This window comes from Flavobacterium sp. PL12 (genome assembly GCF_039123485.1).
Taxonomy (GTDB): Bacteria; Bacteroidota; Bacteroidia; order Flavobacteriales; family Flavobacteriaceae; genus Flavobacterium; species Flavobacterium weaverense.
This window is the reverse complement of the sequence record NZ_JBANDI010000027.1, coordinates 1-55,092: the sequence shown is the minus strand read 5'-3', so window position 1 is coordinate 55,092 and position 55,092 is coordinate 1. Positions and strand designations below refer to the sequence as shown.

At 32.6% G+C, this 55,092-nt stretch carries 35 protein-coding genes, 3 tRNA genes and 1 pseudogene; 23 read left to right on the top strand and 16 right to left on the bottom strand.

Annotated elements, in window-relative coordinates; genetic code table 11:
* Nucleotides 1-93 precede the first annotated feature (93 nt).
* Nucleotides 94-531 (top strand): annotated as a pseudogene (locus tag RCH19_RS12505) (GAF domain-containing protein); the annotation flags it as partial.
* 2 nt (nucleotides 532-533) lie between these two features.
* On the opposite strand, the gene RCH19_RS12500 reads toward RCH19_RS12505, so the two are convergent.
* Nucleotides 534-1,700 (bottom strand): Pycsar system effector family protein, encoded by a 1,167-nt coding sequence (locus RCH19_RS12500; protein WP_343023502.1) that lies wholly within the window; start codon nucleotides 1,698-1,700, stop codon nucleotides 534-536.
* 25 nt (nucleotides 1,701-1,725) lie between these two features.
* Between RCH19_RS12500 and RCH19_RS12495 the strand changes: the two genes are divergently transcribed.
* Nucleotides 1,726-5,463 carry a metallophosphoesterase gene (locus RCH19_RS12495; RefSeq protein ID WP_343023501.1) on the top strand — a complete coding sequence of 1,246 codons (3,738 nt, stop codon included), beginning with the start codon at nucleotides 1,726-1,728 and terminating at the stop codon, nucleotides 5,461-5,463.
* Here RCH19_RS12495 and RCH19_RS12490 read toward each other — a convergent pair.
* On the bottom strand, nucleotides 5,446-6,321 hold the full coding sequence (locus RCH19_RS12490) for an SdiA-regulated domain-containing protein (RefSeq protein WP_343023500.1): 876 nt from the start codon (nucleotides 6,319-6,321) through the stop codon (nucleotides 5,446-5,448). The genes RCH19_RS12495 and RCH19_RS12490 overlap by 18 nt on opposite strands.
* An 84-nt stretch (nucleotides 6,322-6,405) precedes the next feature.
* Nucleotides 6,406-7,473 (bottom strand): hypothetical protein, encoded by a 1,068-nt coding sequence (locus RCH19_RS12485; protein WP_121924342.1) that lies wholly within the window; start codon nucleotides 7,471-7,473, stop codon nucleotides 6,406-6,408.
* A gap of 503 nt (nucleotides 7,474-7,976) precedes the next feature.
* Here RCH19_RS12485 and RCH19_RS12480 point away from each other — a divergent pair.
* The 8 genes from RCH19_RS12480 to RCH19_RS12445 all read left to right on the top strand — a co-directional run bounded on the left by RCH19_RS12480 (nucleotide 7,977) and on the right by RCH19_RS12445 (nucleotide 21,288).
* Nucleotides 7,977-9,809 carry a PAS domain S-box protein gene (locus RCH19_RS12480; RefSeq protein ID WP_343023499.1) on the top strand — a complete coding sequence of 611 codons (1,833 nt, stop codon included), beginning with the start codon at nucleotides 7,977-7,979 and terminating at the stop codon, nucleotides 9,807-9,809.
* Nucleotides 9,799-10,197 (top strand): response regulator, encoded by a 399-nt coding sequence (locus RCH19_RS12475; protein ID WP_343023498.1) that lies wholly within the window; start codon nucleotides 9,799-9,801, stop codon nucleotides 10,195-10,197. Before RCH19_RS12480 ends, RCH19_RS12475 begins: the two co-directional genes overlap by 11 nt.
* A gap of 391 nt (nucleotides 10,198-10,588) precedes the next feature.
* Entirely contained in the window at nucleotides 10,589-12,418 is a 1,830-nt protein-coding gene (locus RCH19_RS12470) for a PAS domain S-box protein (protein ID WP_343023497.1), read from the top strand.
* On the top strand, nucleotides 12,408-12,797 hold the full coding sequence (locus tag RCH19_RS12465; RefSeq protein ID WP_121924338.1) for a response regulator: 390 nt from the start codon (nucleotides 12,408-12,410) through the stop codon (nucleotides 12,795-12,797). The genes RCH19_RS12470 and RCH19_RS12465 overlap by 11 nt, the downstream gene beginning before the upstream one ends.
* 73 nt (nucleotides 12,798-12,870) lie before the next feature.
* A complete protein-coding gene (locus RCH19_RS12460) occupies nucleotides 12,871-13,767 on the top strand; it encodes an ATP-binding cassette domain-containing protein (protein WP_343023496.1) in 897 nt (298 codons plus the stop codon).
* A 60-nt stretch (nucleotides 13,768-13,827) separates the two neighbouring features.
* Entirely contained in the window at nucleotides 13,828-14,664 is an 837-nt protein-coding gene (locus tag RCH19_RS12455; protein ID WP_121924336.1) for an ABC transporter permease subunit, read from the top strand.
* A gap of 15 nt (nucleotides 14,665-14,679) precedes the next feature.
* Nucleotides 14,680-16,776: a choice-of-anchor L domain-containing protein gene (locus RCH19_RS12450; protein ID WP_343023495.1), complete on the top strand. Its 2,097-nt coding sequence runs from the start codon at nucleotides 14,680-14,682 to the stop codon at nucleotides 16,774-16,776.
* 24 nt (nucleotides 16,777-16,800) lie between these two features.
* Nucleotides 16,801-21,288, top strand: a complete 4,488-nt coding sequence (locus tag RCH19_RS12445) for a T9SS type B sorting domain-containing protein (RefSeq protein ID WP_343023494.1) — start codon at nucleotides 16,801-16,803, stop codon at nucleotides 21,286-21,288.
* A 228-nt stretch (nucleotides 21,289-21,516) separates the two neighbouring features.
* Here RCH19_RS12445 and typA read toward each other — a convergent pair whose 3' ends face one another.
* A complete protein-coding gene (gene typA / locus RCH19_RS12440; protein ID WP_343023493.1) occupies nucleotides 21,517-23,313 on the bottom strand; it encodes a translational GTPase TypA in 1,797 nt (598 codons plus the stop codon).
* Nucleotides 23,314-23,484: 171 nt separating this feature from the next.
* On the opposite strand from typA, the gene RCH19_RS12435 reads away from it, so the two are divergent.
* Together RCH19_RS12435 and RCH19_RS12430 are read left to right on the top strand one after the other, a co-directional pair.
* Nucleotides 23,485-25,200 (top strand): PAS domain-containing protein, encoded by a 1,716-nt coding sequence (locus tag RCH19_RS12435; protein ID WP_343023492.1) that lies wholly within the window; start codon nucleotides 23,485-23,487, stop codon nucleotides 25,198-25,200.
* A complete protein-coding gene (locus tag RCH19_RS12430) occupies nucleotides 25,200-25,610 on the top strand; it encodes a response regulator (RefSeq protein ID WP_343023491.1) in 411 nt (136 codons plus the stop codon). Before RCH19_RS12435 ends, RCH19_RS12430 begins: the two co-directional genes overlap by 1 nt.
* A gap of 69 nt (nucleotides 25,611-25,679) precedes the next feature.
* On the opposite strand, the gene rpsT is transcribed toward RCH19_RS12430, so the two are convergent.
* From rpsT to proS, 5 genes are all read right to left on the bottom strand, one after another.
* Nucleotides 25,680-25,931, bottom strand: a complete 252-nt coding sequence (rpsT, locus tag RCH19_RS12425) for a 30S ribosomal protein S20 (RefSeq protein WP_121924514.1) — start codon at nucleotides 25,929-25,931, stop codon at nucleotides 25,680-25,682.
* Nucleotides 25,932-25,964: 33 nt separating this feature from the next.
* Nucleotides 25,965-26,036 (bottom strand) — tRNA-Glu (locus tag RCH19_RS12420).
* Nucleotides 26,037-26,075: 39 nt separating this feature from the next.
* Nucleotides 26,076-26,147, bottom strand: a tRNA-Glu gene (locus RCH19_RS12415).
* A gap of 47 nt (nucleotides 26,148-26,194) precedes the next feature.
* A tRNA-Glu gene (locus RCH19_RS12410) sits at nucleotides 26,195-26,266 on the bottom strand.
* 78 nt (nucleotides 26,267-26,344) lie between these two features.
* Entirely contained in the window at nucleotides 26,345-27,823 is a 1,479-nt protein-coding gene (proS, locus tag RCH19_RS12405) for a proline--tRNA ligase (RefSeq protein ID WP_343023490.1), read from the bottom strand.
* 101 nt (nucleotides 27,824-27,924) lie between these two features.
* Between proS and RCH19_RS12400 the strand changes: the two genes are divergently transcribed.
* The 5 genes from RCH19_RS12400 to RCH19_RS12380 all read left to right on the top strand — a co-directional run bounded on the left by RCH19_RS12400 (nucleotide 27,925) and on the right by RCH19_RS12380 (nucleotide 33,708).
* Nucleotides 27,925-29,139 carry a hypothetical protein gene (locus tag RCH19_RS12400; protein ID WP_343023489.1) on the top strand — a complete coding sequence of 405 codons (1,215 nt, stop codon included), beginning with the start codon at nucleotides 27,925-27,927 and terminating at the stop codon, nucleotides 29,137-29,139.
* A gap of 49 nt (nucleotides 29,140-29,188) precedes the next feature.
* Nucleotides 29,189-30,739 carry an outer membrane protein transport protein gene (locus tag RCH19_RS12395; RefSeq protein ID WP_343023488.1) on the top strand — a complete coding sequence of 517 codons (1,551 nt, stop codon included), beginning with the start codon at nucleotides 29,189-29,191 and terminating at the stop codon, nucleotides 30,737-30,739.
* Between the two features lie 217 nt (nucleotides 30,740-30,956).
* Entirely contained in the window at nucleotides 30,957-32,270 is a 1,314-nt protein-coding gene (rimO, locus tag RCH19_RS12390) for a 30S ribosomal protein S12 methylthiotransferase RimO (protein WP_343023487.1), read from the top strand.
* Between the two features lie 31 nt (nucleotides 32,271-32,301).
* Nucleotides 32,302-32,775 (top strand): hypothetical protein, encoded by a 474-nt coding sequence (locus RCH19_RS12385; protein WP_343023486.1) that lies wholly within the window; start codon nucleotides 32,302-32,304, stop codon nucleotides 32,773-32,775.
* Between the two features lie 30 nt (nucleotides 32,776-32,805).
* A complete protein-coding gene (locus RCH19_RS12380; protein WP_343023485.1) occupies nucleotides 32,806-33,708 on the top strand; it encodes an N-acetylmuramoyl-L-alanine amidase in 903 nt (300 codons plus the stop codon).
* A gap of 95 nt (nucleotides 33,709-33,803) precedes the next feature.
* On the opposite strand, the gene RCH19_RS12375 is transcribed toward RCH19_RS12380, so the two are convergent.
* The 7 genes from RCH19_RS12375 to RCH19_RS12345 form a co-directional block, all read right to left on the bottom strand.
* Nucleotides 33,804-35,156, bottom strand: a complete 1,353-nt coding sequence (locus RCH19_RS12375; RefSeq protein WP_343023484.1) for an NAD-dependent succinate-semialdehyde dehydrogenase — start codon at nucleotides 35,154-35,156, stop codon at nucleotides 33,804-33,806.
* A gap of 193 nt (nucleotides 35,157-35,349) precedes the next feature.
* A complete protein-coding gene (locus RCH19_RS12370; protein WP_343023483.1) occupies nucleotides 35,350-37,410 on the bottom strand; it encodes an ATP-binding protein in 2,061 nt (686 codons plus the stop codon).
* A gap of 320 nt (nucleotides 37,411-37,730) precedes the next feature.
* On the bottom strand, nucleotides 37,731-38,687 hold the full coding sequence (locus RCH19_RS12365; protein ID WP_343023482.1) for an aldo/keto reductase: 957 nt from the start codon (nucleotides 38,685-38,687) through the stop codon (nucleotides 37,731-37,733).
* 144 nt (nucleotides 38,688-38,831) lie between these two features.
* Nucleotides 38,832-40,373 (bottom strand): acyl-CoA carboxylase subunit beta, encoded by a 1,542-nt coding sequence (locus RCH19_RS12360; protein WP_343023481.1) that lies wholly within the window; start codon nucleotides 40,371-40,373, stop codon nucleotides 38,832-38,834.
* Between the two features lie 107 nt (nucleotides 40,374-40,480).
* Nucleotides 40,481-41,920, bottom strand: coding sequence for an acetyl-CoA carboxylase biotin carboxylase subunit (accC, locus tag RCH19_RS12355; RefSeq protein ID WP_343023480.1), 1,440 nt, complete (start codon nucleotides 41,918-41,920; stop codon nucleotides 40,481-40,483).
* A gap of 144 nt (nucleotides 41,921-42,064) precedes the next feature.
* Nucleotides 42,065-42,550 carry a biotin/lipoyl-containing protein gene (locus tag RCH19_RS12350; RefSeq protein ID WP_343023479.1) on the bottom strand — a complete coding sequence of 162 codons (486 nt, stop codon included), beginning with the start codon at nucleotides 42,548-42,550 and terminating at the stop codon, nucleotides 42,065-42,067.
* Nucleotides 42,551-42,651: 101 nt separating this feature from the next.
* Nucleotides 42,652-44,844 carry a radical SAM protein gene (locus RCH19_RS12345; protein ID WP_343023478.1) on the bottom strand — a complete coding sequence of 731 codons (2,193 nt, stop codon included), beginning with the start codon at nucleotides 44,842-44,844 and terminating at the stop codon, nucleotides 42,652-42,654.
* Between the two features lie 658 nt (nucleotides 44,845-45,502).
* Here RCH19_RS12345 and RCH19_RS12340 point away from each other — a divergent pair.
* The 6 genes from RCH19_RS12340 (at nucleotide 45,503) to RCH19_RS12315 (ending at nucleotide 54,951) form a co-directional block, all read left to right on the top strand.
* Nucleotides 45,503-46,111 carry a sigma-70 family RNA polymerase sigma factor gene (locus tag RCH19_RS12340; RefSeq protein WP_343023477.1) on the top strand — a complete coding sequence of 203 codons (609 nt, stop codon included), beginning with the start codon at nucleotides 45,503-45,505 and terminating at the stop codon, nucleotides 46,109-46,111.
* Nucleotides 46,112-46,202: 91 nt separating this feature from the next.
* Nucleotides 46,203-47,318, top strand: a complete 1,116-nt coding sequence (locus RCH19_RS12335; RefSeq protein WP_343023476.1) for a FecR family protein — start codon at nucleotides 46,203-46,205, stop codon at nucleotides 47,316-47,318.
* A gap of 148 nt (nucleotides 47,319-47,466) precedes the next feature.
* A complete protein-coding gene (locus RCH19_RS12330) occupies nucleotides 47,467-51,180 on the top strand; it encodes a SusC/RagA family TonB-linked outer membrane protein (protein WP_343023475.1) in 3,714 nt (1,237 codons plus the stop codon).
* Nucleotides 51,181-51,190: 10 nt separating this feature from the next.
* Complete coding sequence (locus RCH19_RS12325; protein ID WP_343023474.1) at nucleotides 51,191-52,672, top strand: RagB/SusD family nutrient uptake outer membrane protein; 1,482 nt, start codon at nucleotides 51,191-51,193, stop codon at nucleotides 52,670-52,672.
* Between the two features lie 12 nt (nucleotides 52,673-52,684).
* Nucleotides 52,685-53,545 carry a substrate import-associated zinc metallohydrolase lipoprotein gene (locus RCH19_RS12320; RefSeq protein ID WP_121924313.1) on the top strand — a complete coding sequence of 287 codons (861 nt, stop codon included), beginning with the start codon at nucleotides 52,685-52,687 and terminating at the stop codon, nucleotides 53,543-53,545.
* A 74-nt stretch (nucleotides 53,546-53,619) separates the two neighbouring features.
* Nucleotides 53,620-54,951, top strand: coding sequence for a DUF4302 domain-containing protein (locus tag RCH19_RS12315; RefSeq protein WP_343023473.1), 1,332 nt, complete (start codon nucleotides 53,620-53,622; stop codon nucleotides 54,949-54,951).
* Nucleotides 54,952-55,092 lie beyond the last annotated feature (141 nt).

Genomic DNA, 55,092 nt, shown 5'->3' with positions numbered 1-55,092 from the left:
TCTTCTTGTTCTTGACATAATTATGCTAATTTAGGGTTTTTAATCCTATCTTAAATCTAAACAAAAAGTTGTACCGTTTTTGGGGAGCAGCATAAACATCACCAATTAAAAAGCAGTTTACCGTATGAGCTTGATGTAACTTCTCTAATTTTAGTTTTTAGCTCTCCTATTTCCATACGATTTAGAATGGATGAAAAACGTTTTGACGTAGATGGAACTTATAATGCACGATACGAAGTTGTTAAAAAACGCATTGATAAAGCAAATATAAAAGGAACTATGGAACGAATCACTGAGGAAGAAAAAATTACAATCGTATATTCTCACAATAGCGAGCGAATTGAATATCTCAACTACATAAAATTTTTACAGTTCAAGAACATATTAGAACCACTCATCGAGGAGTTTGAAGTCGAAGAATTGCAAGGAGTTTCTGGTCTAAAAGCAATACGTGTAAAAGTTCAGAATAACAATTTCGATCAGAATATAAAAAAATACAGTTATGAAGACCTTCTCAAGGAGTTACATTAAACTCAAACCATTCGGAAAGCAATCACAAAGGAAATAACAGATATTATGATTCCGAACATAAAGAAATTATAGGTAATTCTAAGAAGACGATATTTTCTTTCGAGAACTAATCCTAAAAAGTATAAATCTTTAATCATTGAATTATAGAGATAATCTTTGTCCTTCATCATTTCGTTCATTGCCCATTGGTATTCATCAAGCGGCATTTTATAAAAATTACCAAAGAATAATAAATTCACTTTTTTATTTTCAATATCTTGTCTCGTAAAAACGCCTTTAGTAACTTTTGGTCTCGTAGAAAGTATTGCAAATATTATTGTAATAACGCTAGATAGCAACATTATAAAGGTTGGAATCATTAAATGTGCATTGCTGGGACTGTCTAATTTTGGAATTAGTGTAGAAAGTGCGATTGAAATTATAATGGCATTTACGGAAAGTAAAATATTAGCTTTGCTATCCGCAATACCACTTAAAGTCGTGTGATTGTTTAATGTAATTCGGAATAAGGTGTCAACGGCACGATCTGGCTTTTCTTCCTTAGACTTTTTCTTTACTTCTTTTAAGTTGCTTAATTCCATTTTAACTTTATTTTCTTGCAGAATTTGTATCGTTTTCTCTTTTGCGGTTTGCCAGTTTTCTAATGCATACTTAGTATAATATTGATGCCTATTAACTAGGAAATGTATGTTTTCATTATTCCACTCTAAGTCAGAAAAAGTTTTTTGACTCGTGTTTTGAAGCTCCATCCTCAAAGCATTACACGTCACGTCGTATTGAGTGCTGGAAATATGATGTGAATCAGCATCGTTTATTATTTTTTCTAGGAGTGTTTGTGGAATATATCCTAGTGTGGTCGAGCGAATTAAAGTAGCAACGCTTTCAATAGTTTGAGAATCTTGACCTTTATTGATTAAAAAATCAGTCATCATTGCAATACTAGATTCTTCATGTTGATGGCATCCATTAACATAACCAACATCGTGAAACCAAGCTGCAAGAAGTAGAATCTCTTTGTCAACAATATTCAAATCTTCAACCGTGATAATCTCATTTACAGCAGCAACTACATCAGTGGTGTGCTTTAAATTATGGTAGGTATATAAAGTAGAAAGTTTATCTTTGAATAATTTTTCAATGAATGCTTTGGCCGCTTCTATTAGGTTCATGGACTAATTTTTATAGTACTAAATTATGAAATTAATTTCGGATAACTCTTTTATTACTTTTAATAAAAAGATTTTTATAATACTTGTTGGAACATTTATTTTACAATCCTGTGCAACACATCATGCACAATATGGGAAAAATATTCAAAATCCTATAAAAGAGCAAACTGCTGAAACTTCAAAAATTACGCATACTTTTTTTTTAGTTGGTGATGCTGGAAATTTAGAGGAAGCTACAACACAAAAAAATCTTGGTAAGTTAGAAAATCGCTTAAAAAAAGCAGATAAAAACTCTACTCTATTGTTTCTTGGAGATAATATTTATCCTAAAGGTTTGCCCAACAACAAAGATTTAGTAAAGCAAAAAATTGCAGAAAGTAAATTAAATGCGCAACTAAAATTATCAAATGATTTTAAAGGACAAACTATATTTATCCCTGGAAATCACGATTGGTATAGTGGCATCGAAGGATTAGAACGTCAGGCTAAAGCAGTAACGGAATACCTCAACAATAAAAAATCATTTCTTCCTAGAAAAAGTTGTGGAATTGAAGATCTCGAAATTAACAAAAATTTACTTTTAATTACGATTGACAGTCAATGGTATATAGAGGATTGGGACAAGTTTCCCACGATCAATGACGACTGTACAATTAAAACTCGCGAAGATTTCTTCGACGAATTAGAAGATTTATTAGTAAAAAATAAAGACAAAACAGTTCTACTAGCGGTGCATCATCCATTAATGAGCAACGGAACTCATGGTGGACAATTCTCAATGAAAAAGCAACTATTTCCTTTAGAGCAAAAAATTCCGTTACCTGTTTTAGGGTCTGCACTTAATTTTCTTCGCGCAACTTCAGGCATAAGTCCGCAAGACATTCAAAATAAGTACTACACTAAATTTACGCAAAGAGTAAAAACGTTATTACAAAGTAATGATAATGTAATTATAGTTTCTGGTCATGATCATAATCTACAATACATAGAAAATGATGGTATAAAACAAATAATCAGCGGAGCGGGTTCAAAATTTGAAGCTGCAAAATCGGTGTTTGCTAATGATTTCTCTTATGGTAAAAATGGTTATGCTTCTTTAGATTTTCACGAAAATGGAACAGCGCAAGTATCTTTTTATGGACAAGAGGACGGAATTGAAAAATTACTTTTTCAACATAATGTGTTAGAGCAAAAAAATAATTTCGAGACAGCAAACTTTCCAAAATCATTTCCAAAAACGACCACTACAAGTATTTACAGTGATAAACAAACTAAGAAATCTAAATTCTACAAATTCCTTTTTGGAAAGCATCACCGCAAATATTACAATCTACCAATAGAAGCACAAACAGCCACAATTGATACGCTTTTGGGTAGTTTGCTACCAAAACGCGCTGGTGGCGGACATCAATCTAATTCATTGCAACTGATTGATAAAAATAAAAAAGAGTACGTAATGCGTGCACTTAAGAAAAGTACGGGAAGATTTCTTCAATCGGTAGCATTTAAAAATCAATTCATACAAGATGAGTTTAATGGCACCTACGCTGAAAGTTTATTAGCTGATTTTTACACAACAGCTCATCCCTATACTCCATTTGCTGTTGGAAATCTTGCAGAAAAAATTGGAGTATCTCACACGAATCCTAAATTATATTACATTCCAAAACATCATGCCTTAGGCTCTTTTAATGCAGATTTTGGAAACGAACTATATATGGTTGAAGAAAGACCAACTACAAGCCAAATAGCGGTGAAAAGTTTTGGAACACCTTCAGCAATTATAAGTACAGAGGATGTATTAAAAAATCTTTTGAAAGATGAAAAGTATTCAGTAGATGGAAGTGAATATATTCGAGCACGATTATTTGATATTTTAATAGGCGATTGGGATAGACACGATGATCAATGGCGCTGGGGCGAATATAAAGTAGGTGAAAAAATTGTCTACAAGCCAATTCCTCGCGATCGCGATCAAGCTTTTACAAAATATGATGGTACATTACTTTCCCTTTTAATGAAAAGTGTTCCGCTGCGTCACATGCAATCTTTTAGAGATAAAATAAAAAATGTAAAGATTATGAATCGCGAGCCTTATCCTTTAGACCTTGCTGTTTTGAAAATCAATAATGAAGACGAGTGGATCACGCAGGCAAAATACATAGAAGATAAATTATCTGATGCAGCTATAGATGCAGCATTTGAAAATTTACCGAAGGAAGTTCAAGACGGAACAATTGAGGACATTAAAAGAAAATTAAAACTGCGTAAAAAAGACTTACAAAGTGCTGCTTCAAAATATTATGCAGTGTTGCAGCATACTGTTTTGATTGTGGGAACTGATAAAAAAGACAAGTTTGTAATCCATAATACAGATAAAAACAATCTAGAAATCCAAGTTTATCGCGTTAAAAAGGATAAAGAGGAATTACAATACACTAGAAATTTTACTACTGAAAAAACAAAAAAAATATGGATTTATGGATTAGATGACGATGACATTTTTGAAGTAACGGGAATGAAAAACTCAGGAATAAAAATTCGTTTAATAGGTGGTCAAAATAATGATTCTTACACAGTTAAAAACGGAAAAAATATAAAAATTCACGATTTTAAAACAAAAGAAAATACTTTCGATATAGATTCCAAAGCTAAAACTTTATTGTCAGATGATTATGAAGTTAGCTTATACGATTACAAAAAGCCAAAATATAATTTCTTTTCAGTACTGCCTAATATTGGATATAATCCTGATGATGGAGTAAAGCTAGGCCTGATCACTGGTTACAAAGTGAATGATTTCAATCAAAATCCTTACACTCAAAAACACAGCTTAAAAACCAATTACTACTTTGCCACTTCTGGATTTGAACTCGGATACAATGCCTCGTTTCCAAAATTATTTGCAGAATGGGATTTAGATTTTGAAAGTCAATATACAAGTCCAAATTTCACAATCAATTATTTTGGAGATGGAAATGAAACTATTAATGATGATGAAAATCTTGGTAAAGATTACAATCGCGTTCGAATGAAAATGATCAAAGCGTTTCCGTCAATAAAAAAAGTAGGGAAACATGGAAGTACGATTCGGTTCCAAACTAGCTTTGAAAGAATCACTGTTGAGCAAACAAGCAATAGGTTCGTTACTTCTGCGACAAACTTAAATCCAGAAGTATTCGACAGTCAACAGTTTGCTGGTGCGAATGTGAAGTACAGTTTTGAAAATTATGATTTTCCAGCTTTTCCATCAATGGGAATGGGATTTTCGATGACAGCTGGTTGGAAAACAAACTTATCAGATGGTAAAAGAAATTTTCCAATGCTTGAAAGTAAACTAAATTTCAATCATAAAATTGACGCAAATGGAAAAGTAGTTTTCGCCACAATTTTCAAAGCTAAAACTATTTTAAATAATAATTACGAATTTTATCAGGGAGCAAATTTAGGAGGTGATTATAATTTAAGAGGTTTTAGAAATGAACGTTTTTTAGGAAATAAATCTTTTTATCAAAGCACTGACGTTCGTTGGGATTTAGGTAAAATCAAAAGAAATCTTGTTCCCATGTCTTTTGGAATTTTAGGCGGATTTGACTACGGTAGAGTTTGGAAAGACGGTGAAACTTCCGAAAAATGGCATAAGTCCTATGGTGGAGGATTATGGTTAAATGGCCTCAATACTTTGACAGCCCGACTCACTTATTTTAAAAGTATTGGCGATGAAGAAGCTAGGATAGCAGTTGGTTTAGGATTTGGTTTTTAATGCAGTGAGATTAACATCATAGACATTCCCGCCTTCATTTTTAGTTCTTTCATCCGCGATAAATAAAGTAGTATTATCTTTAAAAGTAACGGCTTCTTTTTGAGAAAAATGATTTAATTCTAGTGTTGTTTTTTTACCATTTAGAAAACTATCACTTTTAAAATTTTCGAACATTATTATTTTATCATGCGTTAAAACAACTACTTTTTTGTCGTCTGGACTTATTGCGGCACTAGTAATAGCACAGCTATTATACTTGTTGCAAGTCTTAAACTTACCCATTAAAACAGCTTGGTGAAATCCTGCTTTGTTGGGAATTTTATAAACAAATGAAGTGCCATCAAATCCTTTACTTCGATTTTTTGTAAAGAGATAAAAGTTATTTTTAAATTCAAAAAAACCTTCAACATCATAAAATAGATCTGATTTTTTAGGTGGGAAATCTTTTTGCTCTGGATATACAAAAGAAATCTTATAGGATGGATTTACTCTTTCAGATTGCAAATCTTTTTTGTCAATTTTATAAATGGAAAGATCTTTTCTTCTATTCTCGTTGTTACCAAAGTCACCTATGTAGAAGTTACCTTGTTTGTCTCGAGTAATATCCTCCCAATCAACATTGTCAGTGTTTTCTATTGTAATTGTTTTTTCAATTTTCCCCTTTAAATTTATACCATAAATCGCATTAGCATTGCCGTGGTCTTCCAATGCCCACAATAATTTGCTATTGCTATCATAAGTTAATCCCGAGACTTCTTTTAATTTTTTAGGTAATGAAAAGATTGTATTAAGAGAAGTAAACCCTTGTTGGCAACCCAATAATACAACAACGGACAACAATAGAAATATTTTTTTCATATTTTACTAACTTAATTTTTCATCTGCTACGCTGACTGGAAAGCAGAAATCTAATTTTTTAAAATTTCACAAAATGAATTACAATTATTGCACCTTGTTTTTAAACAAATTTATGTTCTTGTAATTTCTAATGATGAACTCAAATGCTGCAATCATTATATTACCCATTGATTTTGCTTTCTTAAAATTCAAATCATTGGTATAATTATACAGCTCCATTTGTAATTGCTCTAAATGGGAATCTGGTGCAATATTATCTTGTCCCATAATCTTTAGTAACATTTTAATGCGATTCTCTGCAGAAAGAATTCTTTTAGCTAAAACAGATCGCTCTTCATCTTTGTATTGTTCGATCGAACTATTTTGCAATTTGTCTTTTACCAATTTAACCATTGGATAATTCTCCTTAAAAAATTGAGGACGATAGACTTTAAAATTACCTTCATAACATTGTTGGTCAAAATCTATTGCACGAATTCTATAAACTACTTGGTCAAAATCATGAATAGGAATAACAACATAGTTGTAAGCACGCATATCGCCTAATAATCGAATCATACAACGTTCATTGAACTTTACAAATTCTTTTGCAATTTGTGCTTTTTCGGTTTCAGTACATTCAGTAAGTAACGTTTTTATAAAAACATCTCCTGCAATCCCCATAATGTGCTCTTCAACTAGCGTGTCTCCGTACACTAAAAAGTTAATCTTATCCGGTGAAAGAATATGTTCCAACTCTAAACCGTAAACCCGTGAAGCATCAGCTTTTTTAATGTAAAAGTGAGTGTAATTATCATTTAATATATTTCTAACTTTTATTCTAAAAGGTTTAGAGTTTCCAAATGTGCAATAATCAATACAATCGACATTCAAGAATTTAAGAATCCCGAGATTACCATCAGAATGTAAAAGCGAATATATTTTTTTTAAATTTAAGTCAATTTCTTGTCTTTCAAATTCATTGTAATACACTCTGATCCATAATGTATCCTGATCATGTTTATCATAAACAGTTATAGAACCTGAAAAACGCAGTAAATCGTCATAAAAAATAGAAACTTTTGAAATCCTATCAAAACGCTCTAAATACTTTAGAAGAGAATCGTTTATAGGATAGGACGGCTTTTTAAAAAGCATTATTGGCTCACTCATACTAAAATAGGTTTAAAGCAAAATTACGATAAATTAAAATGAAAAGTATTTAAACCTAAACGAAGGAAACGAAGTGATTTAAAAATATGAATTAAAAGAAAGAAGCTAAACTAAAACAAGCTTTTATAATTGATTTTTCTATCTCTAAATCATAGAATTTTCGTTGTCGAAATAAGCTTAACTATCTTAAATATAGTTTATTACGTTAAAATTTACATTGTTTATTCGAATTATAAAGTCGATAAGATAAATAGCTACAATAAAACAGGGAAATATTTCAAGTAAAAACCTAATTTTCAGTAGATAAGCAAATTGTTTCTTAAAAAATCAATGACTTTTCGAAAATATAAAATTTATTAAAACATTGATTAGCAGTTGTTTAACTAATTATTTTAAGGCAGTTTTTAATTTGACAGAAAGTTTATCATAAAAAGAATTTGATGAATAGATATATATTTTATATTTGGAGACCCATATTTACCTAAAATACTTAAAACCTAAAAATGACAGACAAACTTGAACTGTATTTCAAGGCTGCTCAATCTGCAAAGATTGGCATTTGGAAAATTAATCTGGAAACGAATCATGTCTTTTGGGATAGCGTTACTAAATGCATTCTTGAAGTCGGTGAGGAATTTGAGCCAGTGTATGGTAATGCGCTAAATTTTTATACAGAAGGAGAAAGCAGAGATCGCATTAAAAGTATGGTTTGTGGTGCCATAACTGAAGGAGTTTCATTTGACGAAAAATTCCAAATCACAACTGCAAAAAACAACATTAAATTTATTGAATGTATTTGCTTAGTTGAGAAAAATAGCGAAGGTGTACCTACTAATTTACTAGGAACATTCCAAGATATTACGACCGAGCAAAATCTAATTAACGAATTAGAATTAAATGTTCAGAAATTCTCATCTATATTTTCTAGCGCTAACGATGCTATCTTCATTATCGATACTTCTAACGGAATTATAACAGACTGCAATCCTCGATCAGCTGCTCTTACGGGTTACGATATTTCCGAATTAACGGGTTTGCATAATTCACAGCTTTTTCCAGAAAAATATAGAAAAGAAGTTAGATTTTTTTTAAAGTATAATTTGTATAGAAATGAATACACTGTTGATGAAACCTATATTCAAACAAAAAAAGGTGAATCTATTCCTGTAGAAATTGCCTCGGGAAAAAAATTCCAGGTTGATAATGTAACGTACCTCGTTTGCTTTATAAGAGATATTAGCGAACGAAAAAATTCTGAAAACAAACTAAACTTATTATCACTCGCTGCCTCAGAAACAACAGATACAATTGTAATTGCTGATGAAAATGGCGCTGCGATTTGGGCTAACAAAGCTTATCTTGATCTTACGGGTCGAAATATGAATGAAATATTAGGTAGTAAAATAGACTATATTTCTAATGGTCCAGAAACAGATAGAAATGCAACTTCCCTCCTACGTAAAGCGATTAAAAACAAAGAAAGCATCAAGATCACAATACTCAATTACAGTAAGAATGGAGAAAAGTATTGGTTTGAATTGAATATCACAACAGCACTTGATAATAATAATAATTTTATAAATTTCATTTGTATTGGTCGAAATGTAACGTCTAGAATTGAAAGAGAATTAGAATTAAAAGAACTTCTCGAGGTAACTAGTAATCAGAACAATAAGTTATATAATTTTACACATATTGTTTCCCATAACATTAGATCTCACACTAGTAATCTATCAATGGTAGTTGATGTTATTGAAAGTACAGATGATATTAACGAAAAAATATCCTACTTCGATTTATTTAAAGAGGGGACTGAAAAACTCTCTGAAACCATTGAATACTTAAATGAAATTATAACAATCCAACAAAAAACAAGTATAGAAAAAAAAGAGATTTGTTTAAAGAAGGAAATAGAAAAGACTAAAAAATCGTTAAGTTTAGTTATTAAAGAAAGTCAAATTACTATTACTGATACAATTCCTGACCGACTCATTGTATCAGCTATTCCCGCTTACATTGATAGTATTTTACTTAACTTATTTACAAACGCAATTAAATATAAATCATCAGAACGAGATGCAACTCTTGAAATAGGATACGAAATAATTGATGACTACACAGTAATCAATTTTAGAGATAACGGTTTAGGATTAGACTTAAAGAAAAATGGTCATAAACTTTTTGGAATGTACAAGACATTTCACGGTAATGAGGATGCTAAAGGAATTGGATTATTCATAACTAAAAACCAGCTAGAAGCTATGAACGGCAAAATAGAAGTGGAAAGCACGGTAGACGAAGGATCAAATTTTAAAATTTATTTAAATGAAAAATAAATTAACGTACATTATCGACGACGACAAATTAACTGTCAAATTAATGACCATTCTTATTTCGAAAAATAAATTTTGTGAGGAAATTAAATCCTTTTACAATGCTGAAAATGCATTAGAACTTCTTAAACAAAATTCGAATAATGAAGGCCTGTTACCTGACGCAATATTATTAGACATAAACATGCCAATAATGGATGGGTGGCAATTTCTCGATGAGTTTATCCACTTATCCTTAAAAAAGAAGATCTCTGTTTTTATTATGACCTCATCAATCGATCCAGCTGATATTGAAAAAGCTAAGGAATATACTGTCGTTAAAAATTATATTGAAAAACCCATCACTTCTTTAAAATTAGATTCTCTCTGTAAATTAATTGAGGCCTTGTAGAACGACGATTTATTTTAATCTGAAGTACGATTATTGTATTTTAGAACGATTAATAGCACTTATTTCTCCAATAATAAATCAATACTACTTTCCTTGCTATCTTTTAATAAAATTTTTAGTATCAATTTGCTTTTTTTTTTCGAAAAGAGATGCAACTCTGGATTTTCTAATTCCTACCTATTATTTAGAAAGTATTGATTTTATGATGCTCGATTCTACTACTTAAATAAATGAAAGTTGCTATAATCACAACACAGATTTGAAAACTTGATATGAATTGTAAAAACATGGGTTGAATTAAAAAGTGTTTTTGCTATTTCGCAGAGAAAATTGGCTTTTAATCTATATATTTGAGAACAAGAACCGATAATTTAATATTAAACTTACAAATATGCCAAAAAAGCTTAATCGGTATCTCAATGCCGCACAGTCAGCAAAAATTGGTATATGGGATCTCAATCTTAAAAAAGAAACTGCATTTTGGGATTCAGTTACAAGAAATATTCTTGAAGTTGATGATGATTTTATCCCTGTAAAAGGTTCCGCTATTGACTTTTATCAAAAAGGTGAAAATAGAGATCGTTTTGTATCGCTTTTACATCACGCGGTCGAAGAAGGAATTCCATTTCACGGTAGATTCCAAGTGAACACTGCTAAGAATAATGAGCGACATGTCGAGTGCATTTGCCAAGTCATTTTTAAGAAAGGCAAACCTCGAAGATTAGTTGGCACATTTAGAGATATTACAAAAAAACAGAATCTAATTAACGAATTAGAACTGAATGTTGAAAAATTTTCTTCTCTTTTTTCGAATGCTAATGACGCCATTTTTATTATTGATACCTCCGATGGCTTAATTACACAATATAATCGCCGAGCAGCAGAACTGACAGAATTTAATGAGTCAGAATTAATAGGTTCACCCTTTTCTCATTTGCTCATTGGAGAAAATAAAAAAGATTCTTTTGTTTTCCTTGAAGATCATATTTTACAAGATAATCACATTATTAATGAAGCAATTTTAAAGACGAAGTCTTTAAAAAGCATAACTGTTGAAGTCTCCTCTGGAAAAAAGTTTAAAGTACGTGATAAGAACTACTTAGTGTTTTTTATCAGAGATATATCAAATCGAAAAACTGCAGCAAGGTACATGAATATGCTTTCCTTGGCAGTTTCGGAAACGAATGATACCATAACTATAGCAGATCCAAAAGGAAAGACAGTTTGGGCAAATAATGCTTATTTAGCGTTAACTGGTTTTACTCTCGAAGAAATCGTTGGTCATACACCTGGCTTTCTATCTAAAGGTCCAGAAACTGACGTTGAAACTACAAATTTAATGCGTGAATCCGTTCGCAACAGGGAAATTGTGAAAGTTACAATTTTAAACTATAAAAAAAATAAGGAGAAATATTGGTACGATTTAAATATAACTCCAGTCTTTAATCAGCAAAACGACCTGATCTATTATATAGGAATTGGTAGGGATGTTACAATTCGCCACAGCAAAGAAATCGAACTTAACAATTTGCTTACTGTGACGACTGATCAAAATAAAAAGCTATTTAATTTTGCTCATATCATTTCGCACAATATTCGCTCACATACTAGCAATCTAGCTATGGTGCTTGAAGTAATAGAAGATGCTGACACCACAGAAGAGAAATTGTCCTATCTCCCACTCTTTAAAGAAGCGACAGAAAAACTTTCTGACACGATAAATTATCTCAACGAAATTGTTACTATTCAAAAAAGCACAAATTTAAGTAAGACAAAAGTCAACTTAAAAGATGAAATTAGAAAAGTAAAAGAGTCATTAGCACTCGTTATTAGCGAAAATAAAGTTACAGTTTCAGATACTATCCCAGAAGATTTAACGCTATTTGTAGTTCCCTCTTACCTAGAGAGTATATTAGTAAACCTATTTACAAATGCAATACGATACAAGTCTCCAAAAAGACCAACTACTTTAGAAATTAATTGTGAGTCCAATGGTGAGCACACTATCGTCAACTTTAAAGATAATGGTCTGGGAATAGATTTGGAAAAAAATGGTCATAAAATATTTGGAATGTACAAAACATTTCATGGAAACAGTGATGCGCGCGGAATTGGCTTATTCATAACAAAAAATCAAATTGAGGGAATGAAAGGTAAAATTGAGGTCGAAAGTAAAGTAGACGTTGGTTCAACCTTCAAATTATATATAAATGAAAAATAGAAGAATCTACATAATTGATGATGATAAGTTGACGGTAAAATTGATTAGTATGTTAATTCATAAAAATAAATTTTGCGACGAAATCCATTCTTTTTATAACGCACAAGATGCTTTAAATGAACTAAAGCAAAATAGTGAGAATAGCGATGAATTGCCCGATGGAATATTACTCGATTTGAATATGCCGATAATTGATGGCTGGCAGTTTCTAGAAGAATATGTAAAATTAGATATCGTAAAAGATATTTCGATTTATATCGTGTCTTCATCAATTGACCCAGCAGACATTGAAATGGCAAAAAAGCATGAGTTTTTAAAGGATTATATTATGAAACCTATAACTGCTGCAAAGCTAACAGCAATGTCTTTTACCTTTTAAAAAAACTAAATAGAAATGAGCAGTAACATTTTAATATTTTATTCGTCTTATAAAAAACTAAAAAGCTACAATTTTGCAAACAATACTTTCTGTTAAAAATCTCACTAAACGTTATGGCGCTCTCCAAGCTTTAAAAAACGTTTCTTTCGAAATTCAAAAAGGCAATGTCTACGGGATATTAGGGCCAAATGGTAGCGGAAAATCTACCACTTTAGGTATTGCCTTAAACGTAGTTAATAAGACTTCTGGCGAGTACAGTTGGTTTGATGGTACGATGGAGACGCACGAAGCTTTAAAGAAAGTAGGTGCAATAATAGAGAGACCTAATTTCTATCCTTACATGACTGCCAAAGAGAATCTCGAATTGGTTTGTAAAATAAAAGGAATTAATTATTCTAAAGTTACCGAAAAACTTGAATTAGTAGGTTTGGTCGAAAGACAATATAGTAAATTCAGTACTTTTTCATTAGGAATGAAGCAGCGATTAGCAATTGCCTCAGCACTACTAAATGATCCAGAAATTCTAATTCTTGATGAACCTACAAATGGACTAGATCCTCAAGGAATTCACCAAATAAGAGATATTATAAAACAAATTGCTTCAAAAGGAACGACAATTCTTCTTGCCTCTCACCTCTTAGACGAAGTGGAAAAAGTTTGCACTCATGTTCTCGTTCTAAGAAAAGGTATAATTCTGTATACTGGTTTAGTAGATGGAATGTCAGCTAACGATGTCTTTTTTGAATTACAAGCGGATGACAATGATACTCTAATGTCTGTTTTATCAGTTCATCCTGCGGTAAAGAATGTTGCCATAGACCAAGGAAAGGTTTTAGTTTATTTAAAAGAAAATTTAGAAGCAAAAGAACTTAATAGATTTCTATTTGAAAAAAACATAGTGTTAAACCACTTGATTAAGCGCAAAAACAGTCTTGAAGAACAATTTCTAGAACTAACAGAAAAAAACTAATTAGATTAAATCAAAGTTTAATCTAACACTTATCCAAAATCAAGTTCAAATACTTATTTCATGAAAAGACTTCTCGCAATAGAACTTCAAAAAATATGGAAAAATAAAGCTAGTCGGGTTTTGACTCTAACTTATTTTATTCTTTTAACTTTCATAGCTTTAATCGCATCTATCAAATTTGACTTAGGAATATTTAAGTTCCATTTAGCTGAAATGGGGATTTTTAACTTTCCATTTATTTGGCATTTTAATACCTACATCGCATCCATCTTAAAATTGTTCTTAGCCATTGTAATTGTTTCCATGATGGCAAATGAATACAGTTACGGAACTCTTAAACAGAATTTAATCGATGGTATGAGTAAAAGGGAATTTATTGAATCTAAATTTCTAACCGTCGTTTTATTCGCTTCATTTTCAACTATTTTTATTTTTGTAATGTCGCTTATTCTAGGATATAGCTTCTCGTCCTACACTGAAGTGAGCATCGTTTTCTCTGATTTAAAATATCTGCTAGCTTATTTTGTAAAATTAGTAGGTTTCTTTTCATTCTGTTTATTTTTAGGAATATTAGTGAAGCGATCAGCGTTTGCTTTGGGGTTTTTATTAGTTTGGAATATTATTGAAGGTATTGTAAAAGGAATTTTAAGTTTTAAAATCTTCCCAGATTCAAAAAGCGCAACTTCAATCATGCAATTTTTTCCATTAGAATCTATGTCTAATTTAATAGTAGAACCCTTTACCCGATTGTCAGTTGTTAAAAATCTGGGTACCCAAATTGGTTTAGATAATATCAAAAACTATGATGTAGAGTTTAAATCTTTACTCATCGTTGTATGCTGGACTGTCATATTTGTTTACCTATCCTACAGATTATTGAAAAAAAGAGATTTATAGTATATTTGCGGGAATATGAAATTTCTATTACAAATATTGCTTTTTGCTTCTCTACACTTGATTCCAAGTTTTAGTTCAGCTCAATCTATTCTCGTTGATGATAATCAAACTGCACAGCAATTAATAGAAGATGTCTTAGTAAGAAGTAGCTGTTTTGCTATTTCAAACGCAACTGTAATTGGAGATTCCTATACTGCTGGAAAAAATAGTTATGGCTATTTCAGCAAGCAAGGTGGCAGTTTCCCTTTTAACGAAGGCATTATTTTAAGTACTTGGAGCGCTAAAAATTCTGAGAACGGTCCATTAGCTGTGAATAAAGCATTGCCTGGTGATTCTCGTTGGTTAGGAGACACTAATTTACAAGTTGCCTTAGGAATTATAGCACCCGAATTAACTAAAAATGCTACAGTTTTAGAATTTGATTTTATTCCAAAAACAAATTTTATCAGTTTTAACTATTTATTTGCCTCTAATGAATATAGAGACTATTTCCCTTGCGAGTTCACTGATGGTTTTGCTTTTTTAATTAAAGAAAAAACCAGCACAGGACCCTACATAAATATTGCAGTGCTGCCTAATTCTTCAGTTTCAGTCTCTTCAAAAAATGTACATCCATTTGTTCCTCCTTTTAATGATATTATTAGCGGTGTTTCAAAAAGCGGATGTCCTCCTAGCAATGAAAATTATTTTGGAGGATATAATACTAGTACCAGTCCAATAAATTATTACGGACAGACAAAGGTTTTAAATGCACAAAGTGTAGTAACAGCAGGAGTAACTTATCATATAAAATTAGTAATAGCTGATTATCGCAATGAAGAATTTGACTCCGCAGTTTTTCTTGAAGCGGGAAGTTTTGCGCCAAAAATAAACTTGGGACGTGATCAAACAATATGTTTTAATGAGAATACCGTTCTTGATTCTGGCCTTAGAGATAGCAATTATAGCTATGAATGGTTCAAAGATGGCGGTACCACACCATTAAGTGGTGAAGACAAATCCACATTGAAAGTCACCGCAGCAGGAATTTACTCTGTTGAAGTTACTTTAGCACCTAACTGTATAGCCAAAGGAAAAGTAACTGTAAATTATAAATCAAAGATAACAAAAGCTATTACTCAATGTGGAGATGAATTTGGCGACGGTATTTTTGACTTGACTACTATTAAATCTAGCTTAAATTTAAAATCCACTGACGTACTTACGTATTATTCTGATCTAACACAAACCGAAATTACCAATCCTTCCAATTATTTTTCTACACCAAAAACAGTTTACGCGAAGGTTGCTAATAGTACTGGTGAATGTCTCAACTTCATTGAAGTAGAGCTTAAAGTTTTAAGCACATTAAACGCTTTGCAAACTCTCAGTTTTTGTGATAATGATGGAATGCAAGATGGAATTCGTTTGTTTGATTTGAAAAATGAAATAGACCCACTCATTCAAGTAGTAGTTGGTATTAATTATTTAGTGGAAGGCTACTATTCCTCATCATCAGACGCTGCGACTAAGCAATTAAAATTAGCAAATTCTTACAGAAGCAAGCCAAATGAGATCATTTATACAAGAGTAGAAAATGGCAATGATTGCTACGGCATATATCCAATTGAATTAAATATCAAACAATACAGCAGCGCCAATCCAGATATAATAAAAAATATTGAAATAAATAATTTCGCTGGAAGCAATAATTCTGTGGAAATAGAAACCAATGGTTCTGGTCCATTTGAGTATTCACTTGATGGAATTCTTTTTCAATCGAACGCTATATTCAAGAATATTACAGCAGGTACTTATACTGTTTTTGTGAGGGACAAAACAAGCTGCATTTTATCCGCAGCCATGATAAATGTACTTGACTATCCGCGCTACTTTACTCCTAACGCAGATGGAATAAACGATGTATGGACAATAAAAAATCTTGTTTTATTTCATAAAGCTATAGTGAGTATATTTGATCGTTATGGCAAATTAGTTTATGAGCTTAATACGTTAAGTAATGGATGGAATGGGAATTTCGATAATAAACCACTACCGGCAGACGATTATTGGTTTCACATAAAATTCACAGATTCTAAAACAATAAAAGGACATTTTTCGTTAAAAAGATAGAATTAATTTTCATATTTTTAGCAAATGAAAATAAAATTACTGCTGTTATTTGCTTTTTTATCTATTAGCTGCTTTGCTCAACTAAGTAAAACGCATTATATTCCGCCACTTACTTGTGCTGATGATTTAGCAGGTGATCAATATATTTACATATCAACTCCAAGCGCAACGGATGTTAATTTTAAGATTAATATTATCGGCGGACTCATTATTGCTGGAAAAGTTAGTAAAAGTAGACCAGAGATGTATAAAATTGGGGATGGAGAAAATACTCAATTGATGACTTCAAAATACAATATCGGTAAACTAAATAATAAAGGATATATTATCGAGGCCGATGATTTAATCTATGTTAGCGTCAGACTCAATTCAGGTTTTAATATAAATAGATTAGGTGAAATTAGCTATGTGCACGCTGGAGGTTTAGTGTCTAAAGGAAATAGTGCTTTAGGCAAAACATTTAGATTAGGTGCAATGCTTAACACTGCTTCAGATAGTTCTTTATTAAATTTTGCTTCAATATTATCGACTGAAAAGGGCACCAAGATCAAAATCTCAAACATTCCGTTAGGTACAACTTTAACTAATGGAATCGTGGTAGATGGAGCAATCGATATTTTTTTAGATAAAAACGAGAGCTACGTAATTGCAATCGATAATAGCAGAAATTTACTATCTAGTAATAGTTCTAATATTATAGGTGCGTTAATAGAATCCGACAATCAAATTGTGGTAAATTCCGGATCATTTGCAGGTACTAATAGTAATATATTAAACAATAGTGGTACAGCGATAGGAAGAGACGTTGGATTTGATCAGATTGTCCCTTTTGAAAAAACTGGAAAAGAATATATTTTTATAAAAGGCATTGGAACCAACGAACTTGAGCGTGTTTTACTCATTGCGCACAAGACCAATACATCAATCTTTGTCAATGGGAATTCAAATCCAGCAATTACATTAAATGCAGGAGAATTTATAGCGTTAGATGGTAGCCAATACATAAATGATTATTTATATATTACTTCATCTGAAAATATTTTTGCTTATCAAAGCATTGGTGGTTTAGCCACTGGTACTCTTCCAAACGGAAATCCAAATAATCCGCCTGCAAATCAGAACTTGTTTTTTGTACCACCAATCAATTGTGCTACTCCAAATGCAGTTAATAATATTCCGTGGATTGAACAGATTGGAAATGTGTCTTATAATGGAGGTTTAAATATTGTTACAAAATCTGGTGCAAAAGTTCTAATAAATGATCTCCCTATTACATCAAATCCGAAAGTCATAAGTGTAAATCCTGCTTATGTTTATTATACTGTCAATAAATTATCTGGAAATATTAGTGTGAAATCGACTAGCGAAGTTTATGTTTCTTATTTTGGAACTAACGGTGCCGCAACTTACGGTGGCTATTATTCTGGTTTTGATACTAAGCCCGAAATTATTTCTGAAAAAATAGCAGTAACAAATTCATCATGCATACCGAACGTAATTTTAAAAATCAATACATTATCATCCTATGATACCTTTGAATGGTACAAAAATGATCAAGTAATTGTCGGTGAAATTTTAAGTTCGTATACTCCACAAGAACCTGGATATTATCAGGTAAAAGGCAGCATTTCGGGGTGTCCTAGCTCAGTTCCAATATTTTCTGATAAGATAGCGGTTAGTTATTGTCCACCTGATAGAGATAACGATGGAGCTAATGATAACATAGATATCGACAACGATAACGATGGAATTACTAATTGTACGGAATCTAATGGCGACCAACCAATAGATATTTCAAATTTAGGAACGATACGTACATTAGGATCTAGTAGCACGGTTATAAATCCCTTGACTAGAAATTTAGATGGAAGTTTCATATCCGAAGTACCCGCCGGAAAAGACAATTCAGTTACTTATGATGTTACTTTTGCTACTCCTTTATCTGTCGCATTAGAATATGTTACTTCTGCAAATTCCGCTGATTTAATGACTTCTGACTCCGAATTAATTTTGAAATCTCCTATTGACAAAACCATAACTGTTTTAAACCCTGGCAATCAATTATTAATTGACACCAATTACGATGGAATTTATGAAAGTGGAATAGAAGAATACTCTTCGTTTGAAATAAGATTTAGACTTAACAGCACTACCCCTTTGGCTGCTGGAACAGGAACATTTAGCTTTCGTTCTTATCTGACGGATTCTTTGACTTTCATTCAAAAAAATCTTTCCGAAGACTTCAATAGTAAAGCAACTTTCAAAATTATCGCCACATGTGTCCCTCGCGATTCAGATGGTGATGGGATACCGGATGCTTTAGATTTTGACAGTGATAACGATGGCATACCAGATATAATTGAAGCACAAGGAAGAAATCCTAGTACGTTATCCGGAATCGATTCTAATAAAAATGGATTGGATAATGCTTTTGAACCCATACGAATCCCACGTGATACCGATGGTGATGGGATTCCAGATTATTTAGATTTGGACAGTGACAATGATGGAATTTTTGATATTGTCGAATCAGGAAGTGGCGCTATCGACGCAAATTTTGATGGAGTAATAGATGGATCTCCAAATTCTTTTGGCACAAATGGACTTGCCGATGCTTTAGAAACTTTTGACGATAGTGCAGTATTAAGAAATTCAATTGCTGATCTCGACAGCGATGGCACGTATAATTATATTGACTTAGACAGCGACGGAGATCTATGTTATGATGTTGTTGAAGCAGGTTTCCTAGATCCTGATGGTGATGGATTACTAGGATCTGTTGTACCGCCAACGGTGAACATGCTCGGACTAGTTGTAAGTAGAATCAATGGATATTCTACTCCTGATTCTAATTATCTTACTAGAATCGAAATTACAACACAGCCAAATGTCACTCCAAAGTGCGAAATGGAAAATGCTTCAATATCAGTAGGTGATACTGGCAGTAATACTCATGAATGGCAAGTTTCAATCGATGGGAATACTTGGAATAAGATTAATGATGCAAATCCCTATTCAGGTGCAACAACTAACATATTATCTATCTCAACTGTTAGTTATGCCATGAATGGTTTTAAGTACCGCGTTAAATTGAATAATTCTGGTAATTCTTGCAGTTTGTTTTCTGATGAAACTACACTAATTGTCTATCCTAAACCTATTGTTAATACTATAACGATAGTCCAGTGCGACGATGATACGGATGGTATTACCGACTTTAATTTAACGGTAAAAGATAATTTCGTATCTGCTAATTCACAAAATGAAACTTTTACATTTTTCACTACTTCAATAGCTGCAACATCCGCAGATCCAAACTTTAAAATAACAAATCCAACATCTTTTTCAAGCGGAGATGGAATCGTTTGGGCAAGAGTAGAAAATTTAAACGGATGCTTCACCGTTGCTCAATTAAATTTAAAAGTATCTGTTACACAAATTCCTGCGACCTTTAGTCGTACGTTTTTTGCTTGTGATGATTATATTGATAACGTGAATGATGACCAAGATGGAGTTGCTACGTTTGACTTAAGTAGCGTGACAGTAGATATTAAAAATATTCTCCCTTCAGGAAATTATACTATAAATTATTACGAAAATGAAAGAGATGCTTTATCACAATTAAATAGCATAACGAATATATCTAATTATAGAAATATAAATAGCAATAATCAGCCTAATTCTCAACAAATATGGGTACGAGTCGATAGCACTTTAGATAACGCATGTTTCGGAGTGGGTCCATACGTAACATTGACCGTTAATCCAAAACCGAACATTGACACAAACGACAATAAAACTAAAAGTGAAATAGTTTGTGCAAATCTTCCAGCATTTTTTGTAACACTCAACGCCGGAATCAATGATAGGACTTCTACAAGTGCCTACACTTACATTTGGGCAAAAGACGGTGTAGTTTTATCAGATACAACTCAAACAATTAATGTGAATACTGAAGGAATTTATACTGTAGAAGTAAGCTCACTCGCATCTTGCAGTAGAATAAGAACAATTGAAGTCAGCAGTTCTGATTTAGCAACAATAACTAATATTGACATACTTGATTTAGCAGAAGTTAACACAATAACAGTGAATTCTACTGGTCCTGGAAAATACGAGTATACACTCGATGATCCTTTTGGGTCTTATCAATCCTCTAATATTTTTGACAACATAGCGGCAGGAATTCATGAACTATTTATTAGAGACATTAATGGTTGTGGAATTGTCAGCAAAACTATTTCAGTTATTGGCGTTCCTAAATATTTTACTCCTAACAACGACGGATTTAATGATTACTGGAATGTAAAAGGAATAAATTTAGCTTTTAATTCAAATTCAACTATTTATATATTTGATCGATACGGCAAATTACTAAAACAATTAAACCCTTTGAGCCAAGGATGGGACGGTACTTTCAACGGTATTCACTTACCATCAGATGATTATTGGTACACTTTAAAATTAGAAGATGGACGCCAAGCCAAAGGACATTTCAGTTTAAAAAGATAATAAAAATTATTTGGGCGTGCCACCATAAATTAAAAGGTAAAACTTACGATAATCGTGAGTTGGACCTTTTTTTTATGCTGTCAGGCTATCCGCTCCGCCGCGGCGGATTGCTCCTATCCTTCACGCACTTGTAAGATCAATCAACTCTGCTATTGAAGTATGTTATCTTATAAAACAGAAAACCCATTCAAATTAATGAATGGGTTTGAAAATATTATAAATGATAGACTAGCTTTTAAATCTTTTTCTATCAGTTTCAGTCAAATAAATTTTTCTTAAACGAATAGATTTAGGAGTTACCTCAACATACTCATCTTTTTGAATGTACTCTAATGCTTCCTCTAGAGAGAAAATGATTGGAGGAATAATTCTCGCTTTTTCATCATTACCAGAAGAACGTACGTTAGATTGTTTTTTCTCTTTAGTTACGTTTACACACATATCATCGCTACGTGAGTTTTCTCCAATAACCTGACCTTCGTAAATTTCAGCATTTGGTTCAACAAAAAACTTACCACGATCTTGTAATTTATCAATAGAATAAGGAATAGCTTTTCCTTTTTCCATAGAGATTAATGAACCTTTGTTACGTCCAGAAATTTCTCCTTTGTAAGGCTCATATCCTATGAAACGGTGTGCCATAATAGCCTCACCTGCAGTAGCAGTAAGCAATTGGTTACGCAATCCAATAATTCCACGAGATGGAATATTGAATTTTACAATCATACGCTCCCCTTTAGTTTCCATACTCAACATTTCACCTTTACGCATAGTGACAAACTCTACCGCTCTACCTGAAAGATTATCCGGTAAATCGATTGTTAGTTCCTCAATTGGCTCACATTTTTTACCATCAATTTCCTTGATAATAACTTGTGGTTGACCAATTTGTAATTCATATCCTTCTCTTCTCATTGTTTCAATAAGAACAGATAAGTGTAGTACACCACGACCAAAAACCATAAACTTATCAGCTGAATCAGTTTCACCTAATTTCATTGCTAAGTTTTTCTCTAATTCTTTAGTCAGACGGTCTCTAATATGACGAGAAGTTACAAATTTACCCTCTTTCCCAAAGAAAGGAGAATCGTTAATTGTAAACAACATGCTCATTGTAGGCTCATCAATATCAATCGTTTTTAAAGCTTCTGGATTTTCAAAATCAGCGATAGTATCACCAATCTCAAAACCTTCAACTCCAATGATAGCACAGATATCACCTGCAACAACTTCTTGAACTTTTTTACGACCAAGACCTTCAAATGTATGAAGTTCTTTGATTCTAGATTTCATTATAGAACCATCTCTTTTTACAAGAGAAATTGGCATACCTTCTTTAAGAACACCTCTTTCAAGACGACCAATAGCGATACGACCTGTAAAAGCAGAAAAATCTAAAGATGTAATCAACATCTGAGGAGTTCCTTCTGAAACTTTAGGAGCAGGTACGTTAGCAAGAACCATATCTAATAACGGCTCTATATTATCTGTTTGAACTTTCCAGTCATCAGACATCCAGTTATTTTTAGCTGAACCGTAAACAGTAGGGAAATCCAACTGCTCTTCAGTAGCACCTAATTCAAACATTAAATCAAAAACTTTTTCGTGAACTTCTTCAGGAGTACAGTTTTCTTTATCAACTTTATTAATAACCACGCAAGGTTTTAAACCTAAATCTAATGCTTTTTGTAATACAAAACGCGTTTGCGGCATTGGTCCTTCAAAAGCATCTACAAGTAGACAAACTCCATCAGCCATGTTTAAAACACGCTCTACCTCTCCACCGAAATCGGCGTGACCAGGAGTGTCAATAATATTAATTTTTGTCCCTTTGTACTGAACAGAAACGTTTTTTGAAGTAATGGTAATACCTCTTTCACGCTCTAAGTCGTTGTTATCAAGGATTAAATCACCTGAATTTTCGTTGTCACGAAATAATTGACAGTGATACATAATTTTATCAACCACTGTAGTTTTACCGTGATCGACGTGGGCAATAATTGCAATATTTCTTATAGATTCCATCTGTATTTTTTAATGGGCGCAAATGTACAATTTTTTTTTAAATAAATAACATTTCGATAATAGTTTGCATACACTTAAGCCATTACGGTTAAAAACCTCTGCGAAAAAAATCTTTGAAATAAGTTACTATCGATGTTTAGTAATTCGACTATAATTATTTACATTTGAGTAATGAAAAGCAAAGCCAATCAAGTAATCACCGTCTACATTCTTATTGCAATGTTTGTAGTCATTGTTAGTCATAAAATTCTCCAACAATTTATTTCAAATGATGGAACTAGAATTTACGTAATTTTAAAAGATATAATTTTTGTAGTATTTACTGGTATAATTTTCAAGTTAATTCTCTCCAAAAACGATCAAAGAAATACTAAAATCTTTAAAAAACTTAAAGATACAAATGACGAAATAAAAGAGTCAAATGAAAAATATGATATTGTAGCTAAGGCAACTAGCGACACTATTTGGGATTGGAAAATGCAAGAAAACACGCTTTCTTGGAATAAAGGAATTGAAAATGTTTTTGGTTATACAGAAGAACAAGTAGAAAACAACTCAGATTGGTGGTTTGATAAAATTCATCCTGAGGATAGTATAAAAATGTCAGTCAAACTATATTCTTTCATTGAGCAGCAAACAAAGAATTGGCAGGATCAATATCGCTTTAGATGTGCAGATAATACATACAAGTATGTTCTTGATAGAGGGTTTTTATTAAAAGATGATAATGGCAAAGCAATTAGAATGATTGGTGCCATACAAGATATAACAAAACAAAAAGAAGAAGAGCAAAGACTTAAACTACTAGAGACGGTAATTACGCAATCGAAAGACTCCATCATTATAACTGAGCCAGATTCATCAGATTTTGGTATTCCAAAAATTATTTATGCAAATCCAGCTTTCTCTTCCATGTCTGGTTATGCGAATAGTGAAATACTTGGAAAAACACCTGATATTTTTAAAGGTGTAAACACAGACGAAGCGGAGTATAACAAAGCAATCGCTGCGTTAAAAAATAAAAAAGAATGCATCATTGAAATTATCAGTTATAAGAAGAACAAAGACGAGTACTGGGTTCGATTTTCTATGATTCCAATATACAATACTGAGAATGAAATTTCACATTGGATATCAATACAAAGAGACATCTCTGAAGAGAAAAAGCTTGAAAAAGAAAAAGAGCAGCTTATTAGAGAGTTGACGCAAAACAATAAAGATCTTAAACAATTTTCATATATCACATCGCACAACTTACGTGCTCCTCTGTCTAATTTAATTGGTCTGCTCAACTTAATTGAAGATATACCCTTTGAAAATGAAGAGCTAAACGAAATACTTCAAGGCTTTAATAAATCAACACACGTTTTAAATGATACTATTAATGATCTTGTTAAAGTAATTATTATTAAGGATAGCTCATCAATACAAAAAGAGGAGATTTCTTTAAAAGAGATTTTTGAAAACGTATTCAGCCAACTTAACTCTCAAATCGAATTACACAAACCAATAATAAAATTTGACTTTGAGAAAATCTCTACCATAAAAACAAACAAGGCGTATATTGAAAGTATATTAATGAATCTTATGGCAAATTCATTGAAGTACAAATCTGAAAACAGGAAACTAAAAATAACTATTTCGTCAAAAGAAATCGACAATACTGTTATTCTGAGTTTTAAAGACAATGGAATAGGAATTGATTTGGCACGAAATAGAGACAAAGTATTCGGACTTTACCAACGCTTTCATAATTATCCTGACAGTAAAGGACTTGGTTTATACTTAGTTAAATCACAAATAGAGACTATGGGAGGAACAATTGATATCGAGAGCGAAGTCAATAAGGGAACTACATTTACATTAACATTTAAAAACAAAGAATAATGCTAGATCAGATCTTATGCATTGATGACGATCCAATAACACTAATGCTATGTAAAAAAGTAATTAGTAGAGCTTTATTTTCTAAGGAGATAATAACACTTCAAAACGGAGAAGAAGCAATAAACTATTTTAATAATCTTAAACAAATAAGTAATCAGGAGTCTGCAACAGTATTACCACAACTAATCTTCTTAGACCTGAACATGCCAATAATGGGCGGATGGGAGTTCCTCGATTATTTTATTGATGAAAAATTCTCAGAATTTAATAACATCAAGGTGGTAATTCTATCTTCGACTATTGACCCAGAGGACTTAGAGAAATCTAAACAATATCCAATGGTTTTTGATTTTTTATCAAAACCTATAAGCCAGTCAATGTTACTCTACTTAAAAGAAAAATTAGAATAAAAAAAGGTTATATACAAAAAAAGCTCTCAAATAATGAGAGCTTTTTTTGTATCAAATAAATTGTAAGATTTACAATTTAGAAACAAGTTTCGTTAACTTAGATTTTAAATTAGAAGCTTTGTTATCATGGATAATATTCTTTTTAGCTAATTTATCAATCATAGAGATCACATTAGATAATTTAGATGTAGCATCTGTTTTATCAGTAGCTATTCTTAATGCTTTGATCGCATTACGAGTAGTTTTGTGTTGGTATCTGTTTAATACTCTCTTCTTTTCGCTAGTTCTTATTCTCTTTAGAGCTGATTTATGATTTGCCATTATATTGCTTTTTTTTCTTTTACTAATTTTTTGTAGTCCGTAAGGGAATCGAACCCCTGTTACCAAGACGAAATCTTGGCGTCCTAACCCCTAGACGAACGGACCATTATCCCCTAAGTTTTCTCAATCTAAAATTAAATTTTGTAGCCCGTAGCGGAATCGAACCGCTCTTACATGGATGAAAACCATGCGTCCTAACCGATAGACGAACGGGCCCTTTTTCCCTCTAAGTTCAGGAGAACTTCAATCTGCAATAAAAATAGTAGCCCGTAGCGGAATCGAACCGCTCTTACATGGATGAAAACCATGCGTCCTAACCGATAGACGAACGGGCCCTGCTTCTCTAATGCGGATGCAAAAATACAACTATTTTTGAAACGTACAATAGCTTACGCGAAAAAAAACATAATTTTTTAATATGCCTTCGCAAAGAGCACTCTTCCTACTGAGGTTTGCCCAGTAAATACACAGCTTCCCGACTCTAAAACCCTGTCTAAAGGAATGCATCTTATGGTTGCTTTTGTCAAGTCTTTGATCTTTTCTTCGGTAGCTGCAGTTCCATCCCAATGTGCTGATATGAAACCTCCTTTAGTGTCTAAAACTTCTTTAAACTCTTCAAAATTATTCACTTCAGTTATATGGCTGTTTTTATAATCTAATGCTTTATTAAATAAATCCTCTTGAATTTTGGTCAACAAATCATTAATATAAATTTCTATTCCCTCTTTAGAAACGACTTCCTTACTCAAAGTATCTCTTCTCGCTACTTCAAATGTACCATTTTCTAAATCTTTTGGTCCAACACCAATTCTAACAGGAACACCTTTAAGCTCCCACTCTGCAAATTTAAATCCAGGTTTCTGAGTAGTTCTATCGTCGAATTTTACAGAAATATTTAATTTTCGTAACGCTACCGTTAATACAGTCACTTCCGCTCTAATAGCATCTAATTGCTCATCATTCTTATATATAGGAACTATAACAACTTGTATAGGCGCTAAATTAGGAGGTAAAACTAATCCTTGATCGTCAGAGTGCGTCATTACTAATGCACCCATTAAGCGCGTTGAAACTCCCCAAGAAGTACCCCAAACGTATTCTTGCTTTCCTTCTGCATTTGCAAATTTCACATCAAAAGCTTTTGCAAAGTTTTGACCTAAAAAGTGAGATGTACCAGCCTGCAATGCTTTTCCATCTTGCATTAATGCTTCGATGCAATACGTCTCCTCTGCTCCAGCAAAACGTTCTGTCTCGGTTTTAATTCCTTTCACGACAGGTATTGCCATGAAGTTTTGAGCAAAATCAGCGTAAACATTCATCATCTTTTCTGATTCCTCTACAGCCTCTGCTTTAGTAGCATGTGCGGTATGTCCTTCTTGCCATAAAAACTCTGCCGTTCTTAAAAACAACCTAGTTCTCATTTCCCAACGAACTACATTCGCCCATTGATTAATTAATAATGGTAAATCTCTATACGATTGAACCCATCCTTTATATGTAGACCAAATAATTGCTTCACTAGTAGGACGAACAATCAACTCCTCCTCTAATTTTGCATTTGGGTCGACCATTAGTTTTCCAGGTTTGTCTGGATCATTTTTAAGTCTATAATGAGTAACAATGGCACATTCTTTTGCAAAGCCTTCTGCATTTTTTTCCTCTGCTTCAAACATGCTTTTTGGTACGAATAACGGAAAATAAGCATTTTGATGCCCAGTTTCTTTAAACATTCGATCTAATTCAGCTTGCATCTTTTCCCATATTGCATAGCCATACGGTTTGATAACCATGCAACCTCTAACACCTGAATTTTCGGCTAAATCAGCCTTGACAACCAGTTCGTTATACCATTTTGAATAATCTTCTGATCGCGTAGTTAAGTTCTTACTCATACTGAATAGTTTGGCATAAATTTTGCATTAATAATTTTACGTAAATAGTTCAGCAAAACTAACTATTTTTGTAATGTCCAACAATAAAAAACCCCATAGATATGAAAACTAATACTCTTTCTAAGAAAAATACATCAATATACTACATTGTTGGTTTTTTGAGTATATTAATGACATCATGTGGCTCCTACCAAAATAGTTCTTACTATGATTCTGACGGAATTTATGGTAATACATCTCCAAGAACTGTTGAAAGAGCATCGCAAAACGACAGATATGATCGAAATCAATATAAAAATTACTTCAATTCTTTGCAAAAAGAAAGTCAATCAAATGAAGTCTTTACTAATATTGACGACTACAGCAGCTATAATCTTGATAATGAATCACAAGATAGTAACTACAACAATTATCCTGGTTGGGGAAGTAATCCGCAAAGTGTAAGTATAAATTATTACGATAACGGTTGGGCTATGAACAACTGGTATGCAAACAACTATTACGGAAACAGTTGGTATGGCAATAATTGGTACGGAAATAATTGGTATGGTAACAATTGGTACGGCAATAACTACGGATGGAATGGTGGATACGGCTGGGGCTTGAATGTAGGCTTTGGATGGAATAACTGGTATGGCAATGGCTACTACGGAAATAGTTATTATGGAAATGGTTATTATGGTAATAGTTGGTATGGTAACAGAGGATATTCTACTTATTACGATAATAGAACTCGTTCGTACAATAGCGGAAAAAGAGGTTCAAATTATAGTAACGAAATAAACGGCAATAGAAATTCTGGAAGTTCAGCAAGGACTGAAGGTAGTACAATTAGCAGAAGAGGAGTGAATTCTAGCAATCGTCAAAACAATGATGTAAGGAGAAATTCTTCTGATGCAATAAATAGAACTAGTCCCACATTTTCAAGAGAACCTATTAATAGTCAAAACAGCGGTAGAAGAGGAAGCTTAAATAACGGTCGTACAGAGAGATTTGAAAATTCTACTAGAAGTAATGAAAATTCTAGGTCATACACTCCTAGTTCAAATAATAATTCAGGATCAAATAGAAGTGAAAGTAGATCAACGAATTCAGAATCAAGATCGTACATCCCAAGTTCAAATAATAATTCAGGATCAACCAGAGGCGAAAGTAGATCGTCGAATTCAGAATCAAGATCATACACCCCAAGTTCAAACAACAATTCAGAATCAACTAGAAGCGAAAGCAGATCGTCGAATTCAGAATCAAGATCTTATACTCCGAGTTCAAGCAGTAGTGGAAGATCATCAGGTAGTCGAGGTGGAAGAGGATAGCAAAGAATTCATATTTTATAAAAAGTAGTAAATCATAATTTTAAAATTCATGAAAAAATATATATTTTTATTAGCATTAGGATTGACCGCAACAATGGCGCAGTCACAAGAACTTTCAGATGCGTTACTTTATTCTCAAGATAATTTAAATGGTACTGCAAGGTTTAGAGCGATGGGTGGTGCCTTTGGAGCACTTGGAGGTGACTTATCGTCACTAAATGTTAATCCAGCAGGTTCAGCAATTTTTGTCAATAATCAACTTGGACTTACTTTAAGCAACTCCAATATTAAAAACAGCTCCAACTATTTTGGAAGTTCAACTTCTGATAAAAATAGTTCTTTCGATTTAAATCAAGCTGGAACTGTTTTCGTTTTTAACAACAAACCAGATAGTAATTGGACAAAAATTGCATTAGGAATAAACTACGATAATGTAAACAATTTTGACAATAAAATATTTTCAGCTGGAACAAATCCAACTAATTCTATTGATAAATACTTTTTGAGTTATGCCAATACAGGAAATAATGGAGCTCCTGTACCCCAGGAATTTGTAAATAGAAAAGCTGGAGAATCAATCTCAGATTTATACTCATTTTTGGGAAATAATTTACCTTACGGTTTTGCAGCGCAACAAGCAATGATAGGTTTCTACGATCAAGGTTTTATAATCGATGCAAATGACGTTAACAATCCAAACAGTACTTATTCCTCATTAGTACCTAATAATGGAAATTATTATCAGGAAAATTCAGTGGTAAGCACTGGATATAATGGAAAACTATCTTTTAATGCTGCTACTTCTTATAAAGATAAGTTATTTCTTGGATTAAATTTAAACTCACATTTTACTGATCTGCAAAAAAATTCTAGATTTTATGAAGACAACAACGCACCGTTAACAAATAATTATACTGTTTCTCAAATACAATTTGATAATACTTTAAATACTTATGGAACTGGATTCTCTTTTCAAGCGGGAGCTATTGCAAAGGTTACAGAGCAAGTGCGCGTTGGATTGGCTTATGAATCTTCAACTTGGTATAACTTAAACGATGAACTATCTCAAAAGCTTATTGTTGTAAGTAGTGCTTCATCAGGAGCTGATATAACTGATACAGTCGATCCTAGAGTTGTAAATGTTTACGAAACGTATAAATTACAAACTCCAAGTAAAATAACAGGTAGTTTTGCTTATGTTTTTGGTAAATCAGCGCTAATAAGTGTAGATTACGCAATGAAAGATTACAGCAACATCAAGTTGAAATCTGGATTTGAAGGTCTAAATAGTGACATTAATTCGTTATTAGATAATTCTGGTGAATTAAGAATTGGTGCAGAATATAGAATTAACGCTTTGAGTCTAAGAGGTGGATATCGCTACGAGCAAACTCCATATAAAAATGGTGTTACAGTTGGAGATTTAACTGGTTATTCTGCAGGTTTAGGATATAGCTTTGGCGGAACCAAAATTGACTTAGCTTATTCTTACGCAAAAAGAAATTCTGAGCAAGGTTTCTTTGGACAAGGATTTACTGATGGAGCAAAAATTGATGCAATTAACAATAATGTATCATTGTCTCTTTTATTCGAATTATAAAATAAGTTTACAATATATTATAAATCCGTTTCTTGTTCATGAAACGGATTTTTTTATGCCGATGCAACAGCTCCTTGTACTTAGAACTAGGACGAAGCGTTAAACGCCAATTGGATTAATGTACCAACAAAAAAATTGAAATGAAATTGAAACAAGTAGTGTTTCGATAAAAAATTGTAATTTTGCAAAATTCCCAAATTATCGGGATTCTAATGATATGAGAACGAAGTCTTTAAAAAAGAATAAAATAAATGTGATCACTCTTGGGTGCTCAAAGAATGTATATGATAGTGAAGTGCTTATGGGCCAACTTCGTGCAAGCGGAAAAGACGTAGCACACGAAGCTCCTGAAGCAGAGGAAGGAAATATTATAGTTATTAATACATGCGGTTTTATCGATAATGCTAAAGCAGAATCTGTAAATATGATTCTTGAATATGCTGATAAAAAAGAAAGAGGATTAGTAGACAAAGTATTTGTTACTGGATGTTTATCTGAAAGATACAGACCAGATTTAGAAAAAGAAATTCCTAATGTTGATCAATTTTTTGGAACCACAGAATTACCTGCACTTTTAAAAGCGTTAGGAGCTGATTATAAACACGAATTATTAGGCGAGCGATTAACAACTACTCCTAAAAATTATGCCTATTTAAAAATTTCTGAAGGTTGCGACAGACCATGTAGTTTTTGTGCAATACCTTTAATGCGTGGAAAAAATGTTTCTCAAACGATTGAAAAATTAGTAAAAGAATCAGAAGGATTAGCAAAGAATGGAGTTAAAGAGCTAATTCTTATCGCTCAAGATTTAACGTATTACGGTTTAGATATTTACAAAAAAAGAGCTTTAGCTGATTTACTACAAGAATTAGTAAAAGTAGAAGGAATTGAATGGATTCGTTTACACTACGCCTTCCCTACTGGATTCCCAATGGATGTGCTAGAAATTATGAAACGCGAACCAAAAATTTGTAACTATTTAGATATTCCATTGCAACATATTTCAGATTCAATTTTGAAATCAATGCGTCGTGGAACTACACAAGATAAAACCACTAAATTATTAAAAGAATTTCGTGCAGCAGTTCCTGGAATGGCGATTCGTACGACTTTAATTGTTGGGTATCCTGGAGAAACTCAAGAAGATTTTAATACTTTAAAAGAATTTGTTCAAGAGATGAAATTTGATAGAATGGGCTGTTTCGCTTATTCACATGAAGAAAACACTCATGCCTACCTACTTGAAGATGATGTTCCAGATGCAGTTAAGCAAGAACGTGCTAACGAAATTATGGAATTACAATCTCAAATTTCATGGGATTTGAACCAAGAAAAAATTGGTCAAACTTTCAAATGTATTATTGATAGAAAAGAAGGTGGCCACTTTGTAGGTCGTACAGAATTTGATAGCCCAGATGTGGATAACGAAGTACTAATCGATGCTACAAAACATTATGTAAAAACAGGTGAGTTTGTAATGATAAAAATTATCGAAGCAACTGAATTTGATTTGTATGGCGAGCCAGTTTAAATCTAAACTATTTGACTTAAAAACTATAATTATGAAAGTAATTCAATCAACGCTAATTTTTCTATTTGTACTGTTTTTTTCAAACATAGTTTCCGCTCAATATGGAAATAATGGCTATAATAATGGTTACGGAGGTAATTATGGCAGTAACCGCCGCGTGAATAGCGGTATGGATCAGTCAATGTCACAGCAAAAGCCAAAGGAAATTCCTGTCGAAGTAACAGTTGCAAAGATAATGGAACGCATTCAACCAGAGCTCAATCTTGACGAGCTGCAAATAATTGCAATTTCTAATATATTGAATGAAAACATTAGAACGCAAGGAATGCTGATAAAGGCAGAAGTGAGTCAGGAAGCAAAAATGGAGAACATTAAAGTGCTAACTGAAGTTACCGATAGAAAAATAATAGAATTACTAAATGCGGATCAGAAAGCGAAATACATTGCGCTAAATGATGCTGCAAAAAATCCGAAAAAGTCTAAAAAGAAGAAAAAGTCTGAATAATTGATTATCATACATTACAAAATAAAAACCATGAGCAAATTTTTTTACTATCTATTCTTTGTAATCTTAGTTACTTCTTGTGCTACTAATCCTTACAAAAAAACGGAAAAAGTATATGATCAAAAACTTCAAGAATTAAAAGAAACAATATCTAGTAAAGAGACGGTTACATTACCAGTAATTAATACTTACAAGGTCACGGTAACACCATCTTATACTGAGAATTTACTTAATATAAAAGATTCCATCTCAACAATGGGTCTTACATTATTAAAAAACGGTGTAAATACGGAATGGATTGGTACAGTGAATTTTAATTTACGTAAGCCAAATTTCATTATTATTCATCATACTGCACAAGATTCGATACAGCAAACTATAAAAACCTTTACTCTTGCCCGCACACAAGTAAGCGCACACTACGTTATAGGTGACGACGGACGTGTCGTGCAGATGTTAAATGATTATTTAAGATCATGGCATGCTGGAAATGGATCTTGGGGGAAAAACACAGACATTAATTCTGCATCGATAGGTATTGAACTAGATAATAATGGATCAGAGCCATTCTCTGAATCACAAATTAATAGCTTATTAGCCCTTCTAACAAAGCTTAAAAAAGATTACAATATACCTGTCCAAAATATCATTGGACATTCAGATATCGCTCCTAGAAGAAAAGTAGACCCAAGCGTACTATTTCCTTGGAGAACTTTAGCAGAAAAAGGTTTTGGAATTTGGCCAGATGAAGTATTAGAGACCGCACCCGCAGACTTTAATGTAGAGCAAGGTCTTCGCATTATTGGCTACAACACAAAGAATTTATCAGCAGCTGTTGCAGCTTTTAAACTGCATTTTATACAAACTGATCTTAGCGCATTACTAGATGAAAATACTGTAAATACCATTTACAATATTTATAAAAAACAGTAAAAGATACTTATCAATAAAAAAAACGAGAATAGAATTGCATCAACAATTTCTATTCTCGTTTTTTATTTATGCTTGGATTTTATTCTTTAAATATGCTACTCTATAACTAGTGATTTCATATTCATAAACTCCTTTATACCCACATCACCTAATTCTCTGCCGTACCCCGATTTTTTAACTCCTCCAAAAGGAACCCGCGAATCAGATCGCACAAGAGAATTTACAAAAACATTCCCCGCCTCTATTCTTCGAGCTAAATGGTACGCCTTTTCACGATCTTCAGTCCAAAGGGCAGATGCTAATCCATAACGATGGTTGTTTGCTATCGCTATTGCATCATTTTCATCTTTTGCTCTAATAACTGTTGCAAGCGGGCCAAAAGTCTCCTCTTGAAAAGCAACTGAATCAACACTTACAAAATCAATCAACGTTGGCTGAAAATTACAACCTTCGTGTTCACCGCCTAATATCAATTTTGCTCCTTGCTTCAATGTTTTATCTAATTGCTCCGATAATGTATCTACAAGATCTAGTCTTGCTAACGGTCCCATATGAATTCCATTGTGAATTGGATTTCCTTGTTTTATAGCTTTTATGTTCTTTGAAAAGTGCGAAACAAATTCATCAGCTATTTTTTCAGTAACAATAAATCTTTTCGCACAAATGCAAGCTTGACCCGCATTTAACATTCTCGAATGCGCAGCAACTTCAGCTGCCTTCTCAATATTAGCGTCATTTAGCACGATAAATGCATCTGAACCACCCAATTCCATAACAGTCTTTTTAATATGCTTCCCAGCTAAAGCCGCTACCGATGAACCTGCTCCTTCACTTCCTGTTAACGTAATACCGCTTACAATATTAGATTCAATAATGCTTTCAACTTGTGAAACTTCTACACTTAATTGTTGAAAAACTCCTTCCGGAAAACCGGCTTCTAAAAAAGCACTTTCGATAGCCTTAGCACAACCAGTTACATTTGATGCATGTTTTAAAAGCGTAACATTTCCTGCCATAATCGCTGGCGCAGCATAACGAAGCACTTGCCAAAACGGATAATTCCATGGCATTACTGCAAAAACTGCTCCCATAGGATCATAGACAGACATACTTTTAAACGGGGTGTCGTAATATTGATCTTTTAACATCTGCTCAGCATGCTCTGCGTAGTAATCACAATTAGATGCAGATTTTTCAACTTCTGCAATACTTTCAGATAAAATTTTACCCATTTCATTTGTAATGAGTAGACCTAATTTATCTTTTTTATCTCTTAAAATAGAAGCTAACTTTTGCATCTTTTCACCTCTTTCTTGAAATGAAGTTCTTCTCCAATTTTTAAAAGCACTTTCTGATACTTCTAATTTTTTATTTAGTTCTGTATTTGTCAAAACTTGATACTCCGCAATAAGCTCTTGCGAATATGGATTTATAGATTTTAATGTCATTTGCGATAAGTTTAAAATTTGTAATAATTATTCAGGAAATCCAGAATTGGATTTTCTAAACATAAAGTTAACTTACTCATGATGGAAATGGAAAACAATTATAAAAACTTTAGCTATCAAAAATTATTGGACAAATAAATTAATAAAGAAGTGAAAAATATATCAAAAATCGAAGGAAATCTTATTGTAGAAATTAAAGCATATCAATACTTTCAGCATTAAAAGCAATATCAAGTACTTCATAGACCTTTTGCTTATCAAATGGCTTTGTGATATAGTCTGAAAAACCAAATTGCATTATTTTCTCTTTATCTTCAAATGAAGAACAAGCCGTTTGGGCAATAACTGGAAGATTTGGTTTTAAAGCTTTTATTTGTTCAAAGGATTGAAAGCCATTAAGAATAGGCATTTTTATATCCATAAAAACCAAATCAATATCAAGATTCTCGACACACAAAGCGATTGCTTCATGCCCATTTATAGCTCTTATTACGAAATGACCTTTTGACTCTACTATTTTTTTCAAGAGCAAGAAATTAATAGTGTTATCCTCTGCAATTAAAATGGTCTTTCCGTTAACATTTCTTGTGATTTTGACAAGCTTATTTTCTTTACTCTCTTTGATAGCTGCATCTAATTTAAGCGGTAAAGTAAATGTAAAAGAAGAACCAAATCCTATTTTAGATTTCACAAATATTTCACCTCCTAGCATTTCAACGTAAGCTTTTGTAATACACAAACCAAGTCCTAACCCGTTTGTCTCTTTACTTGTATTGTCTTCTAGCCTTCTAAAACGTTCAAATATTACCTTAAGATGATTATCATCTATTCCCTTGCCAGAATCCTCAACGGTAAATTCAATTATTCCTTTTTCTTCGTAAATGGTATAACCAAAAGAGACAAAGCCCTCATCTGTAAATTTTAAAGCATTGGTAACCAAGTTCACAATAATTTGCTTCAGTTTAATTTCATCACTTAAAATATTAGTATGTAAATGTTCTAAATTATCTACAATATAAAACTCAATGTTTTTTTCTTTAGGAATGGTAATCTTTATGGAATTGTACAAATCATTTATACATTTATCTAAATCCAAAGATTTATAATTAGGAGCTATTTGTCTTGCGTCAATTTTAGACATTTCAATAAGATCCTCAATAATTGCTACTAAATTAGTACCACTACTTTTAATGATTTTTAAATACTTACGTTTTTCTTTATCATCTAAACCATTATCACTTAATAAGTCACTGTAGCCAATAATAGCATTCATAGGAGTTCTAATCTCATGAGACAAATTAGCCAAAAAAGAAGACTTCAAATTATCGCTTTCTTCCGCCTTTAATTTCGCAATTTCTAATTGTATTCTTTGATTTCTATTTTCTTCAAATAAATCGCTAATCGTAACAAACTCACCTTTAAATTTCTTTAATTCATTTATTGAGTTGGTATCACCTATTTCTAAAATTTTTCTAATTTGTTCTATTGGATTGTAAACCCACTTCTTGGTATAATAAATAAATATTAAGATGCAAACTATTGAGGCCAGCACAACTACAAAAAGTACTTCCTTAGTTTTGCTGTAATTTAAATTGAAAGGTCTTTTAAAAATTAATTTATTGACAACTTTTTCGTTCCAATCTTTTAATTCTAATCCAACAGTGATAATGTCATCTTGAGCTGTAATCTTATAATTAGCGGGTGCTAAATTAACGTATGAACTACTAATAGTACCTAAACCCTCAAAGAAAGATCGATCTAAAAGTCTAGCTATAAAAAAATAACCTGAAGGTAAAGTTTTGTTTTTCTTAGAATCGTTTGATGGATGAATAGTTGCGCCGTAAACTTCAACAACACCCTCTGGAATTTTTACGTAAAATGTCTTTAATTTACTTTTATAAAGTGCCGCCAGCAATGACTTTGGAATAAAATCCGCACCGCTTATTTTAGAAGAAATTGTTTTACTTATTTGCTTACCTTCTAAATTATAAACGCCTACAAAGTCAGCATCATAAGATTCAAATTCGTTTGAAATATATTTATTATACCATTTTATATCTTCTGTCTTCGTAAATTCTACCAAGTCATCCCAAAAAGTGACATCTATAATTGTAGCAGCAAGCGTTCTAGAATTTAGTTTAAATAGAGATTTTACCTCGATGTCGTAGCGACTAACAGTAGTTTTATAAAAATCCTCTTCGCCTCGCACTCCATAAAGATACAATGAGATATAAAGCACTATAAAAAATACCATTGCTGAAATAATCAACAACAACAATTTAAAGTAAGTGTTCAAATTAAAAAATCTATTCATAGTGACGGGCAGGCTTAAGCCAAATAAGAAACGTCGTACGGGAATTTATAAAATATCTCGTGCTTTTTTCTGCCGCAAGTTAGGATATTTTTTACATAAATAAAATAAATATTTCAAATCATTTGAAAATCAATGCCTTACATTCTTTACTGAATTAATTATCTAAAAATATAAAAAAAATGAATATTCGAGTTTTATGAAGAAAAGTATCAATTGTACAGTAATGGAATTAGGGAGAAATCATCGAATTCAAACATATTTTATTTTAAAACACTTTCAATAGCTAGCAATTCCTCTTTCGAAAATTGCAATGTTTTTGTACTATCAATATTGTTTTTTAGTTGCTCGACTGAACTTGCACCAATCAACACTGACGAAATTCGACTATCTTTTAGCAACCACGCTAACGACATTTGTGCTAATGACTGATTTCGATTCCTTGCTATCTCATTTAACGATCTAATTTTTTCAATTTTTCCCTCTGAAACTTCCTCTAATTTTAAATGACCATTAGGATTCGAAGCTCGTGAGTTTTCAGGCACTCCCTTAAGATATTTATCGGTTAACAGTCCTTGCGCTAAAGGTGAAAAAGCAATGCATCCTACTCCTTTTTCTTCAAGAACATCAAGCAACCCATTTTCAGGCTCTCTAACAAACATTGAGTATTTGACCTGATGAATTAAACATGGTGTTCCTAATCTTTTTAGTATTGCGGTTGCTTCAGCTGTTTGCTTTGGATCATAATTAGAAATTCCAGCATATAAAGCTTTCCCACTTCGCACTGCATAATCTAAAGCCATCATTGTCTCTTCCAAAGGTGTTTCGGGATCAAAACGATGAGAATAAAATATATCAACATAATCTACATTCATTCGCTTTAAACTTTGGTCTAAACTAGACAATAAATATTTTCGCGATCCCCAGTCACCGTAAGGACCGTCCCACATGGTGTAACCCGCTTTTGTAGAAATAACAATTTGATCTCTTAAATTTCCCTGAAAATTATTTTTTAAAATTTTTCCAAAGTTAGTCTCTGCTGAACCAGGAACGGGACCATAATTGTTAGCTAAATCAAAGTGAGTAATCCCTTTATCAAAGGCAGCTTTGACGATACTTTCTCCATTTTCAAAATTATCAACCGAACCGAAATTATGCCATAATCCTAAAGAAATTTGCGGTAATAACAAGCCGCTTTTCCCACATCTATTGTATTTCATTGTATTTATTTTTAAAACTCAGTTGTTGATATTCCAAAGTTAAGACAACAATTTTATTTTTTACTTTATTTTAAATTTATTAATTAAAAACATAAAAAAAACCAGCCCTATAAGCTGGTTTTGATACTTTATAATATGTTCTCCTTATAATGGAATATTTCCATGTTTACGATTTGGCGTAACGCTCACTTTATTTTCAAGCATACTAAAAGCTTTTAATAGTTTTGTTCGAGTATCTTGTGGTAAGATAACCTCATCTACAAAACCACGTTGAGCAGCTGTGTATGGATTTGCAAATAAGTTAGCATACTCAGCCTCTTTTTCTAATAATTTAGCTTCTTGATCTGTCGCTTCATTTATTTCCTTTTTAAAAATAATTTCAGAAGCGCCCTTAGCACCCATTACTGCGATTTCAGCAGTAGGCCACGCAAAGTTCATATCAGCACCAATATGTTTTGAATTCATCACATCATAGGCTCCTCCATATGCCTTACGAGTAATTACCGTAACTCTTGGAACAGTTGCTTCGCTCAAAGCATATAATAATTTTGCTCCATGGACAATGATTCCATTCCACTCTTGATCTGTCCCCGGTAAAAATCCTGGTACATCAACTAAAACTAATAACGGAATATTGAATGCGTCGCAAAAACGAGTAAATCGAGCTGCTTTTTTCGAACTATTCACATCTAAGCAACCTGCTAAAACCATAGGTTGATTTGCGATAATACCAATGCTTCTTCCTCCCAGTCTTGCAAAACCAACTAAAATATTATCAGCATAATTTTTATGAATTTCGAAAAAACTGTCTTCGTCTATAATACCATTAATAACAGCATGCATATCATACGGTTTATTAGGGTTATCAGGTATTATATTTAGTAATTCTTCTCTAACTTCATTCTTTAACTCATAAGGAATATTAGCCGGAACTTCTTTATTACTTTGCGGCAAATAGCTTAATAAACTCTTCAAATCTTCTAAACATTCTACATCGTTTGTTGAAGTATAATGTGCCACTCCCGACTTAGTTGAATGCGCGCTTGCTCCACCTAATTCTTCTGAAGTTACTGTTTCGTTAGTTACTGTTTTTACTACATTTGGTCCAGTCACAAACATATAGCTCGTACCTTCTACCATCATTGTAAAGTCGGTCATTGCAGGAGAATAAACTGCTCCACCAGCACATGGCCCCATAATAGCCGAAATTTGTGGAATTACCCCTGATGCTTGCACATTTCTAAAGAAAATATCAGCATATCCACCTAAAGATCGAACGCCTTCTTGTATCCGTGCTCCACCAGAATCATTCAGTCCTATCATAGGTGCTCCCATTTTTACTGCCATGTCCATTACTTTACAAATTTTTTCTGCGTGCGTCTCAGATAAAGAACCTCCAAAAACAGTAAAATCCTGTGCAAAAATGTAAACTAATCGTCCATTAATAGTTCCATATCCCGTAATAACACCGTCGCCATAATAAAGCTCCTTTTCCATACCAAAATCTGAAGTACGATGTGTAACTAAAAGTCCAATTTCTTCAAATGAACCTTCATCCATTATATACTCAACGCGCTCTCTTGCGGTTAATTTTTTATTGGAATGTTGTTTTTCAATACGTTTTTTACCACCACCTAAATGGGCTTCAGCAATTTTATTATTAAGTATGCTTATTTTATCTTCCATGCTATATTTTTATTAACAATTAAGCCACCATTTAGTTACTTAAAAGTATAAGAATTATTGATAAATCACTTCAAGTTTTAGAACATCTAAAAATAAATTTATTATTTTTAGTTTGGTAAACGCACTATTTTTTGATCTTCAAAATAATGTTTCATCGCTATCAAAGCTGCTATTTCGGCCTCTTTATTCATTTGTGTTTTTAATACATCTGCGTTGTAATATTTTTTAACAAAGTGCGTATCAAAATTACCAGAACGGAATGCCTCATGTTCAAAAACAAATTTGCCAAAAGGTAAAGTTGTCTGCACGCCTTCTACATGATAATCAGAAATTGCTTTAATCATCAATTGAATCGCTTCTTCACGCGTTTCACCGTAAGTAATTAGCTTTGCTAACATCGGATCATAATAAATAGGGATGTCCATTCCTTGTTCAAAACCATTATCTACACGAATGTTTTCACCAAAAGGTAATTGATACAACTCTAAATGACCTACGCTTGGTAGAAAGTCATTCATAGGATCCTCAGCATATACACGCAATTCAACAGCATGTCCCTTAATTTTCAAATCTTCTTGTTTGAATGCTAAAGCTTCTCCTCTGGCAACTCTTATTTGGAGTTCCACTAAGTCTGTTCCAGTAATCCATTCCGTTACCGGATGTTCTACTTGCAAACGAGTATTCATTTCGAGGAAATAGAAATTATTATTTTCATCTAATAAAAATTCGACAGTTCCAGCGCCAAGATAATCACACGCTTTAGCAACTAAAACCGCTGCTTCTCCCATCTTTTTTCTTAGTTCTGCAGTTAAAACTGATGAGGGTGCTTCTTCAATCACTTTTTGGTGACGACGCTGAATACTACACTCTCTTTCAAATAAATATAGAATAGTTCCATGACTATCAGCCATCACTTGGATCTCGATATGCCTTGGTGACGCAACATACTTTTCGATAAAAACAGAACCATCCCCAAAAGCTGCGATGGCTTCACTTATTGCTCTATTCATCTGAGATTCAAAATCACTTTCAGATTCTACTACTCGCATGCCTTTTCCACCACCACCTGCAGAAGCTTTAATCAAAATAGGAAAACCAATTGCTTTTGCTGCCAGTTTCGCTTTTTCAATATCAGTAATTGCTTCGTCAACACCTGGAACCATAGGAATGTTATATTCTTTTACGGCATCTTTAGCCGCTAATTTGCTTCCCATAACTCGGATAGCTTTAGATTTTGGACCAATGAATATGATGTTGTTTTTTTCACATTCTTCAGCAAAATCAGCATTTTCACTTAAGAAGCCATAACCAGGATGAATAGCATCTACTCCTAAACTTTTTGCAACTTCTATAATTTTACTTCCTAGCAAATAGGATTCGCTTGAAGGCGCTTCTCCAATACAAACTGCTTCATCAGCAAACTTTACGTGAGGTGCATTTCTATCCACTGTGGAGTAAACTGCAACAGTTTTAATACCCATTTTTTGAGCAGTTTTCATCACTCTAATGGCAATTTCTCCTCGATTTGCAATTAATATTTTTTTCATTATTCTTAAATTTTTATTTTTTTGCCGCAAAGGCACCAAGTCACTAAGTCATTTTTTATTTATTTTGTAACCGTTTGGCGAAAAGATGTAAAGCATAGATACTTTACAAAAACCTTAGTGTCTTTGCGCCTTCGTCGCAACATTCTACTCAAATTCAATCAAAAGCTGTCCTTTGTCAACTGCATCTCCAATTTTCACTGAAATTGATTTAATAATTCCATCGCGAGGAGAAAGAAAACTGTTTTCCATTTTCATAGCTCCAAGAATAATTAGATTATCATTTTGTTTTACCTCTTGACCAACAATTACACTAATTTCTAAAATTAGTCCTGGCATAGGAGCTTTTATGAAATTTACTTGTTTTGTATGACCTACTTCAAATCCCATTTCCTTAATTAAAAGATCTAATGGATTTGAGATCGCTACTGTATATGTATTGTTATTTACTTTGACAGTATATTTTTTTTGATTGAAATCAGCAGATAGAATTTCTGCTTTGTAGGGTATATTTTCATGCAGTACGTGAAATTTATTATCTTCCACAGAAACCGAATCTAATATTGAAACACTTTCCTTTTCAATATCAAAATGAAAAGCGTCATTGACATTTACTTTATAACCAATACTCATAAGTACATTTTTTATTGGCCGTAAAAATAAGGAAAGAAATCGTTTTCGTAATTTTAAATAACTAGTTTTATGCTAAAATGGTATAGTTTTATGTAAAAAAGTTATAAAACTAATAAACCATAGTCTCTTAAGGTCTTTATTGGTTTAGAATACCAGAATAATTCAAAATCCTCTAAAACACTTTCAAAATCAGCTTTAACTTCCTGAAATGTATACGTTTTTGCGTTAGACACCTCTAATTTTTTCAGAATTTCGGTTAGCCATTCTCCTTCCGCTTTATTAGTTTGAAGACTAAAACTTTCTTTTTTATCATGGAAAGTTAACGTTGCCATTTCCCATGAACTTCCTTTTTTTGTTTTGGTAAAAAAAGCTGTTGACGGATTTCCGCCCAACCAAACTATTTTTGCACTAGATTTTATATTAAAATCATTTTCTTCTTGCAAAGCGTCGAAAATAAAATCGTGAGGAATTCTTGTTTTCGGAATTTTAAAATCAAACCAATCTTGCAGTTCATAGTCAAAACAAATGCCGTGCATGAAATTAAATAAGGATTTTTTAAGTCCAAAACTAAATTTCTCATGATCGATTCCTGTGGAATCTACATAATTAATGTCATTATTAGCAAATGTTCCGATTGCTTCTGTTTCTTTTTTTACACCAAATTTCTCGGGATACATTCCAACAGGACTATGCGCTGTCATAGCGAATTGATGCCAAAAACCAGATTGTAAAACACCAACTTCAAACAATTGTCTAACCATTTCTAGACTATCAACTGTTTCTTGGATGGTTTGCGTAGGATAGCCATACATTAAATAGGCGTGTACCATTACTCCTGCTTCAGTAAAATTTCTAGTAACTTTTGCAACTTGCTCTACCGTTACTCCTTTATCAATGAGTTTTAGTAATCGATCTGAAGCTACTTCGAGACCGCCAGAAACAGCAATACAACCTGATGCTTTTAGCAGCAAACATAAATCTTTACTAAAACTTTTTTCAAAACGAATATTAGTCCACCAAGTCACGGCTAAATTTCTTTTCAGTATCTCTAGTGCTAAGGCTCGCATTAGTGCAGGTGGTGCAGCTTCATCTACATAGTGAAAACCATTTTGCCCAGTTTTCTCCATCAATTCTTCCATTCGATCGCACAATAAATTAGCGGCGACGGGCTCATATATTTTTATGTAATCCAAAGAAATATCGCAAAACGTGCATTTTCCCCAGTAACAGCCGTGAGCCATAGTCAATTTATTCCACCGTCCATCGCTCCACATTCTATGCATCGGATTGACAATTTCAATGACAGAAATATATTTATCTAAAAGTAAATCAGAATAATCTGGAGTTCCTACTTGTGATTGTTTGTAATCTTGCCTAGTAGAATTATTTTTGTAAACAACTTTCCCATCTTCTAGGAGAAAAGTACGCTTATATTTTTTTTCTGGTCCTTCTGTAGTTAATGCTGTAATCAGTTCTTCAATTGGAACTTCGCCATCATCTAAAGTTATAAAGTCGAAAAACTCAAAAACACGAGCATCAGATAAGGAACGCAATTCCGTATTGGGAAATCCACCACCCATAGAAATTTTAATATGAGGATGATTTTGCTTAATCCATTGTGCTGATCGAAATGCAGCGTATAGATTTCCAGGAAATGGAACAGATATTAAAAACAATGTTGGTTGTACGCTTTCGATTCTTTCTTTCAAGATCGAAATTAAAATAGCATCTATATATGTTGTTTCTTGCTGTAAGGTTTCATATAATTCATCAAAAGAATTAGCGCTTCGACCCAAACGTTCCGCATAACGACTAAAACCAAAATTTTCATCAATACATTCAACTATAAAATCTGAGATGTCTTCTAAGAATAAAGTCGCTAAGTGCTTTGCTTTATCTTGAGTTCCCATAGTACCAAAAGCCCAATCTAATTCTTCTAACTGTGCAAATCTTGATGCTTCCGGCAGGAAATCATCCTGACAAATTTGCAATGCTAATGTTGGATTTTTTCCTTGTAAAAATGCGATAACAGCATCGATTGTTTTAATATATTCTGATTGTAATGCAAAAATCCGTTGTGAATTATCAGACACATCACTGTCCATTTTAGCATTGAAAAATAAATCACGCAATCCTTGTTTTGAAAACAATTTTAAAATTACTTCAATACCAAAATCAGCTTGTACTGAATCTACATTTATAGTATTTAAAAAACCTTTTATATAAGCAGTAGCAGGATACGGAGTATTCAACTGTGTAAAAGGTGGCGTAATAATTAAAAGTTTGGTTTTCAAAAGTGCGATTGTTTTGTGCAAAAATAAGGGTTATTTATATAGTTTCAATTAAAAGATCTTTTAGAAATCTTTAAAACTGTCTTCTTTACATTCTAGAACTTTAATTAGCAATAACTATTGATAATAATCAAAGCTTTGCAGTAGTGCTTGAACATGCATTAAGTTAATTTTTTTTTCGATTTGCATTTTTTTTCATAAGTGCAAGGAAACCATTTAGTATTCTACAATTATTTAGTAAGAAATATATTGTGAATTATTTTAAAAAAAAATAAAACTATAAGTAGGATAGATTTTGAAAAATGATGAAACTAATGAAAAATACTTTTTCGGCAATAAATAATCGATGAGTAATTTTAGAATAGAAAATGAATTGTTAACTCTTTAAAAATATCGCTTTGTAATCTAAGTTAGATTAAAAAGTAAATTTTTTAGAAAATCAAATATAGTTGCATTATATATTATTGTTCTCTACAAAAAACTCGTAAGCGTTGTAGGAACACAAAATTTAAATAGTATTAATTAATAATTAATACAGATTACCACCATTAGGCTTAGTATTCACTATATTTTTTGATTTATTTTTTGTTATTCAATTTTTTAACCGTAAAATTACAAAAAATTAACACGAATTTAATAATACCACCATCCATACCCTATTTTGAAAATTCAAATTAAAAAAAGCACTCATAATAATGACTTAGCCCTTTGGAGTAATCTAAAATTGGGTGATGAGAAAGCATTTTCGCAACTTTTCGAAAAATACTATTCTGATTTAGTTCAGTATGGAAATTCATTTTCCTCTTTTACAGCTAAAGTCCAGGATTGTGTTCAAGATGTTTTCACAGATATTTGGATTTATAGAGAAACATTGAATAATGATGTCATTGTGAAAGCATACTTATTAGCAAGTGTTAGAAAGAGAATTGCGCGACATCAAGAACGTGATCGAATTTTTCGTAAAAGTACAACTGTAGATGCTATTGAGTTTTTATTTGATTTCTCAATAGAACATCAGCTTATTGTAGATGAAACTACCTCTTTTGCAGTTTCTAATTTGAATAAACTTTTAAATGATTTACCAGCAAGACAAAAGGAAGCACTATATCTTAGATATCATGAAGGTTTAGCAGTGGAGGAAATTGCAGAAACGCTTGAAGTCAATTATCAATCTGCAAATAACCTACTTTATCGTGCAATTTTAAATTTAAGAAAAGAATGGAAAGGTATAATTGTGTTATTATTGTCACTATTTACACCCATACTATAGTATTTTTTCACTTATTATAAAAATATTCATAATTAGGTGAGTATATAATTGTAAAACTGTCCTCTCTGTCTTTTTAATCCATACTGTATTGATGCATAAGCGTAACGATTTTACTGAAATAGAAGACTTTTTGTCCGACGAGTCATTCCGACGTTGGGCGAAATACCAAGTTGATCAGCATCATTGGGAAGAATGGACTTTAGAAAATCCTAAACGTGCTAAGTTAGTCGAAGAAGCTAGACTTTGGATTTTAGCGATGAAAGTGGAAAGGCCGATTTTGGACGAAAAATCGATTGAAAGCGCCTTAGACAAAACATGGAGTAAAATAAATGAAGCAGAACGAGCAAGACCTCTATTTCGAAAACAGAAACAAAAAATCTGGCAATACAATTGGATTACAAGCGCTGCCACAGCAGTCTTATTTGGAGCATTAATTTTTAGTTATTTTAATACTTCCCTATTTTCGAATGACAGCACACTTGTTTACCATGAGTTAATTCAAGAAAATGAAGAAGGACTAGTGGAGCAAACCAATAATTCGAACAAGCCACAAATTATAACATTGTCAGATGGTAGTTCAGTATTGCTTCTCCCAGATAGTAAATTAAGCTATCCTAAAGCATTTTTAGGAAATGAACGTAAGGTCTATTTAAGTGGTGAAGGATTTTTTGAAATTAGTAAAAACCGTAAAAAGCCTTTTTATGTTTACGCTAATGAAATCGTAACAAAAGTAGTGGGCACAAGTTTTAGAATAAGAGCTTATGAAAACCAACCGAATATTGAAGTTCTTGTTCATACGGGCCAGGTTAATATAAAATCAAACGAGTCTGTGGAAGATTCTAGTACAAAAGAATATGTGTTATTACCAAATCAAGCAGTTCGATTTATACGCAAAGGTTTAACGTTTAATAAAATTAGTGAATCAGCTGCAGATAAAACATTGTCACAAACTAAAAATAATATTGAGGATATAAATTTCAGTTTTGCGGATGCGCCAGTTTCTAAAATTTTAGAACTAATAGAAAACGCTTATTTAGTAGAGATTGATTTTCCGAAAGACAAATTAAAGAACTGCTATTTAACAACTTCTTTAAATGACCAACCTTTGCCAGAGAAATTAAAAATCGTCTGTAAAAGTCTTGGAAACAACACGACTTATGAAATGAATGGAAACCAAATAATTATAACATCTGAAGGATGCGACTAACCTAAAAGCCTATGTGAAATAAATACAAAAAGCGTCGAAAATGCTGTAACATTCCCGACGCCTAAAAAGAATCAAATTTTCCTCTGTAAAGGTCAATTTGCATGTTCAAAATACCCGTTAAATAGTACTAATAAAACAAACCAAAATTATGAAAAAAACTGTTGTCAAACAACGATTACTCTATCGAATCATGAAAATAACATTAATTCAATTTGTTCTTGCATTTGTGTTTTCCACCATCACGATGGCAAACAGTGTGAATGGACAGAGAAAACTAGACACTAAAGTTACGGTTAGCATTGCTAACATGACTTTAGAGAATGCCTTGTCAAAACTTGAAAAAACAGCCAATGTAAAATTCTCATACAATTCAAGAATTAGTCAACTTAATGAAAGGGTGACAATAAATGCTACAAGCGAATCTTTATCTACTGTTCTTAGCGAAATTTTAAAACCGTTAAACATTGGGTACAGCGAAGTAAGCAACCAAATTATATTACAAAATAATACAGCGCAAACTTCTGAACTGAAAGGTTTTGAAGCTATTCCGACTTTAATTGAAAAATTAACTGTTGCTCCTATTGTTAGAGGTAGAGTAATTGATGAGTCAGGTATGCCACTTCCAGGAGCGACTATCTTAGCAAAAGGAACGAATAAAAGCGTAATAACTGACGCTGATGGAAACTTTTCAATTGACATGCCAGAAAATAGTACGAGGATCATTGTTTCGTACATTGGAATGGAATCTCAAGAAGTATCAATCAAAACAACGGCTATGACTATTGTTTTAATTGATAAAGAACAAAGCTTAAAGGAAGTAGTTATTACAACAGGATATGAAAAAACATCTAAGAGAACTTTTACAGGAGCGATTAGTAAAATTTCTGGAAAAGAACTTTTTGTTGAAGGTGTTGTTGATATTAGTAGAATGATTGAAGGAAAAGCAGCGGGTGTTACCGTTCAAAACGTTACGGGAACTTTTGGTACTGCTCCAAAAATTACTGTTCGTGGATCTTCTTCTATCTTTGGAGATACAAAACCATTATGGGTAATTGACGGAATCGTTCAAGAAGATATTGTTAATCTTTCTTTTGCTGATTTAGCTTCTGGAAACTCAGAGACTTTATTAAGTTCTTCTGTTGCCGGTTTAAACGCAAGTGATATCTTAAGTATTGAAGTACTTAAAGATGCATCTGCAACTTCTATTTACGGATCAAGATCTTTAAATGGTGTTGTAGTTGTAACTACAAAACAAGGTAGAAGAGAATCTCCTTTAACTGTTAGTTATTCATTAGACCAAACCGCTAGAACTGTACCTAGCTACAATCAGTATGACATCTTGAATTCTCAAGAGACGATGAGTATATTGAAAGAAATGGAATCTAAAGGTTTTCTAGATTTACCATCAACTTCACAAGGACGTTACGGTGGAGTTTTCAATATCTTAGCTAACGCTATCAACAAATACGATGAAACAAGCGGAACTTACGGTGTAAAAAATGACGAGCCAAGTAGAAATACATTTTTGAGAAAATATGAGTTAGCAAACACTGATTGGTTCAAAGTTCTATTTAGACCTTCTATAACTCAAAATCACTCGTTAAGTTTTTCTGGTGGTGGAAAAAACAATGCGTTTTTTGCTTCACTTGGATACTATACTGATCCAGGATGGACTGTTGCTGATGGTGTGAACCAATTAACAACAAACCTTAAAAATACTTTTTTCGTTAATGATAAATTAAGTTTAACATTATCTACACAAGCATCTGTAAGAGACCAGTCAGCTCCAGGAAGTTATGACAGTTTAAGAGATGGTGTAAGTGGAAGTACTACGAGAGATTTTGACATCAACCCATTCAACTATGTTTTAAATACAAATAGAACATTGCGTGCATATGATGACAATGGAGATTTTGAGTACTACAGAAATAACTGGGCTCCATTAAACATTGTACAAGAATTGAAAAACAATTACATGGAAATTAAAGTAAAGGATATTCGTTTTCAAGCGGATTTAGCTTACAAAATTAATCCAAAGTTAACTTACAACTTCACTGCTAATGCGCGTTACGCAAATACTACAAGAGAGCACAACATTCTTGAAAATTCAAACATAGTAGGTGCATATAATGCTCAAGAGACTACAATTGTAAGAGATCAAAATATATTTTTATACCAAGATCCTAATAATTTAACTGCGCCTAAAGTTTCTGTATTGCCAAATGGTGGAATATTAAGATCATTTACAAATGACTTAACTTCTTACAATATCAGAAACAGTTTTAATTACAGAAATGTATTTAATGAAGTTCATGAATTAGAAGCTTTATTTGGTCAAGAATTACGTTCTGTAGATAGAAGCAGTTCTAACTTTACCGCTTATGGATTGCAGTATGACAGAGGTTTAACAGCTTTTACAGATCCTAGGATTTTAGAGAAATTAATCAATGGTGGAGAATCTTACTACGCTTTCAATGAAGAAAGAGAAAGAACAGTTGGTTTCTTTGGTAAAGTAGGTTACACTTACGATCGTCGTTATACTGGATCAGTTACTGGACGTTATGATGGATCTAATAGACAAGGAAACAGTAACTCTTCAAGATGGTTGCCTACTTACACTTTTAGTGGAAAATGGAATATCATGGAAGAAGATTTTATGAAAGATGCTAAAACTGTTAATACTTTAGCTTTAAGAGGCTCTTATGGTCTTACGGCAACAGCTGGACCAGCTACAAACTCATTAGCAATTTACAAAAGTTTCATCACTGATCGTCTTAACTTAGGTGATAGAGAAACTGGTTTAAACATAGATGAGCTTCAAAATGGAGATTTAACTTGGGAAAAACAATTTGAAACAAACATTGGTTTAGATTTAGGTTTATTCAACAACAGATTGCAATTTACAACAGACGTTTATAGCCGTAAAGCTTTTGATTTAGTTGATTTCGTAACTACATCAGGAATTGGTGGACAGAAACTAAAGCAAGGAAACAATGCGGATATGGAAACAAAAGGTATTGAGTTTTCTATAAACACAAGAAACCTTAACGATACTAGATTGAAATGGTCTACTAGTTTCAACTTCTCAGTTTACGACCAAAAGATTACTAAGCTTCAAAACAATCCAAGAGTTTTAGGATTGATTGATGGTACTGGAGGAAATACTGTAGGACATCCTAGAAATGCCTTATATTCTTACCAATTTACAGGATTGAATACACAAGGTTTACCAACCTTTATTCAAGCAGATGGACAAGCAGACAATGTGGCTGGAGCTAACTTCCAAGACATTGAAAACATCACTAAATACTTGAAATACGAAGGATCTATCGAGCCTAATAAATCAGCAGGTTTGTCTAATACATTTACTTATGACAACTGGTCATTAAACGTATTTATAGTAGCTGCAGGTGGAAATAAAGTTCGTTTGAACCCTATCTATTCAGATTCTTATGATGACTTAACAGTATTTACTAAAGAATTTACAAACAGATGGGTAAATGCAGGTGACGAGTTGGTTACAAACATTCCAGTAATTGCTGATCAAAGATTAATTGCAAATTACGCAGCTCAAGGTAAAGATTTGACAAGAGCTTACAATGCATACAACTACTCTGATGAACGAGTTGCTGACGGGGCATTTGTAAGATTGAAAAATGTATCATTAAGCTACGAATTTCCAAAAGATTTAAAGAAAGGATTAAGTCTTACAACGATGTCAATGAAAGCATCTTCTGCAAATCCTCTATTGATTTATTCTGATAAAAAATTGAATGGTCAAGATCCAGAATTTTACAGAACAGGTGGAGTATCACAACCAATAACTAGTCAATACACATTTTCATTAAACGTATCATTTTAATTAAAAAAATATGAAAAAATTAAGATTAACCCTATCGTTACTTGTTCTTATAGGGATCACCACTAGTTGTGATGACTTCCTATCTGAAGTACCTGATAATAGAACCCAACTTGATACTCCACAAAAGATATCTGAAATATTAGTAAATGCATATCCTCAAGCTAGCTACATGGATTTTGCTGAAACTATGTCAGACAATGCTTTTGATAGTGAGAACTTAACTGGTACTACTATAAAAAATAGCCAAAATTTTAACTGGGAAGAGCTTGATGATGTACAAAGAGACACACCATCATTTTACTGGGACGCTTGCTATAGTGCAATTGCGCACGCTAATCAAGCGATTGAGGCTATTGATAAATTAGGTAATCCAGCAAACTTAAACGCACAAAGAGGTGAAGCTTTAATGGCTAGAGCATACTCACACTTTATGCTTGTAAGCATCTTTTCTCAAAGGTACAACCCTGCAACTGCAAAAACAGATTTGGGAATTCCTTATATATTAGAGCCTGAAACTGTATTATTAAAAAAATATACACGTAATACTGTTGAAGAAGTTTTTGATAATCTTGAAAAAGATATCGAGCTTGGATTACAGTTTGTAGGTGATGACTACGACCAACCAAAGTTTCACTTTAACAAAGCAGCTGCTAAAGCATTTGCCAGCCGTTTCTACCTTGTTAAAGGAGATTGGGATAAGGTTTTAGCGAACTCTGATGACTTAAGCAGCCAACCTGAAGGTAAATTAAGAAGTATTGCTGGATATAACTTGCTTGATACTACAACGCGTTTAAATATTTATTCTCAAGCTTCTGAAAACTCAAATTTATTGGTAGTTTCAACTTCTTCATTATATAACAGAACGATTAGAAGTAATCGTTTTGGATTAACAGGTGCAGAAAGAAACACAGTATTTGGAACAGCGACTAATTTATTTAACAAAGCTTGGTTGTATTCTAGTTTTTCTAGTAATGGATCAATAACAATATTTTTACCAAAATTTGTTGAGTATTTCAAATACACTAATGCGAATGCAGGTATTGGTCTTCCTTATGTAACAAATGTTTTACTTAGTAATGAGGAACTGTTTTTAAACAAAATCGAAGCTCATATTATGAAAAATGAGTTAAACACTGCTAATGCTGAAATGGAATATTTCCTATCTACGCGTACTACAGGTTTTTCACCAACAGCAGACAAAGTTACCGAAGCAAGAGTAGTTGCTAAATATCCTGTTATTGCAGATGAATTTACTCCATTCTACAGCTTAACACCAGTTCAAGCATCGTACATTAAAGCGGTTGCGGAATTAAGAAGAATTGAGTTTATACATGAAGGACTTAGATGGTTTGATATCAAACGTTTTAATTTAAAAGTTACTCACAAGATTTATAACAAACCAAATAATGTATTAGTGAAGGATGATTTGCGTAGAGCAATTCAAATACCTTTATATGTAACTAATACAGGAGTTGAAAAAAATCCACGTTAATAAAATATAAATATGAAAATATTAAATAAATACAAAAAATTAGCACTGCTATCAGCAGTAGTACTTTTAGGTTCTTGCACAGGAGACGAGCCATTAAAAGAAAGTCAATTAGATTTAACTGTTAAACCTAAAACAGAATTAGACAATTGGATAGATACAAATTATTTACTTCCGTACAATATAAATGTACAGTATAAATGGAATCCAAATGCGGTAGATAACAATAGATTTTTGTATCCACCGATACAATCTAAAGTACAACCAGTTTTAGAAATTGTACAGAAGATTTGGTTAAAAAGTTACGCTGACGTTGCTGGACCAAATTTTGTAAAGAACATAGCTCCTAGAGAATTTGTACTGGTAGGTGGTGTAAATCTAAACACAACAGGAACGATCACATTGGGTTTAGCTGAAGGTGGAAAAAGAATAACTTTCTTTGAAACTGACAATGTAGATAAAAGAAATCGTTCTAATATTAAGCGTTTTTTGAGGACTATTCAGCACGAGTACATCCACATTTTAAATCAAACAAAACCGTTTGACGAAAAATCAATGGCTACAATTACTCCAACGGGTTACTCATCTGCATGGTATAACACAACAGATGCAGTTGCGCTTGAAGAAGGTTTTTTAACGGCTTACGCTAAATCTAACATTAATGAAGATTTTGCAGAAACGGCAGCTACTATACTTGTGAACTCTAAAGCAGAATATGCTTCTATATTAGGAACAGTTGTAAGTCCAGTTGCACTTGCAAGTATAAAAAGTAAGGAGGCAATTGTAGTTAAATATTACAAGGATGCTTTTAACATCGACTTATACAAACTAAGAGATGCAGCTGAAAATAATACTAATGATGTTATTAACAATTAATAGTTTCCAACAGGAGCTTTGCTTTTAAAGCTCCTTAAAAAAATCTCATTTATCATAACATAAATTAAAAACACATGAAAATAAAACAAATTATTAATTATCTTTTGGTCGCACTTTTAGCGATCCAATTGGTTTCTTGTGATAACAAAGAAGCTATAGATTCGCCATTTAGTGGCACTCCTACTGAGCGATTAAACGCTAAGGAGAAAGAATTGAACGACTTATTAATGTCGTCAGAATTAGGTTGGAAAGCAGTTTATTTTACTGACAACACACAACTTGGAGGATTCACGCATCTTTTTAAATTTAAAGATGGGAAAGTTGATATGGCTTCTGATTTTAACAACGATACTTCTATTCAATCAAGTGAATATGATATTATTTTAGGAAGTACTGTAAGTTTAGTGTTTACAACAAAAAATAGAATCCATTTACTATCAGACTCTAATAGCTTTCCGATTGCTTCTTTACAAGGTAAAGGATATTTAGGTGATTTCCAATTTCTTTACTACGGACAAGAAAATGGCGAAATCATTTTTAGAACTAGCCGTAGCTTTCAAGAAGTTCGTTTTGTAAAAGCAAAAGCTACAGATTGGACAGATTTAGCTCAAAGTAGATTAATGGTTCCTAATGTTGCGGGAGCGACAACTCGTCCTTTATTTAGACTTTTAGAGATAAATGATGGAACTAAAGTTAGTCAGTTTGACTTTAATTTTACTAGCGCATCACGTTTTGCAACATCAAACTCAATAGAAACTGGTTCAAGTGTAACAAACAATATTGGTATTGCTTATACTCCTACTGGTATTATTGTAAGCCCTGCTGTAAAAGTGGGAAGCCAATCACTTTCTGCATTTACTTATGACGCAGCAACAGGTAACTTTAATGCAACAGGAACTGCAGGAGTATCTGCATCGATAAAATATTCAACTAAGCCTCTAGTTCTTACTGATGATTTTAAAGGTGTAGTGAATGGTCCAAGATTAACTTATGCTTATATTAATGGAGATCTAAAAGGAGCACAAACTAACTCGCTACTTTTTAATAATTTAGTAGCTGCTGCAAAAGCAACACTTTTACCAACTCAAGACTTTAATAGGATTTCATTAATTTTCAATGATCCTGTTAATGGTACTTTCATTCAGTATTCATTTACTGGAGGAAAAGGAGCGATCAATCACTATTTAATTGCTAAAGAAGATCCAGTTAATAAAACAATCAAATTAACAGATGATGGATGGTCCATGGCAACACCGCCAGCATTCCTTGCCGATATTGACAAACAAATCCTAGATCCTGCAGGACTTTATCTAAAGAAAGAGAAATTCACAATTAGATATAGTAATACAATCTACACATTCACAAGTGCATCAAGTAATTTCAGAATGACTACTTACGCACTATAACTATTAAATTTGTTTTACTTAGTTGGAGAAGGTTGCCCCTAAAAAGGAGGGCACTGAAAAAGTCTTTCTAATAAATTGACACATAAAAAGGAGTAGATATCTATGGATTTCTACTCCTTTTTTCTTATATTTAAGTCTAAT

Excerpts from the sequence above, each read along its gene's own strand:
- RCH19_RS12500 (WP_343023502.1), bottom strand. The coding sequence starts at position 1,700 with ATGAACCTAATAGAAGCGGCCAAAGCATTCATTGAAAAATTATTCAAA.
- RCH19_RS12495 (WP_343023501.1), top strand. The coding sequence starts at position 1,726 with ATGAAATTAATTTCGGATAACTCTTTTATTACTTTTAATAAAAAGATT.
- RCH19_RS12490 (WP_343023500.1), bottom strand. The coding sequence starts at position 6,321 with ATGAAAAAAATATTTCTATTGTTGTCCGTTGTTGTATTATTGGGTTGC.
- RCH19_RS12485 (WP_121924342.1), bottom strand. The coding sequence starts at position 7,473 with ATGAGTGAGCCAATAATGCTTTTTAAAAAGCCGTCCTATCCTATAAAC.
- RCH19_RS12480 (WP_343023499.1), top strand. The coding sequence starts at position 7,977 with ATGACAGACAAACTTGAACTGTATTTCAAGGCTGCTCAATCTGCAAAG.
- RCH19_RS12475 (WP_343023498.1), top strand. The coding sequence starts at position 9,799 with ATGAAAAATAAATTAACGTACATTATCGACGACGACAAATTAACTGTC.
- RCH19_RS12470 (WP_343023497.1), top strand. The coding sequence starts at position 10,589 with ATGCCAAAAAAGCTTAATCGGTATCTCAATGCCGCACAGTCAGCAAAA.
- RCH19_RS12465 (WP_121924338.1), top strand. The coding sequence starts at position 12,408 with ATGAAAAATAGAAGAATCTACATAATTGATGATGATAAGTTGACGGTA.
- RCH19_RS12455 (WP_121924336.1), top strand. The coding sequence starts at position 13,828 with ATGAAAAGACTTCTCGCAATAGAACTTCAAAAAATATGGAAAAATAAA.
- RCH19_RS12450 (WP_343023495.1), top strand. The coding sequence starts at position 14,680 with ATGAAATTTCTATTACAAATATTGCTTTTTGCTTCTCTACACTTGATT.
- RCH19_RS12445 (WP_343023494.1), top strand. The coding sequence starts at position 16,801 with ATGAAAATAAAATTACTGCTGTTATTTGCTTTTTTATCTATTAGCTGC.
- typA (WP_343023493.1), bottom strand. The coding sequence starts at position 23,313 with ATGGAATCTATAAGAAATATTGCAATTATTGCCCACGTCGATCACGGT.
- RCH19_RS12435 (WP_343023492.1), top strand. The coding sequence starts at position 23,485 with ATGAAAAGCAAAGCCAATCAAGTAATCACCGTCTACATTCTTATTGCA.
- RCH19_RS12430 (WP_343023491.1), top strand. The coding sequence starts at position 25,200 with ATGCTAGATCAGATCTTATGCATTGATGACGATCCAATAACACTAATG.
- rpsT (WP_121924514.1), bottom strand. The coding sequence starts at position 25,931 with ATGGCAAATCATAAATCAGCTCTAAAGAGAATAAGAACTAGCGAAAAG.
- proS (WP_343023490.1), bottom strand. The coding sequence starts at position 27,823 with ATGAGTAAGAACTTAACTACGCGATCAGAAGATTATTCAAAATGGTAT.
- RCH19_RS12400 (WP_343023489.1), top strand. The coding sequence starts at position 27,925 with ATGAAAACTAATACTCTTTCTAAGAAAAATACATCAATATACTACATT.
- RCH19_RS12395 (WP_343023488.1), top strand. The coding sequence starts at position 29,189 with ATGAAAAAATATATATTTTTATTAGCATTAGGATTGACCGCAACAATG.
- rimO (WP_343023487.1), top strand. The coding sequence starts at position 30,957 with ATGAGAACGAAGTCTTTAAAAAAGAATAAAATAAATGTGATCACTCTT.
- RCH19_RS12385 (WP_343023486.1), top strand. The coding sequence starts at position 32,302 with ATGAAAGTAATTCAATCAACGCTAATTTTTCTATTTGTACTGTTTTTT.
- RCH19_RS12380 (WP_343023485.1), top strand. The coding sequence starts at position 32,806 with ATGAGCAAATTTTTTTACTATCTATTCTTTGTAATCTTAGTTACTTCT.
- RCH19_RS12375 (WP_343023484.1), bottom strand. The coding sequence starts at position 35,156 with ATGACATTAAAATCTATAAATCCATATTCGCAAGAGCTTATTGCGGAG.
- RCH19_RS12370 (WP_343023483.1), bottom strand. The coding sequence starts at position 37,410 with ATGGTATTTTTTATAGTGCTTTATATCTCATTGTATCTTTATGGAGTG.
- RCH19_RS12365 (WP_343023482.1), bottom strand. The coding sequence starts at position 38,687 with ATGAAATACAATAGATGTGGGAAAAGCGGCTTGTTATTACCGCAAATT.
- RCH19_RS12360 (WP_343023481.1), bottom strand. The coding sequence starts at position 40,373 with ATGGAAGATAAAATAAGCATACTTAATAATAAAATTGCTGAAGCCCAT.
- accC (WP_343023480.1), bottom strand. The coding sequence starts at position 41,920 with ATGAAAAAAATATTAATTGCAAATCGAGGAGAAATTGCCATTAGAGTG.
- RCH19_RS12350 (WP_343023479.1), bottom strand. The coding sequence starts at position 42,550 with ATGAGTATTGGTTATAAAGTAAATGTCAATGACGCTTTTCATTTTGAT.
- RCH19_RS12335 (WP_343023476.1), top strand. The coding sequence starts at position 46,203 with ATGCATAAGCGTAACGATTTTACTGAAATAGAAGACTTTTTGTCCGAC.
- RCH19_RS12330 (WP_343023475.1), top strand. The coding sequence starts at position 47,467 with ATGAAAAAAACTGTTGTCAAACAACGATTACTCTATCGAATCATGAAA.
- RCH19_RS12325 (WP_343023474.1), top strand. The coding sequence starts at position 51,191 with ATGAAAAAATTAAGATTAACCCTATCGTTACTTGTTCTTATAGGGATC.
- RCH19_RS12320 (WP_121924313.1), top strand. The coding sequence starts at position 52,685 with ATGAAAATATTAAATAAATACAAAAAATTAGCACTGCTATCAGCAGTA.
- RCH19_RS12315 (WP_343023473.1), top strand. The coding sequence starts at position 53,620 with ATGAAAATAAAACAAATTATTAATTATCTTTTGGTCGCACTTTTAGCG.